The sequence below is a fragment of the Rubritalea spongiae genome (assembly GCF_042652385.1).
GTDB classification, from domain to species: domain Bacteria; phylum Verrucomicrobiota; class Verrucomicrobiia; order Verrucomicrobiales; family Akkermansiaceae; genus Rubritalea; species Rubritalea spongiae.
Genome location: NZ_JBHSJM010000001.1, coordinates 2,703,509 through 2,761,179, shown reverse-complemented (window position 1 = coordinate 2,761,179; position 57,671 = coordinate 2,703,509). Strand labels below are relative to the sequence as shown.

Sequence of the window (57,671 nt, the reverse complement as noted above, 5' to 3'; positions counted from 1 at the left end):
AAAGTCCCGCTCAGTGCCATACCCACTGCTAAACCAGCTGCGGCAAAGATAGCTGCGAAGGAAGTTGCCTGAACTCCCACCGTCTCAATAGCTGTCACCACGACACCTACGCGGACAAGCGTCACAAGCAAAGTACAGATAAACGGCTTCACCGTCGCATCCACGCCATGTTTATCGAGTCGACTGCCTACAAGGCTGCCGATCCAACCTGCCACTTTCCATCCAACGATAAGAGTAACAAGTGCTAACAAAATTTTCACCCCCCAGTCCGCACCAAGTGCCATGAGGGAATCTACGTCTAACTGAGCAATAATTGTATTCATCACACCCAAGTCCTAACTGTTAGCAGCACAAATTTCCATCATATTATTACAAACAACCGTCTGCTTGAAATCATTGTTCTTGCTGCATTTTTCTTAGGATCGGAGTCATATCCTCCTGCTCCTCCCAAATCTCAGAAAGCACGTAGATGGGAGCACCCGATCTCACCGCCATGGCAATGCTATCGCTCGGACGCGCATCCAGCTCCACAATTTTTCGCTCCATCAACTCGTTCTGCGCTTCCACAAACAACCGCGCGTAAAAAACTTCTCCCTCGACTTTAACAATCAACACCCGAGTCACTCGCCCACCCAGCGCATTCAAACATTCCGAAAATAAATCATAAGCCAGCGGACGAGGAGGTTCTTCCCCAGCTAATTCCATATTGATCGCAGCACCAATCGAAGGGTCCACATAAAACAAGATCGACTTCTCTCCATCGCCTAAAAACACCGCACAACCAGCCTGCGTCGGCATCAATGCCACAGGTTCCACTTTTACTACATTTGAAGCCATACTTTCTTATCTCAATAGATTAACGGGCCATGTACTTGCGCGACTGCACCACGTACTTTTCAGCCCAGTACTTAACCTTCTCTTGATCCTTCAGATCGAGCGTCTTCACCACTTTTGCAGGAGACCCCACCACTAACGAACCCGGTGGAATCATCGTCCCACTCGTAACCAAAGCATTCGCACCAATAATCGAGCGCTCCCCAATCACCGCCCCATCAAGAATGCATGAGCCCATCCCCACTAGTACTTCATCCTTCACCGTCGCAGCGTGCACAATCGCACCATGCCCGACCGTCACTAACTCACCTAAATACGTCCCATAATCATCCGATAAATGGATCACCGCATTATCCTGCACATTCGAGCGTGGGCCCACAACGATCTCGTTAATGTCGCCGCGCAAGGTCGCATTATACCAAATACTAGATTCCTCACCGAGCGTAACGCGCCCAATAACATCCGCACTAGCAGCCACAAATGCACTCGCATCAACCACCGGCTCATAATTTTCGTAAGACTCAATCGCCATAGCTAAAAACTAAAGTAGCTCAGCTAATGCACAATCCAAATTCAAACAGATTTCTCTCCAGAAAAAACAACTCCCCTTGCTCTTGACGCATTCTTGAGCGAGTCTATACGACAATATTCGCATCTACGTCAGATGACGACACCCCATTATGCATCAGTTCCTCACCATCATCGGCATCATCCTCATTGGCATGGCTCTGCGTTCCTGCCGTCGTAGAATTTTCCGGAAACTCGGAGCTCTCACTTATCTTCTCAGTACTGGTCTCGTCACTTATTTCCTCACTGGCGGCAATATCCCCCTCTCCATCGCCACCATCTTCATCTGGTTTTTCCTTCCATGGATCGAGCTCATTTCACGCGTTCGCAAAATGCGTCTCCCACTCGAAAACACACTTAATGAACAACGCCGACCACAGCTCGACGATTTCCCCGAAGCCTACCAAACCATCTCAGAACTCGAATCCCTCAACTACGAACATAGCTCAGACTATGGCTGGGATTGGGGGAATTCCACCCAACATTACAGCTTCTACTGGCACCCGGAAGAAAGAATTGTCGTAGCTGTTTGCCTCTGTAAACAATCCAACATCGCCTTTTCCTACGTCACCATTTCTTCGCGTGACAGTGATGGCAACATCTACCGGACCAGCAACTTCCCCTTTTCTCCTACTCTAAAAAACACCCCAAATGTCGCGTGGAACCAGATCGCCTGCCGTCATTGCTCGCTTGACTCTTCACTGCGCTGCCATCAAAAATTTATTCAGAAAAAAGGCGGCTCTCTCGAGTCCCTCATGATGCCCGACCCTGAAACGCTCGATTCCGAAGTCGAATCAGACATGCAGGAACAAATCCGTTTCAATCTCAAATCCGGTATCATCACCCCGGCAGAAGATCAAAAGTTCCGCTATTCTTTCCGCGGCCTCTGCTACCTATGGCGACAATTCATCAAGGACATGATTCGCCTTAGCTAAACGCTTCCTCAACTAACTTGCACACTTCTCATCTCCGTTCTGGCCAAGCTGAACTCCATGCCTACACTCGCCGTATGAACGAAGAATCAACTCTACCCGCCAAGAATATCATCTTGGTCGGTTTCATGGGTTCAGGAAAATCAACCATCGGCCGCGAGCTAGGCAAGCTGCTAAGCTACCCACTTATCGACACCGACTCTCAAATCGAAGAATTAGAAAGGCTCAGCGTCGCTGATATTTTCTCGTTAAAAGGTGAACCTCATTTTCGCAACTGTGAAACTCAGATCGTCGAAAACCTTATCGAACAAGGCCTCACCCACCACATTATCGCCACTGGCGGTGGACTCCCAGTCAAAGAAGAAAACCGGCCGCTCCTCAGAAAACTCGGCTATGTTGTCTGGCTAGATGCCAATACCGACACCATCCTCGAGCGTACATCGCGCACCAACACGCGGCCCTTGCTGCAAACCGAAAACCCAAGAAAAACAATCGAAGAGATGCTCGAACGACGAAACTCCATTTATCAAGACGTCGCCCATCTTCGCCTTCAAACCAGCGGACTGAACATTGCAGAAACTGCACACGGCATCCTCGAAAGCGCCCGTTACTTTTTTGGGCACTCCTAAACGACGATTACTGTTGCATATGGCCCCCGACTGTGAAAAATCCCCGAGCCCGCTTTTAAGCCCCAAAGCACACCTACTCGATCACACTTTACATGGCTCTCCTTAAACCATTCACTGACTCTAAAGGACGAATTCCCTTTGAACTCGTCCGTAAGGAAATCAAACAGGTTGAAAAGCAAATCAGCGAACAAGTCCAAGCATTTGACGCTGAAATCGAGCCCTATATCGACTATATTTGCAATACCAGCGGCAAACGTATCCGCCCAGCCCTCGCGATTCTAGCTGGCGGCGCCCTCGGAAAAATCACTAACGATAATCTAAAAATCGGCGTCATCTTCGAACTCATCCACATGGCGACTCTCGTCCACGATGACATTATCGATGAAGCTGACACCCGCCGTAAAACCCCTACGCCTAACGCAAAATGGGGTAACGGCATGGCAGTATTATTAGGCGACGCCCTCTTCTCTCACTCACTTTTACTCGCCACCGAATTTGGCAATATCGACATCTGTCGAAAAGTCGGCACCGCCTCCCGCGAGGTTTGCCAAGGCGAAGTTATTCAGACCCAACGCCGCTTCGACCTCCAGCTCACTAAAGAAGAATACTTCCGCATCATCGCGATGAAAACCGGGGCGCTCTTTGCTGCCTCTGCAGGTATTTCTGCCTCACTCTCTGGAGCCGATGCCGAAACCGAGCAAAAAGTTTACGACTACGGTCTTAAACTAGGAACCGCTTTCCAGATCTACGATGACTGCCTCGACCTCGTCGGCACAGAAGCAACCGTCGGCAAAACCCTCCGCACCGACCTTGAAAAAGGCAAACTCACTCTTCCGCTCTTACTCTTATTAGAAACGGCTCCCGCTGATGCACGCAAGCAACTCCAGCAAGACATTAAAGCGAACAAGCCACTCGACTTCGAAGCTCTCGTAGGAAAAGACGCCTATCAACAAGCTGTCGACTCCTCACTCGACACCGCCGTCCTCATGCTCAAAGAAGCGCGAGAAAACCTCACTTGTCTCAATGACAACGAGTACACCACCGGCTTGTTAGAAATCACTCGTTATCTCGAAGGCTTAATCAACAAGTGCCGCTCCTAATACCATGTTCCCACTCAAGCGCACCATTGGACTCATTCTCCTCTTAGGTGGCTTTGTTGCAGCATACTTCGGAATCACTGGTCTCTTCATTGCCAGTTTTCTATGGGTCATAGGAACTGCTATATTCGCTCATTCCTTTTTAAAATGAATCTCTAGCAGAATCCTTCTTGGTCGATCCCTTCTCATGTTGTAGCATCTAATTCTGAATAAAACCAAAGTTGCTCACTACTACCTAACATGACTAAAAAAGACTTCTGCGACCTCGACCGATTCATGAAAGGCCTCACCCGCCGCAACCCCGCTGAACCAAACTTTCACCAAGCCGTCCACGAAGTTGTCGAAAGCGTCATGCCACTCATTCGTGACACCCAAGCTTATCGCGACGCCAGCATCCTCGAGCGCATTACCGAACCCGACCGCATCATCACCTTTCGCGTCACTTGGATGGATGATAAAAACAATATCCGTGTCAACCGAGCATGGCGTGTCCAGTTCAACAACAGCATCGGCCCCTACAAAGGTGGGCTCCGCTTTCACAAGAGCGTCGACCTCGACACCCTCAAGTTCCTCGGCTTCGAACAAACTTTCAAAAACTCACTAACCGGCCTCCCAATGGGTGGAGCAAAAGGCGGCTCTAACTTTAACCCAAAAGGAAAAAGTGACAACGAAGTCATGCGCTTCTGTCACGCCATGATGACCGAACTCCAACGCCACATTGGCGAAGACACCGACGTACCAGCCGGAGATATCGGCGTAGGCGGGCGAGAGCTCGGCTATCTCTTCGGCCAATACAAGCGACTCAACAACCGCTTCGCCGGCGTCCTCACCGGAAAAGGCCTTTCCTTCGGCGGCAGCGCAGGCCGAAAAGAAGCAACCGGTCACGGCGCCGTTTACTTCCTTAAAGAAATTCTCGAATACCGTGGCGAAGGACTCGATGGAAAAACCGCCATCGTTTCAGGTTCCGGCAACGTCGCCCTCTACGCCATCGAAAAGCTCGAAGAAATGGGTTGTAAGACACTCACCGCCTCCGATTCATCAGGCTTCGTCTACGATCCAGATGGCATCACCGGCGAAAAACTCGATTACCTCAAAGAGCTCAAAGAAATCAGACGCGGCCGCATTCACGAATACGCCGACAAATTTGGCTGCGAGTTCCACGCTGACATGCGACCATGGGCCGTCAAAGCAGACTTCGCCCTCCCTTGCGCTACGCAGAACGAAATCGAAGTCGCCGATGCCAGAGCCCTCGTCGCAAACAAAGTCCAAGCCCTCGTAGAAGGAGCTAACATGCCAACAACCGCAGGAGCCCTATGCATTCTCCAAGAAGGTGGAGTCACCTTCGGACCGGCCAAAGCAGCCAATGCCGGCGGCGTCGCAGTCTCCGGATTAGAACAAAGTCAGAACGCACTCCGCATCGCCTGGACGCGTGAAGAAGTCGACAAACGGCTTCAAGACATCATGCGCGACATCCACACAAAATGCTTAAACCACAGTCAAGAAGTCCACGGCACCGTCGACTACCTCAAAGGCGCTAACATTGCCGGCTTCAAAAAAGTCGCCGAAGCCATGGTTGCCTATGGAGCAATCTAAGCTTCCCAAAGATCAAGCTCAGCTTCGGTCCCAAGCCTAAGTAATTCAATAAGCTCTTCGTCCATATATGGATACCTATCTGGAATATCGAGACTAACTATTTCAGGTAGCTCCTTACCACTATATCCCTGAATAATCCTGCGCTTCTGTTCACGCTCCATTACAAACACAAGATCAGCCCATTCTAAATCCGATAGAGAAAGACGGCGCTTCGCCACCTTGCTCAAGCCTGCACTCCGAACCCTAAAGCGTTGGTCATTTTTGTAAATGGCCTCACCTGTTGGACTGCGCCACTGGTTCTTGCCGCAAACAAAGAGAATATGTAAAGGCTCACACACTACTTTTTACGGGCGATAAGATACACATGCCCTTCTCCAGGACCTTGATCAAATTCGAGGTGTAAGCACTCGCAGCCAAACTCAGCAATCAGCTCGAGATTCCGGCTCAAGCCGAGCGAACTGTATTCGAAATCTTGCCCTTCAAAACCTCCAGAGATTTCACCCGCATCACTTACCCCTCCAAAAGTGTAAATGAGAATTCCACCCTGCCTTAATGCTTCGCACATAGTCTTGAGAGCTGGCTCCTGCCCCGCTAGTGGCAAGTGAAAGGTGCTATCCCAGGCTGAGATAAATGCATAACTATCGGACAAGTCGCAACTTGCTATATCCCCTTGAAAATACCCGCATTCAGGAAGCTCTAGTTTTGCTAATTTAAGCATTTCAGCGGAACAATCCATCCCCTCCACTTCATAACCTGCCGCTAACAACACTCGCATAAATCGACCACTACTGCCACAGCCCACGTCCAGCGCTTTGCCCTTTTTTAAAGAAAATCCGATCGCCCGTTCTAACTGTTTCACACCATAACCAGAGTCTCGATGCCTATCCGCCCAGAACGGAGCGAGCGCGTCATAGCCTCTAGCTGTTTTGCCAACTTCCATTGACTAGCTCTAACTGAGTCCTTGCTGTATTTGAAACAAAAAAGAGCCGCTTGGATAACCAAACGACTCTCAAAAAGATGCTTTATCTGAGCTCTAACAAACTACTTCTTTCGATTTGCTAGCTCCTCCTTCACCAACTCTTCGATCTCATTATAGAGTTCTTCATTTTCCTTCAGCGCGGCTTTTGCAGCATCGCGCCCTTGTGCTAGCTGGTTGCCATTGTAGGAGAACCAAGAACCACGCTTGAGAATCAAGTTGTACTCAAGTGCGAGATCGAGCAATGAACCGACTGAGGAAATCCCTTCGTTGTACATAATGTCGAACTCAGCTTCTGTGAATGGTGGAGCAACCTTGTTTTTGACAATCTTGATCTTCGTGCGGTTTCCTTGCACCGTTCCATCAGTCGCCTTAATTTGACCAATGCGACGGATATCGACGCGAACCGATGCGAAGAACTTCAATGCGCGACCACCCGGTGTCGTTTCTGGACTACCGAACATTACCCCGATTTTCTCACGAATCTGGTTGGTAAAGATACACACGGTGCGAGCTTTAGAGATGAAACTTGTCAACTTACGCATCGCTGCAGACATCAGACGAGCCTGGGCTCCCACTGTGGAATCACCGATCTCACCATCCAGTTCTTGCTTAGTCACAAGTGCTGCAACGGAGTCGAGCACGATCACATCAATCGCATTGGAACGCACCAATGTCTCACAAATCTGCAACGCTTCCTCACCAGAAGACGGTTGAGAAATTAGAAGGTCGTCAAGATTCACACCGAGGCGACGTGCATACTGCGGATCAAGAGCATGCTCTACATCAATGAATGCCGCAATCCCGCCCTTTTTCTGAGCTTGAGCAATGGCCGTGAGTGTAAGAGTTGTTTTACCAGAAGATTCAGGACCAAACACTTCCACTATGCGACCACGAGGAAAACCGCCAACACCCAAAGCGCGGTCAATCAAAAGGTTCCCTGTTGGAATCACGTCAACATCCACACAGTTGGCGTCTCCCATGCGCATGATTGCTGTCTCACCAAATTCCTTCTGAATATGAGTGAGCGCAAGATCGAGATTCTTGGTGCGAGCTTCTTTGATTTTTTGCGCCGCTTTTTCTTCAGCAGCAGATTCTTTCGTAGACATATGAGTAATGAGTTCAGGTTGAGCAGACACAGGATTTTAATAGGTCGTCTTAATGCCTGCACACTGATCCCCATCCTCTCTCAGGTCAATAAAAAAGGTGTTCACTGGAACATTTTTGAGACCTTCATCTTTAGAAACCTTTAGTTTTCTTAAGTTTTTTCAGCTTTTCCTCTATCTCTCTGCTCCCAGAATTTATTGACTCTTCACTTTCCAAATGCGCTTCGAGCACTAAGCTCGCTCCATGCTCGCGCTATCGCTCACGCCAAAAGCTGTTCTCTTTGATTTCGATGGAGTCATTCTCGACACAGAATGGCCAATCTATCAGACATGGCTGAAACTGTTTCAATCCGAAGGTCAGGACCTACCGATCGAAACCTACGTGCAGTGCATCGGATCCGACTTTGACACTTGGTCGCCTGAAAAACATCTCGAAGATCTCACTGGCAAAACATACGATTGGAATGAAATTAATCCCCCGCGCCAAATCGAGATTCGTGCGGCTCTCGAAAAACCAATCGCTCTCCCAGGTGTCCGCGAACTCTTTACGCACCTTTTTGAACTAGAAATCCCCATTCTCGTCGTCTCTTCATCCACTCACGACTGGGTCGATAACTGGTTAGAAAAAATGCACCTCATGGATATGGTTCAAGCTACGGTCTGCCGTGGCGATGCCCCACGCATCAAACCGGCCCCCGATCTCTATCTCGAAGCTGTCCGACAAGTCGGACTTCCGGCAGCAGATTGCTTAGTCATTGAAGACTCGCTCAATGGCACAAAAGCCGCTATCGAAGCTGGTTGCCAAACTATCGTGGTGCCCTCGCGCCTCACAAACTGTCTCGACTTCTCAATTGCCGATAATGTAATTGGTAGCCTCAAGGAGCTGCTCCCAGCAGAAAAAGTGTTGAGTTTCTAACCACTGGCAATTTTACACAATGTTTCTCTTAACAAAGGCATTCAAATTACGGGATAAGGTAAATAATGACGGGCACGAAAAGCCCTTCCTCGAGCATTTAGAAGATCTACGAGTAATGATCACTCGTATTTTGATCACTTTAATGGTTTCCACTCTTCTTTGCTATTTTTTCAAAGATACCTTAATGGATGTCCTGCGTCGCCCAATTGAAGCGGTTTGGGAACAAAACCAGCAAAGCAAACTTCCTGAAAAGATTACTCCAGACACTTGGGAACTAGCTAAAATAACCTCACAGCATGCAGCGAGCTTATCCCCTGATGACCGAGCTGCCTACTTTGCTCAATTTGACTCACCCGAGTTAGCTTTTTACTCACAATGTGCCGCCTACTACCGAGCTGCGCGTTCGATCGATGGATATGACAAACAAATCCAATTCATCAATTCCCTCCCAGACATTGAACCAAAAGAAAAAGAACTCACCCTGAGCCTGCTCGAAGACAAAGATAATCTCGTTAACCCTGATATCGGGGCTCGCGACCGAGCAGTACACATGCGCTCGCTCAAACCGACCGAGACCTTCATGCTATCGCTCAAGCTCGCCTTTTTTGCGGGCATCATCATTTCCTTCCCCTTCATTCTCATCTTCATTCTCCAGTTCGTTCTCCCCGGCCTCAAAGAACAAGAAAAGAAAGCGCTGTGGCCAGCCATGGCCATCGGCTTTGGTCTATTCCTCGCTGGTGTCTTTTTCTGCTACTTCATCGTACTCCCCAAAGCCCTTGAATTTTTCTACGTCTACTCGGGAAGCATGGGAGTCGAGAACGAGTGGCGCATCGGTGAATACATCACCTTTGCCACCCAGTTTACTCTCATATTCGGCCTCGCTTTTGAGCTTCCAGTCGTTGTTATGACCTTAGTCAAACTCGGCATTTTAGACTACGAAGTCATGAGCCGCACGCGCTCCTATGCCATCGTTTCTATCTTCATCATAGCAGCAATCATAACTCCTACTGGTGACGCGCTGACCCTCTGTATGCTGGCAGCACCAATGACCTTACTCTACGAAGCATGCATCTGGTTTGCCTATTTCACCCGCAAAAAGGAGCTCGAAGAAGAAGCTGCAGAACGGGCTACACACGCACCACGTATAGCCACCGCTCCAGGCAGCCTCGCAGCCTTAGAAGCTGAGGAAAACCACCTCGCTGAAGAAGTCGATGAAGAATACGATTACGCTGACGACCATCCAGAAGACGAAGACGAAGGCGAAGAATTCGATAACGGCGTGATCGCAGGTGAAGCCCCCCCATCAGCACTCGACACCCTCCGCGCGCCATACGATCCGCATGCGACAAGCGCAATAGATCACGACCTTGAAGAAAAACATGACGGTCAATGCAGCGAAGGATACTTTGATGACGACCACTTCATCGAAGACCACTTTGATCATGAGCATTTCGAAGAGGAGGAATCGCTAGATCAAGGCGCTGCTGCAGAAGATCTCCATCTCGCTGAAGCCGTCGCCAAACTCGAGGAATTACGCGCAAAAATCAAAGAACTCGAAGAGAATGCTCTCACAGAAAAAAATTCTGACGAGAAAAATGACTCTGACGAGCATCCCTGAAGGCCCCGACAAACAGAACTAACAAAATCCCCTGAATTTATGAAATCAATGACCGGATTCGGCCGTGCCTCGCACGCCACTGAGACACTCGTCGCCAACATCGAAGCGAGTTCAGTCAACCGCAAGCAAGGCGAAGTCGTCGTCCAGCTTCCGCGCAATTACGCCGAGCTCGAACCTGCGATCCGCAAATACGTGCTCGAGCACATTTCGCGAGGCCGCGTCAGCATCAGCATTTCCCTCGAACAAACAGAAAGCGCCACTGCTCCGATTTCTGTCGACTCAGCCAAAGCCAAAGCACTCTCGAACGCACTCAAAGACCTCAGTCACCAAATCGGTCACCCACTGGAAATCACTGCTGCAGACATTCTCCGCGTTCCTGACATCATCAAATTTGAAGACAAGGAAACCGACCTCGACAGCGTCCGCGCAGCTATCGAGCCCGCTCTCAAAGCCGCTATCAGCAATCTCGTAGAAATGCGTACCCGCGAAGGCGACGATCTCAAACACGACACTCTCGAGCGACTCGAAACCCTCGAGCAAGAAGCCGTCGCCATCGAAAAACACGCCCCTTCCGTCATTACACGCTACCGCGAAAATCTCCACCGTCGCCTCCAAGAAACGGGCCTAGAGCTCGATCTCGATGACGACCGCGTCCTCAAAGAAGTCGGCATCTTCGCTGAACGCTGTGACATCAGCGAGGAAATCACTCGCCTTCGCTCGCACTTCGATAAGTTTAAAGAATACCTAGGATCTCCTGAGCCAGTCGGACGTTCACTTGATTTTCTCTGCCAAGAAATCAATCGCGAATTCAATACCATCGGCTCCAAAGCAAATGATGCCACACTCGCCCAACACGTCGTCACTTCAAAAACCGAACTCGAGAAAATCCGCGAACAAATTCAAAACGTAGAATAAAAACGCAAAACAACTTAAAATAGCAAAGGCCATTTCAGTAGCACACTGGAGTGGCCTTTGCTATTTTAAAAGCTTAGGACGAATTTTGCAGATTTTTTTTGCAACATCCCTGTGATTTGCGAGTTATACAGTATAATACACCATTGTAATACAACTTTGGTGTCTTCTCGCGCACCTCAAGAACAACCTTACACCTATAAGATACAATGAACGCTAAATGGACACTCCCAATAGCCGGAGCTTGGCTGGTCACCGTCGCCAGTGCCTACTACATCGGAAGTAGCTCATCAAACGCCACCAGTTCAAGCTCTGCTGACACATCCGCAGACAACCAAAGCGGCTTCCAGCGATCATCCTCTACCATCACCGGTGCAAACTCAGGCTCTTCCAACGGCGCCCGGACCAACTTTTCTGCTCGTTCCAGTCTATCTGGTAGTTCAAAAGGCTCAGCCAACATTTTAGACATCAGTAAAATTTCCGACCCCCTTGAGCGCTCCCGCAAGATGCTTGACTTTATCGAAGGTCTCTCGGCCGAAGAATTTGAAGGAGCCCTCGCAGACCTGCGCGCTTCAGGCATGGGCCGTGAACGCCGAAATGAATTCGCCATGCTACTCCGCCAATGGGGCAAAGTAGATCCCATTGCAGCGCTCGCCTACACTACAAGCCAAGATAATGAAGACCGTGGCGGCCGACGCGGTGGCGGCGATTTTGCCTCCCAAGAAGTACTCGCAGCATGGGCCTCTACAAACCCAAACGCTGCACTAAATTGGGCTAGAGAAAACCATGAAGGTGAAGATGCGAACCCCTTCCTCGTTGGCGTAATCAAAGGCCTCGCTAGTACAGACTCAGCTCTCGCCACACAGCTTCTCCAAGAGCTCCCCTATTCAGAAGAACGTGGCGAAGCCCTTCGAGACCTCATTCCATATGTTGCCCAAATGGGCCCAGAAGGTGCCAGCCAATGGCTTAACTCGCTCGGTGACGAGCGCCTTATCACTGGCGCAGCTGACCGTATGGCCGAGCAATTCGCACGCCAAGATCCCTCCTCCGCTGCTCAATGGGCCCTCACTCTCGAACAAGGAGACGCCAGAACCCGTGCGATCGATGAAGTCATGGAGAACTGGTCACGCAACAATATAGCAGAAGCTACAGCGTGGATGCAGACACTCAGCCCTGAAGATCAATTGAGTGCTGGACCTGAATATGTCGAAAACCTTTCCAGACAAGACCCAGTTGCTGCAGCCGACTGGGTTGACTCCCAAGTCAACGCTCCGAACTACCAAAACCTTCTCAAAGAATTTGCCGAAGGAGCAAGCCGCACCGATCCTGTTCTCGCCCTCAACTACGGCAACGAAATTGAAAATCAAGGGGATCGAACTCGCACTGTCGGCAGAGCACTCTGGTCACTCTATCGCCAAGACAAAGAAAGCGCCCGCGCTTGGATCAATTCCAACCAAGTCCCAGAAGGTTTATCAAGCCACGTAGAGAGAATGTTCAAAGAATAGCACTCCACTTCTCACTCGACAAACATACTCAAATGAACATAATTTGAGTATGCACAACTTTCCGCTCGCAGCTCTTTTTTTAGACTTCGATTCCTACTTCGCGTCGGTAGAACAACACCTGCAACCGCAACTACTCAAAAAACCTATTGGGGTTGCGCCAGTAATGGCGGAAACCTCATGTTGTATTGCAGCGAGCCATGAAGCTAAACGCCTAGGCGTAAAAACTGGCACGCCCATTCGCGAGGCAAGGAAACTTTGTCCAAACATTACCATCATCCATGCTCGGCCGAAGCTCTACGTAGAATTCCACCACAAACTGGTAGCAGCTATTGAATCCTGCATCCATGTCGAGTCCGTCCTCTCTATCGATGAGCTATGGTGCTGGCTTCCCTACAACTGGCGCGAGCCCAATTTTCTTGAAGATTTAGCACAAAAAATCAAATCAGCTATCGCCGACCAAGTCAGCCCCACCATCACCTGTACCATCGGCATCGCCCCTAACCGCTGGCTCGCAAAAATGGCTTCCAAAATGCGCAAACCAAACGGCTTTCTCATTCTCGAAAGCAAAGACCTTCCCCATGCTCTTTACCCGCTCAAACTCTCAGACCTCACCGGCATTGGCCGCAGCATGGAACTCCGGCTCCACGCCCAAGGCATTCATTCGGTTGAAAAAATATGCCAAGCCAGCCGTGAAGAACTTCACTCGATCTGGGGAGGGATCGAAGGCGATCGCTTCTGGATGAACCTTCATGGCGTCACCCTCCCCGAGCAAGCAACAACACGCCGCACCATCGGCCACAGCCATGTGCTCCCTCCAGCCATGCGTATGTCGGATGCCGCTTTGCCCATCGCCCACAAGCTCACCCAAAAAGCAGCCATCCGCCTGCGCAAAGAAAACCTTCTAGCAGGTGCTCTCCACCTCCACCTCCGCTACCTCCATAATGAACAATCGTGGGCAGCAGAAATGCGTTTTGACCATTCAAACGATTCCCTCCACTTTGCTAAAGTCCTCCACGCACTCTGGAAGAAACGCCCGTGGCACCAAGCTAAGCTAATGCAAGTCGGCATGCACCTAAGCCACCTCATCGAACAAACTAATCACACGCCCTCACTTTTCACTCAGCAACAACCAGAAAGAGAAAAACTCAACCGTGCCATCGACACCATCCGCTCCAAACACGGCCAAAAGTCTATCCACCTCGGCTGCGAACAAGACGGCATGTCCGCCGCTCCCATGCGTATCTCCTTTAACCACATCCCCGATGTAGAATCGGAGAACCGATAAAAAAAGCCCAGTCACACGAGCTGTGTAACTGGGCTTAGATAAAGAATTAAAAAAATTGCTTACTTGATGTCGAAAAGCTCGACGTCGAAGCAGAGCATTCCTGCCGGCGCACCTGGAGGTGGGTTCTCACCGTAAGCGAGCTTGGCTGGAATCCAGAAGCGACGCTTCTCACCTTCTACCATCAACTGCACACCTTCCGTCCAACCAGGAATCACTCCATTGAGTGGGAAAGAAATAGTTTCACCGCGAGCCTCGGAGCTGTCGAACATTTGGCCATCAGTCGTCCACCCGCTGTAGTGGACTTCCACTGTATCAGTTGCTTTCGGGTGAGTTGAACCTGTCCCTTTTTTGAGAACCTTAGAAGCGAGACCAGAAGCTGTCGTTTCCGCATCTGCTGGAGCTGCTGCCACATCTTCAGGTGTCTTTGGCGGTTCTGGCATTTTCTGAATTTCGAGAAGTTCTACTTCGAATGTGAGCTGACCTGCTGGAGCACCCGGACGCTGAGGCGTCTCACCATAAGCGAGCTCACCAGGAATCCAGAAGCGACGCTTCTCACCTTCTACCATCAGCTGCACACCTTCTGTCCACCCAGGAATCACTTGATTAAGACCAAATGTCGCCGGCTGACCACGCATCACAGAACTATCGAAAAGCTTACCATCCTTAGTCCAGCCAGTGTAATGCACTGTGACTTTATCATGCTCGGATGGTTTTTCAGAACCTTTCCCTTCCGTAAGAACGACAGAAGCGAGACCTGAAGCTGTCTTCTCTGCATTCGCTGGAGCTGCTGCTACATCTTCAGGAGTTTTAGGAGGCTCAGGAGCCTTCTCGATATCGAAAAGTTCAACATCGAAACAAAGCATACCGCCTGGGCGTCCACCACCAGGATTTTCACCGTACGCGAGTTCTGCAGGAATCCAGAAGCGACGCTTCTCACCTTCCACCATCAACTGAAGACCTTCCGTCCATCCCTTGATCACGCGATCGAGTGGAAATGTCGCCTTCTGCCCACGCTCCACGGAGCTGTCAAAAAGTTTTCCATCTGTCGTCCAGCCACTATAGTGCACAGTCACGGTGTCACTAGCGCTTGGCTTTACTGTTCCTGTTCCTTTTTGAAGAACCTTCGAAGCTAAGCCCGAAGCCGTCTTTTCTGCCTCAGCTGGGGCGGATGCCACATCAGCTGGAGTGCTTACATTTTCTGCCATTAGAGTATTAATCGATCCGCAGGATAACATGGCTCCCATGCCAGCTGCGATAAGTTGTTGTGTCCGGGTTTTCTTCACCCCAAGACTCTTCGACAGAGAGCACTGCATGTCAAGCACCCCAGAGAATATGTGCTCTAGCGACTGAATTCATCTAATCAGCATCACAGGGCACGACCAATACAGGCACTTGAGCCTGTCGCACCAAACCACTTGAAACACTTCCCATCAACACACTACCAATCGCCGAATGCCCATGTGTTCCCACTACCACCAAATCCGCATCCACTTCATCCGCAAATGCTAAAATAGCATCCTGAGGTTTCCCGTCTAAAATTTTCCTCTGTACCGCCACGCCTGCAGCAGAAAGCTTCCCTTGAGACTCACTTAGTAATTCCTTAGCTTTTTCCTGCGCCAAGCCGCGATACTCCATCATAGCAGGAGCTTCTTCTGGATACATTCCATACATGGTGTACAAGGGTGTGTCATCGATCACGTGTACTAAATAAACTTGCTCACCTAAAGCTTTAGCCATACGCGTGGCAGCTTCTAAAACCTTCTCTGAACCCTTTGAGAAATCGACAGCTACTAACATTGTTTTCATACTTATAACCTAGCAGAAACACTGGGGTCGATACGAGCTATTCTTTCATTCAAATCTCTGTTAAAACGTCCTCAAGCTACCACAGCGCACATTTTCATTCACCACTATGGAAGACCAACATCCAGTTCTTGGCATTGATCATGGCGAAGCCCGCATCGGCCTCGCAATCACCGACCCCGTCGGCATTCTCGCCCACCCGCTCGAAACCATTCATGTCCAGCAGACCGCTGTCTTTGAACGCATCAACACACTCATCGCCCAGCGTCAGGTAAAACAGATCGTCATCGGTCTGCCATTGCGCATGGACGGTACCGAAGGAACCGCAGCAGAAAAAATACGAGCCTTCACTGATGAACTACGCGAGAACCTCATCGCTCCACTCCCCATCCATTTTATAGATGAACGCCTCACCACTGTCTCCGCTGCCGAAAAACTCCACGCAGCTGGTAAAAATGCGAAGAAGCAAAAGAGCATTATCGACCAAGCTGCAGCTGTAGAAATTCTCTCTGACTGGCTCACGCAACAATCCCCACCACTTTTCGAAGAACCCCAATGGTAATATGCTAGAAGACGATTTCAACGACTGCCTCGCGAAAGCAATCCGTGGCCATGGAGGCACTATTGCTCACTTAGCCAAGGCGGCAGGCATCACCGAAAGCCGCATTACATCGTGTCTAAACGGTACGGAAGATGCCGGAGTGATCCAATCTATTGCCCCCCACCTTCAACTCAACCCTGATAGACTTTTAGCGCTTAAAAGTTACCATCCTAAAGTACCTGATGTACTCGGACTCACTCGTGTCGTTAGTCCTTTTGGCCATCTAGGAGTCAACGCTTTCATCGTCAACTATGGCGCTACCACGCTCCTATTCGATACAGGCACCGATGCGAAAAAGCTCCACGAGCTCGCACCATCCCCCACCGCTCTTTTCATCACACATGGACACCCCGATCACAACCAAGCTGTCAGCGAATTCAAGCACACTAAGGTCTATCAACCCAACCAGCTTCACCACGGTGAACAACTCAAGTTTGGAACATTAACTCTCAAAGTTCTCGATGTCTCCGGCCACTACACTCCTGCGCGCGCCTATTTCATCGAAGGACTGACCAAACCAGTCTGCATCATCGGTGATTGTCTGTTCGCTGGATCCATCGGTGGATGCACTGGTTCAGAAAACTACACCACCGCACTTGCCAATATCAAAGACCACCTCTGGCCGCTCCCTAACGAAACCATCCTCTGCCCAGGTCACGGACCTCTGACAAGCGTAAGCCAAGAAAAAGAGAACAATCCTTTTTTCTCCCCCCCTCACTGAGTATGACTCAAGCACTTTGGGCGCGCCATGCTATCCGACATCGGCCTTAATTGCCTTCACCCAACAAGCCTTGCGTGTAGCCTTTTGCTACGGCCTGAGGCGCATTTTTCACACCAAGCTTCATGTAAATGTGCTTCAAATGATCTGTCACTGTGTAAACGCTAATTTCTAACCTCTCAGCGATTTCCTTCTGAGAATGCCCATCAGCTATGAGAGTGAGCACCTCATGCTCCCGCTCCGAAATCGTCATATTCTCTACAACTGGCGACTTATCTTTCCTCAAGGTTTTTAAGAGGTATTGAGCCATCTGAGGCTCCACTACAGCACCACCACGATGGACCTCGCGGATTGCTCCAGCGAGCGCATTCAAAGTCGTCGACTTTAAAAGATAGCCATGAGCTCCGCAGCCAATGGCTTCCAACACATCGGCTTCTTGCTCGGATTGACTCAGCACAATGATTTTCAGATGGGGCGCATAGGTTCGAAACCATGGAATAGCTTCCAAACCGGTCATTCCAGGGAGATTCAAATCTAGCAGCAAAATGTCGAGTTTACTACTGGCCTCGCATTCTTTGAGCGAGCGCAGCGCTAGTTCCGCGTTGCCAAACTGACTCACTATTTCCAGATCCGTCTGGATACCGAGAACAAGTTCAACCGTGTCGCGGAACTCGGGATGGTCTTCAACAATCGAAATACGGATGGTTTGGCTCATAGGGATAGGAGGCTTTGATTTTTTCTTCTGAAAAACAAACGGCGTCTGGGTTTCAGTGTCAGCTTAATACGGGTTCCCTCACCTTGAACTTGCACAATCTCGACCCTTGCTCCTAGCAACTTCGCCCGCCGCTGGAGCGAAGGAGGAACCTTCACCCCCTCAGTTTCTGCGATACCTGTCCCATTGTCGCTCACCGTCAACTGAAGAGACTCAGGGCTTGCGATCAATTCGGTGCCAAAGCCTGTCGCTCCTGAGTGGCGAGAAATATTCACTAAGCATTCCTTATAAAACAGCAGAAGGTCGAGCCGAGTTTGCGCTGGCAGCTGATCGAGGTATCCCTCTCCTTCCATCGTGATCTCATGGTGAAATCTGCCCATGCTACGTCTCGCCGCTCGGCGCATATCCTCAGCTAATCCAATGACTAGCCCCTTCGCTTCGATCATGTTCGCACAATGGCGAATTGCGATGCCTGTGCGTTCCGTCATTTCGCGAATCCGACGGTGCAAGGTCTTCCATTCCTCAGGAGAAGCGTGTGCAGTATCGGCTGCATCGCTGAGCAAACCTATCGCATGCACATCGGCTCCGAGCTCATCATGCAAATCCGCGGCGAGCCGTTCCTTCAATTTCGCCACATAGCGGCGTCGTGTGACCCAGTTTATCAAAATGGTTGCGACAATACCGATCCCAAGCACCGCTGCGAGCCAGCCCACTCGCTTTAGGTTACGCTTCTGCCGACCATAACGGACTGCCAATTCTTCAGTAACAAGCGATTTCTCTAATTCCAGTGCATGGCGGCGCGCCAAGCCCTCCAGCCAATTTCTAATGGGTAGAATGGCTCCATATAAATTATTGCCATCGGTAAGCGACTTTCCCGATCTGCGCGGTTTTTCATTGAAAGAATCGAGCTCAACGTTTGTACCCAAAGCAATATTTTGGCCTGCTGAGAAAAGAGCAATCTCGGCAAAGCCCACTTTAAAAAGGGTCTCATTGGTTTCCCTTATCAACGGAGCATCAGCAACGAAACGCACATAGCGACATGTTGTCTCTGGAAATGGCCACATCTTAATGGGCCCAGAGCCTCGGAGGTCGGTCGGTCCTAATTCCAGCAATGTGACGGCATCTTGAAAATCTGCTCGATTAGCACCAAGAATCTGTAACTGCCCAGGAACCCCAATGCCATCGGCAGCAGACTGAGGAACCATATCTCCCTGTTCCAAGCTATGCAGATGGACTTCAGACAATGGATACGCCTTCCCCAAATCCATGGTGAAGACATGCTCCTCAGCGCTGAAACTCAAATAGGCCACACTCGGATTCCCACCAGCGGCATCCATTAAGTAAGGCATTTGACCATCGGTGAGATAGAGGCTCCCCCAAGCAGATTCGACACCACGACTTTCAGAAGACGTCTCTACACACCGACGAAGAGCCACGTTGACATCTTGATGAAAAACCAACATTTCCGAGAGCTGAAGCACATAATGTCCATCAAAATTACGCTGAGATAAAGTCACTGCCTCAAGCTTCACCCAACTAGCGACTGTGGGATTGAGGGAAATGACCAACGGCGCACTACCTGAAAAAGTACCATCTGGTTTATGATACCTCGCAACAACCTTACCAACCAAATCCTCATCAGTTCCCACACGGATAACGAAATTATGTGGCACTCCATCCGCAAGGAAATTCCCCTCCGCGTCACGCCTGATAAGCGGAACCAAGATGATCTCATCGATCATAAACTCGCCTCCTAAATCGATTTTAATCCATTCTCGATGATTGGCATCAGGGTGCCATTTCGAACGAAAGCCAATAGTTCCTGTCCCGCTGCGCATGCTTGGGTTAGGCAGTTGAGCTAACTCACCACTAATCTGCTCTGCTCGATCTTCCAGCTGAGAAAGTGACATCTTATCAATCGGTGTCGGAGCTGAAGCAGTCACCAACGCCTTCAAAGTCATCACGAGTATCAATGAAATTAAAAATGTATTGCGCATGGTAATGAGGTGGCCGCTGCCGGTCGAGTCATCTTCATATATTGGAGACAAGAGAATGCTAGCAATGAATCAATGCACTGCGGCTATAGAAGTACAATACTCCACAAGAACTTTCTCAAGCCTACCCCAATATATTGGGATACTCAAAGGGTCTATAAATCAATATCTTCCGAAGTACCACTGTGAACCCCTCCTCTCCTTTGGATAAGTGAACACAGTAACGCTCTAATCAGGGCACACCTAAACTAAATCAATACTATGAAAAAACCAATACTATTCTTCGCCTCAGCCGCTTCTTTAGCAACGACTTCCACCTTATCCGCTGCCACCATTACCTTCTCTGACTTCAATAACTTAGGAGAAGGCTCTAGCTTCACTAACAGTGTCACACATAACGGATCAGGCTCTATCTCCAACATCACAAAATCCACAGTCGATACAGATAACACCCAATTCGCTGTGAGTTATGTAGCTGGGGCAGAAACCTTATCCTTCAACATTCTGGTTCAAGCATTTACGGACGGAAATATTCAATCATCCATTAGCACAGCGACTAATATTAACACTGGCAATTCGGGATCAGCAACTATTGGAACAACCTCTGCTGCAGTTGGTACCGTTAATACTGGTAATGGAAATGCATTTGGTGTTGGAACTGGAATGGCAGACAATTCGTCTCTAGTCTTCACCATCACAGGACTCACTTACACCGGCGGCAGTGCTTCCTTCAATGGGTTTACCGGTGCTAATGTCCAGGAAACTGGTGGTAATGGCCACCGAGTTGTCGTGGGTGAGGGACCGAGTGGTCTTTTCGAAGGAGGTTGGGCGGCAGGTACCCCACAATCCATCACGACAGGAGGCGCGACAACACTTGTCGTGTCGTCTGCTTCACAAGGAACTCAGAACTGGGGATTGAATGATATAGACTTTCGTATCACCACCACCGCTGTCCCAGAACCTTCCTCATCTGCTCTTCTTTTAGGCGGATTAGGGGCATTGGCTCTGCGTCGCCGCCGCTCGTAGACCTTTGGTCTGCTCAGCACATCATTACCCTCCACCCGTTCGCCCTCTGAGCGTACGGGTTTTCCTCAACCACGCCCCATATGAAAGTAGAGTAATCTCTATTGCATACATGTTCCTCTAGGTCTCATGTGCATGTTATCAACGATAACACCCACAAAACCTCCCTTATTGAAAATATATTCTCAGCTCTAAAATTCGGCCCAAAATGCAAGTATACATAAAAAATAAATGGCTTGGCGCTCTGCTACTTGGGGCTCTCGCCACCTCCAGCCTGTCCATTGCGAAAGGACTATCAGGCTCGCGCCCGAACATCATCGTCGTGATGACCGATGACCAAGGCTACGGAGACTTAAGCTGCCATGGGCATCCCTACATCAAAACGCCGAACATCGATCAGCTCCGTGAGCAGAGCACACGCTTCGAGGACTTCCATGTCAGCTCCAGTTGCGCCCCTACCCGTGCCGCGCTGATGGCTGGAGTGCATCCCTTCAAAGTGGGAGTCACTCACACTATTTTCCACCGCGACCGCATGGCGCTCGACAAAAAGATCATGCCGCAGGTGCTGGGAGAAGCTGGCTATGCGACAGGAATTTTTGGCAAGTGGCATCTGGGCGATAAAGACCCTTACCAGCCCCACATGCGCGGCTTCGATGAGTCTCTTATCCACGGCGGTGGCATCGCTGGCTCCAGCGGCATTCGCAGCAACGGCTCCTACAAGGATATGCTGATTCGCCACAATGGTCGGTTCGTCCAAACCCATGGCTTCTGCACCGATGTCTTTTTTGGCCATGCCATGCAGTGGATGAAGCAACAGCACGATGCGCAGAAGCCCTTCCTTGCCTGTATTTTCCCCAATGCCCCGCACGGTCCATGGAGCGCCCCTGAAGAATACAAAAAGCTCTACGACGGCATCGAGGACCCCACCGCTGCAAGCAAAGCTGGCTTCTTCGCAATGATCAGCAATATCGATGACAACATGGGGCTGCTGATGAAAAATCTCGAAGCATGGGGCATGGCAGACAACACCATCCTCATTTTCATGACGGACAACGGCTCCGTCGCCAGCTCGGTCTACAATGCAGGAATGAAAGGTGGCAAAACAAACGTGCACGAAGGCGGCAGCCGCGTTCCCTTTTTCATCCGCCTACCAGATAAAATCAAAGCCGGTCGCGACATTGACACATTGGCCAGACACTATGACCTACTTCCCACGTTCGCAGACCTCGCAGGAGTGGATGTGAGCACACTCGAGACCGACGGCAGAAGCCTGCTCCCTCTCATCGAAAACCCCGCTGCTCCATGGGAGAAACGGCTCACCTTTTTCCACACTGGACGCTGGGGTAACCCTGAATCCAAACACGAAAAACACCGCAGAAACCCGGGCGCCGATAACAATAAATTCCTCAACTTTGCCATCCGTGATGAACAATGGAGGCTCACGGTCAACAAGGGGATGGAGAAAGACCTGGAGCTCTACGCTATCAAGGCAGACCCTGGAGAGCAAACCAACCTCGCCCAGCAAAATCCTGAGCTCATCAGCATTCTGATGGAGTCCTACGGAGCATGGTGGGATAGCTGCCGGCCTTTGATGATCAACGAAGACGCAGACATCACCAAAAGTGGTATTATTTGGCCCACCTATCTCAAAGAGCAGCAAAAGAATGGCGAGGTTCCTGACCTCATCATTCCAGGGGTCAACACCGATGTGAAAGTCATCTCCATGAGCACCAAAGGTTCAAAGGGAGAAAAAGAAGACGTGAAGGACTCGCGCGAAGACCTACTCAAGAAGCGCGAAGAGCGCAAAAAATCGAAACCATCCAACTCACCGTAAAGCATGCTATCATTCACAAAATGGTTCCCAATCGCTCTGGCTCTACTAGGGCTACAGTCAGTCCACGCGAAAAAGCCAAACATCATCTTCCTGTTAGCCGACGACCAGAGTACCTACTCCGTGGGCTGCTACGGCAACGAAGACGTGAAGACGCCCCAGATGGATAAGCTCGGGGCAGAAGGCATGGTGTTCGACAGGCACTACGTCACCTCCCCCATCTGCATGTCGAGCCGCGCAAATATTTTCACCGGGATGTACGAATACAAGACCGGCACGAATTTTGGCCACGGCGACATGAAGCCAGAAGTCTGGCAGGACTCCTACCCTGTGCATCTACGCCAGGCTGGCTACCTCACTGCTTTCGCTGGAAAATTCGGAATCGTGGTAGATGGCAAAGGAATCTGTGAAGAGGAATTTGATATCTGGGCGGGTGCCAAAGGGCAGTCCAGCTTCCGTACCGATAAGAACCCTGCCCTCGCAAAGTATGCTAAGGAATTCCCCCACTCCACCCTCGCCTACGGCGCCTGGGGGCAAGACGTGATCCGCACCGCAGTCGAACAAGGTAAACCATTCTGTATGTCGATCAGCTTCAAGGCTCCCCATAAACCAGCCACGCCCGACCCTCGGTTCGATGCCGTGTACGCGGGAAAGACCTTCAAAAAGCCTGAGAACTTCGGTCGCGCATTTGCCGATCACTTGGCTCCTCAGAGCAAAAAAGGACGCCAGTGGGCACGCTTCACCGAATGGAAATACGACACAGATTACGACGCGCAAATGCGGCTCTACTACCAACAGATTTACGGCATTGATGTCGCATTGAGTATGCTCCGCGAGGAGCTAGAGAAACAAGGAGCCGCAGACAATACCGTCATTATCTACACCAGTGACAATGGATACCTCTGTGGCTCACACGGCTACGGCTCAAAAGAAATTTTCCTAGAAGAATCCTCCCGCGTCCCCCTCATCGTTCACGATCCTAGGCTACCAGAAAGTGCCCGCGGAAAACGCAGCCGCGAACTCACCTGCAACATCGACTTTGCGCCCACTATTCTTAATCTCGCGGAGCTGCCAATCCCAGCAAAGATGGACGGACACAGTATCCTGCCCATTCTAACAGATCCCAATACAGGTGGCCACGCTGCCATCACCTTGTTCAATGGCTTCATCGGCAACTGCATGAGCGTGGTCACACAAAACAAAAAGTACACCTACTGGGCAGCAAGCAAAGGCCTGCCCGCCTTCGAGGAAATGTTCGACCTCAAAAAAGACCCCTACGAGAAAGTGAACCTCGCCCTCAACCCAGAGTCGGCACCGCTGTTAGAAAAAATGCGTGAGTCCTATCGCGAGCGTTTGGCAATGCTCCAAAAGGAGGCTGTGTCCTACAACGGCTATGCCAAATACGCTATCACCCTCGATCCAGATGCCACGCCTGCAGCTAAGCAAGAGGCCATCCGAGCTGCGACCAAGGCCAAGAAAAAAACAAAGTAGAGACCAGTCCCGCGCTAAGTATCTCCCCTAAATCACTTATTGTGACTCGAGCGCTTTTGGCTCGCCATGCTGCCTTGGCCTCGACGTCTGCCAGCTGCAGCGCCACCTTTTTTAGAAGGTCCTGAAAACTTATTATCACCAGACTTTCCACCTTTATTACTAGCTGGACCACCACGTCTGTTCGAGCGGTTGCCGCGCGGAACAACTTTCTTTGCTGGACGTTTTGGTGAGCGCATTCCGAGCTTGGATTCAGGAAGCACTTCATGTGGCACAAAACCTTCCAACTCCACGCGAGGAATCAACTTTTTGATAAGATTCTCAATATCGACAAGCTGCGGAAATTGTTCCTCACAAACCAACGAAATTGCCTGACCTGCTGCGCCAGCACGACCAGTACGACCAATCCGATGCACGTAATCTTCTGGCTGATCTGGTAAATCAAAATTTACCACCTGCGGAAGCTGATCGATATCAATCCCGCGTGCAGCAATATCGGTCGCTACTAAGACTTGAAGTGTGCCTTTCTTGAATCCATCCAGCGCACGCGTACGAGCGCCTTGGCTTTTGTCACCATGAATCGCTGAGGAGCTCACTCCTTTAGACTCTAACTGGCGAGCAAGACGATTCGCGCCATGCTTGGTGCGAACGAAAACTAAACATTGCTTCCAATCATTTTCCTTAATCAGACGAATCAGTACATTGCCACGGCGTGACTTATCCACAGAATAGAGCATCTGCTCCACAGTGTCTGCCGTAGCGTTACGTGGAGTCACGGAGATCTCAACAGGATTTCTCACAATGCTCTTAGCGAGCTTGCGAATTTCATCGGAAAATGTCGCAGAAAAAAGTAAGTTCTGACGTTGTTTGGGCAAGATTGCGATCAGCTTTTTAATTTCGTGAATAAACCCCATGTCGAGCATGCGATCTGCCTCATCGAGAACCAAAACCTCAAGTGTATTAAACTTAATTGCATTCTGGTTGTAAAGATCCATCAAACGACCAGGAGTTGCCACCAAAATGTCTGCACCGCGGCGCAACTTCATCATCTGTGGGTTGATTTTCACCCCGCCAAAGACCACCGCTGATTTTAAATCGAGATGCTTGCCGTATGTTTGGACGCTCTCGGCTACTTGAGCTGCGAGCTCGCGAGTTGGTGTGAGAATGAGAGCACGCACTTGGTTCGAGCGCGCAGGTTGTCCCTTCGATAGTTTTTCTAACAAAGGTAAAGTGAAGCCAGCAGTTTTACCAGTGCCTGTCTGAGCGGCAGCCATCACATCTTTGCCGTCTAACACTGCAGGGATCGCCTGAGCTTGGATCGGTGATGGTTCGGTATATCCTTCTTCAGCAATGGCTTTCTGAATAGGCGAAGAGAGGGCGAGTGAGGAAAATTCCATAATAAATATCTAGGGGGCTTGGTCGCGACACTAAGCACGGCAAGAAATGAATAGCAACCCACGAATAACAATTTCCCAATTTCTCACCACGCAGATAACGCAAAAAACCCCTCGCCGCGAACAGCGCAACGAGGGATCATATGTCATTGAATTTCTATAAGAAGCGAGCTTACAACTCTGCCTTTTTTACGGATTGAACTTTAATCTTATGCTTTGCAAGCGTGTCAGTCACAGCCTTCTCATCGAGTGGTGTGTCTTCAGAGAGCTGAATTTCAGTCTCTTTACTAACGTAAGCTGCTGCAATGCCTGGCAATTTTTCTAAGGCTGCACGAGCCTTATCATTAGTGATTACTCATCCGGCGCCACTGACCTGCAGCATGTATGCTGCTTGGGGCACTGCCTGATCGTGTTCTTCAAGCGAGACAAAATTAACTGGCCCTTTGGCAAAGGCTTCTTTCAGTTTTTCTTCCTCAAGCTTGTGACCGTCTTTCATAAAAACGGTGGTTCTAAGACCTGACATTTTGAAGGACTCAACGCCTTTCTGACTTCCAATGGCCGCACGGACCGCTCTGTCAGCGCCTCATCCACCGCCTTTAGCGGTGACAATGAAGACCTTCATTGTCTCATTTGTTGCTGCAGTTTCTGCAGCCGTATCGTTTTGGACTTCAGCTGTTACAACCACAGTGGAGAAACCACTGAATGCTGCCACAGAGAAAGCCGCTACTAGATATTTTGCTTTCATAGCGAGTGTAAGATACCCCTTTAAGGAATTTATTCCAAAAGAATTACGCAAAAAAAGCGCAACCTCTTCACGAAGCTGCGCTTTCTAAAAACTGTAAACTAGCAACTAAGAACTGCCAGCTCCGCTGGCTTAAAGCCCTGAGTCAGTAACCGCACCTTTCGATGCTGATTCTGTAAGCTTCGCATACTTAGCGAGCACTCCACGACGGTAACGCGGCTCAGGTTGTACCCACTCAGCTTTACGCGCTGCGAGTTCTTCATCACTTAGGTCGACGTTGATTTCATTGTTCTCAGCATCGATCGTGATTGTATCGCCGTCTTTAAGCAGGCCGATAGTTCCGCCGACATAAGCTTCTGGAGTAATGTGACCCACCACAAAACCGTGGGAACCACCGGAGAAACGACCATCAGTAATCAGCGCCACGCTGTCACCAAGACCACGGCCCATCACCGCTGCAGTTGGCCCAAGCATTTCACGCATACCTGGACCACCTTTTGGTCCTTCGCGACGCACAACAATCACATCGCCCGGCTTAATCTCGCCAGCGAGAATTGCTTTCATTGAATCTTCTTCAGAATCGAAACAACGCGCGGAACCAGTGAAACTAAGACCTTCGTTACCTGAAATTTTTGCCACAGAACCTTCGGACGCGAGGTTTCCGTAGAGAATGCGAAGATGGCTGTCCTTCTTCTTCGGCTTGTCGAGAGGAAGGATAATCTTCTGGTCTTCTGGATAGTAGAGATCAGAGTTCGCAAGGTTCTCCGCCATGGTCTTACCAGTCACTGTCATACAATCACCGTGCAGCAAGCCAGCTTCGAGCAGGATACGCATGAGCGGAATAGTTCCACCGATGCGAACCAAATCAGCCATCACGTACTTACCAGAAGGCTTAAGATCAGCCACCACTGGCACGCGCTTACCAATTTCAGTAAAGTCATCGATTGAAAGCTCTACATTCGCCGCATGCGCCATCGCAAGAAGGTGCAACACTGCGTTCGTAGAACCACCGAGAGCAATCACCACGGTAATCGCGTTTTCAAATGCCTTACGTGTCATGATGTCGCTCGGGCGAATTCCCTTATCGATCATGTTCACAACCGCAGCACCAGCGTCGAAACAGTCCATCATCTTGTCATCGCCCACCGCATTTTGCGCAGAGCTATTTGGCAAAGACATCCCGAGAGCTTCGATAGCACTAGCCATCGTATTTGCTGTGTACATTCCACCGCAAGAACCAGCACCTGGGATTGCACAGCTTTCTACAGTCTGTAGTTCACCATCGTCGAATTCACCACTCGCGTGCTTACCAACAGCTTCAAATACTGAAACCACATCGAGGTCTTTATTTTCACCCTTAACTGAAGCACAGCCCGGCAGAATCGTACCTCCATAAATAAATACAGCAGGGCGATTGAGTCGCGAGATCGCGATCATGCAACCCGGCATATTCTTATCACAGCCACCGACAGCTACGAGACCATCCATTCCTTCGCCTCCTACTACGGTCTCGATAGAATCCGCAATCACTTCGCGTGAAACCAAGGAATACTTCATTCCCTCAGTACCCATTGAAATACCATCGGAAACGGTAATAGATCCAAAAGTAAGCGCTTTACCACCAGCTGCATTCGCACCATTTGAGGCTTCCACTGCAAGCTTATCGAGGTGGATGTTACAAGGTGTCACTTCACTCCAGAGGGAGGCAATCGCCACCTGTGGTTTTTCAAAGTCTTCTTTTTCAAAGCCTACTGCGTAGAGCATCGCACGGCTCGGTGCGCGGTCATCACCATCCACTACCTGTGAGGAAAAAGGACGGCGGTTATTTTCGTATGGATTCATAATCGTACTGCGTGAAATTTCGAGTCCGTGAATCTCATCCAATAGTAGATATAGGTCAAGCACGAGGATGCATGCTGACATCTTTATCCTGCTCAGTCTCCTGCCAGACCTAGGACTAACACTTAAATTATCCTAAATGATTAGCCGACACTGTGAGCACTTCCTGCGCTCATCTCCACAGCCCTTGAAGTAGGCCTCTGCGGAGTATGTCACAGAAAGTTGCCCCTGTGACACGCAGGATCTTTGACAAGTCCAATTCATGAAATTAATAAATGACGCATGTCCACCAAGCGCATTCTCGTATCAGACCCGATTTCTGAAATCGGTGTAGAAGCTCTCAGCCAGCACCCAGACCTTCAAGTTGACGTAAATACAGGCCTCACACCTGAAGCTCTCCTTGAAGTCATCGGTGACTACGACGGCCTCATTATTCGTTCTCAAACTAAAGTAACTCGCGAAGTTCTCGAAGCTGCAAAGAACCTCAAGGTCATCGGCCGTGCAGGTGTCGGTGTTGACAACGTCGACCGCGAAGCTGCTACCGACCACGGCGTGATCGTCATGAACACCCCAACTGGAAACACCATTTCCACTGCTGAACTCGCCTTTACACTCATGCTCTCAGCAGCACGTAACATCGGCCCAGGCCACGCAGGCGTACTCGCTGGTGAATTCCCTGCTGCACGTAAAGCATTCAAAGGTATCGAAATCTACCAAAAGCGCCTCGCTGTCATCGGCATGGGCCGCATCGGTACTGAGTTCGTCAAACGCGCTCAAGCATTTGGCATGACCGTTGCTGCTTTTGACCCATTCCTCACCCAAGCGCGTGCTGACCAACTCAAAGTCGAACTCGCTGATTCTCCAGACGCTGCTCTCAAAGGTGCGGACTTCGTCACACTTCACGTGCCAATGACTCCAGACACTAAGCACATTATCAATGCTGACCGTCTCGCTCTCATGAATAAAGGCGCAATCGTTGTCAACTGTGCACGTGGTGGTCTCATCGACGAGCCAGCACTCCGTGCAGCAATCGATTCAGGTCACATCGCAGGTTGTGGTCTCGACGTATTCGAAGACGAGCCACCGTCCTCTGACCACATTCTTTTCGACCTTCCTAAGCACACAGCTTTCACACCACACCTTGGTGCGTCTACTAACGAAGCCCAGGAAAATGTCGGCATCCAGGTCGCTGAACAACTCCGTGACTTCCTCACTTCCGGTGAAATTCGCAATGCCATCAACATGCCATCACTCGACGCAGCAGCGCTCGAAGACATCGGCGACTACCTCGGTCTCGCCAAGTCGCTCGGTAAATTCCTCGCTAAACTAGGACCTGCGAATCCAGATTCCATCCGCGTCTCCTACCACGGTGCAATTGCGGACAAGGACACACCACTCGTATCCCGTACAGTCCTCCACGGTTTCCTCGCATCATCCCGCGAAGACGTGAACATCGTCAACTGCCCAGCGATCGCTAAAGAGCTCGGTCTTGAACTCGTCGAATCTACAATCAATGCTACCACTGAGTACTCCGAACTCGTGGTCGTTGAACTCAGAAAAGGTGAAGAGCGCTTCCGCCTCGCTGGTTCCATCATCGGCAAGTCACCGCGCATCGTCGAAATCGACAAACTCTACGTCGACACCAATATCGAAGGCAACTTCCTCATTGTACGTAACGATGACCGCCCTGGTATCGTTGGTCTCGTCGGTACAGCTCTCGCAGCTCACAACCTCAACATTGCAAACCTCTCACTTGCTCGCAACAAGACAGAAGGAAATGCTCTCAGCGTGATTGAGCTCGACTCACCTGCGTCTGAAGAGCTTCTCGCTGAGCTCAATGCCGCAGCTGGTGTCCTCTCAGCAAAAGCAATCGAGATTTAAGCAAAAAAATGCTTGCAAGCTTCTAGCGAGAACACTAGTTTCCCGCCCGCAGCACGAGCCCTTAAAAGCTCAGCAAGCATCAAAAAGCGCGATTAGCTCAGTGGTAGAGCAATGCCTTGACATGGCAGAGGTCACAAGTTCAAATCTTGTATTGCGCACCATTTTACCGAGGGTCTTTGAGTAACATCAAAGGCCCTCTTTTTTTCTGATCAAAAAGCACTCTCTTTCTCCAGCAGGCATAGAAAAACCGCCTCGAATTGCTCCGAGACGGTTTTATCCTACACAATGAAAACATGAAGAAATGCACTAGCATCTGCTACATGTCTTTTAATACGGAGCACACATCTCCATTTATCATCTTTCTCACCTTTTTTTTATTTTCTCAGTTTTTCTGCGAACAGTTCACTCCCTCACCTACACTCACCTGCACTCACTTCAGTCAAACCATAGGCCATCGACCATTTTATGAAACTCTTCCTCACTTGCTACTATTCATAAGATTCGGCCAAGGCATTGAAAAAAGTACCTTTTTCGCCCATTTATAGACCAATCCAAGATTGACCAATCGCTGCACCGAATCCACAACTACGCATGCTCATTCTGAAACTCTCCTGTCCTGACCAACCCAGCATCGTTGCGAAGATTGCCAGCTATGTCGCTTCACATAATGGCAACCTGTTAGAGTTCAACCAATTCACCAATAGCATCGACAGCAAATTTTTTGCGCGTCTCGAAATCGACACTACCGAGCTCGATGTCGAACTCGATTCCTTTATCAAAGGTTTCAGCGTGCTAGGCGAAGCCCTCAAGGCCGATTGGCATTTCCGCGAAGCACCCTTCAAGCTCCGCACTGCCATTCTCGTCACCAAGACCACGCACTGCCTCAACGAGATTCTCTGGCGCGTCAGCGAAAACGATCTACCACTGGAAATCACTTCCATCATCGGCAACCGCGACCACTGTAAAACGATTGCTGAAAAAGAAGGGATCCCTTTCCACCAAATCGACATGGACGGTGACAAAAAAGATCAAGGCTTCCAGCAGATCGCCCAGATCCTACGCGACGAAAACGTCCAACTCAGCATCCTCGCCCGCTTCATGCAAATCCTCCCAGATTGGTTCTGCGGAGAATTCTCCGGTAAGCTGATCAATATCCACCACTCTTTCCTCCCCGCCTTCATCGGCGCGAACCCCTACCGCCAAGCGTACGACCGCGGAGTCAAACTCATCGGCGCTACCTGCCATTACGTCACCAGTGACCTCGATGCAGGCCCGATCATCGAACAAGAAGTGAAGCGCGTTCTTCACTCCCACTCACCAGCCGACCTTATGCGACTCGGCCGCGACTGCGAACGCATCGCCCTAGCACGCGGTATTCGCTACCACGCGTACGACCGCACCATCATCGATGGCAACCGCGCCATAGTCTTCGAAGATTAAGTTTTCTTAGTCTTTAATGAAGCTATCTCTATCAATATCTTCCTTCTCGTCAGAACCAGCCTCATTTGTTAGATTACCTCGCAATGAAAAAGCTCATAATTCTATTGCTAGCATCTAGTAGTCTCAGCTTCGCCGACACAAAGGAAGAAATTGCTCAAATTCGCAAGCAATACAACAAAATCGAATCCGCTAAAGATCTTGAAATCACAAAGATTCTTACCAAGGAAGACGCTGCACCGAATTTAGGAATCATCACTCGCTTTACCAATAGCGCAGGTATCCTAGTGAAACAAACTATTGAATGGGGCGGTGACCACGGAGGAGTCAGCCGCACCGCCTACTTCCTCAATGGCGAAATATTCTTCATTTACTCTAGTATGAGCTCGTGGCAATTCGATCCATCCTCTGATCCAGACAGTCCAAGCACCATAGAAACGCTACGAGAAGAGCGTCACTACTTCAGTAATGATACATGCATTCGAGCTCTAGAAAAAGAAGCTTCATCAAAAGATTATAAAGAAGCGCTCAAACAACTCAAAGCCCAGTCAAATAAAGAGATGAACGATATGGAGAGCGCTGAAGCCCACCTCAAAGAAGCTTACACCATGCTTAAAATCCAAGATCACAAAGAACTTGAAGAGTATATGGCGCTATAATCCGCATAAACCAGAACTCACATCGGCATCCATATCATGGAAAACATAGAATCTACCAAACTTCTTTCGCAATACATAGATGCTATGTGCAGCCCTAGCTGATCATCAAAAACCTCCTCCGCGAATCAACGACAACTGCGACTAAGTGCTCTCCCACTATCGAATCAACAAAAAATCATCTAAAGTATTCACAATAAACGATTATTGACTATCATCACATAACCCACTAACAGCTCTATACGAGATCAATGATCTGCATTCGTTCCTTAAAAATATCACACAGTATTAGAACATCCACACACATCAAATGAAACCTTTTTTCTCTTCCATAGGTCTAGCTCTGATCATCACATCTTCCAGTAATCTATTTGCAGCCACAACGGTAACCCTTGATTTCCAAAGCGCAGCTCTCGGTTCCTTCACATCAGCAACTCCTCTACAAGTTGCAGATGGGATCGGCGGCACGTGGACTCTTACTCCTTCAACAACACCTGGTACTACATACTCAATTATTGATAAAGGAGGAGACCGCGAACTTCGCCTTACTGATATTGGAAGTACTGCTGGTTCTTTCGTTATTGACATCACTCACTCCAGCGGAGCTTTTACGCAGCTGTCAGGAGGTACATATGAGGCTACGATAGGTTTAAATATAGGAAACTTTACGTATCAAAATGGATCTTACTTGATTTTTTCCGATAGCAACCCTATCTCTACTGCTATCGATAGTCCCATCACTTTTGGAGCTCAAACTCCAACTAACTTTGCACGTTTTACTGGTAATGGAATTTTTAGCTCAGGCAGCAACGTACAAATCGATATAGACGAACTCGTTTTTTCGGTCTCTTCAACAATTCCAGAGCCTTGTAGTTCTTCACTTTTATGTTTTAGCGGCATACTTCTTATTGCCCGAAGAACTCGTTCAGCGTCTTAGCTCAGCGAGATTATACGGCTTTGAGTAAGCGAGAGGCCGTGTCATCTCTCCATTGAGTTAGCACTCACTCAAAGTCGGACATGTATAAGCCACGGCTTCCACATGTACCCAACTTCTTCGCTAAGCAAAAAGGCCGCCTCTTTCGAGACGACCTTTACCTACACAAAATTGACATTAACAGGGGGTGTAAGCTCCTATGATATGAATAACTACATAGACAAAGCGGCGACCTAATTGCCCTTTGTCTAAATTGTTCTTTATTTTTAATAAAAATATTTTTTTGGGGGGTAATAGCTTCTTTTCGGCAGAGTTCTGTAAACACTCTAGTGCACAGTGTGAAAACAATCGAACACGCCAAACCTCAAAACGAAGCTACAGCGCCCCAAAAATAAAAAGCGCCATCCCGAGTGAACGGAACAGCGCTAAAATAATATCATATACTAGCTCTTCGCCTCTATACGAACGACATACTAAAATAGCATAGCCGATTTAGTAACGATAGTGATCTGGCTTGTACGGGCCCTCCACAGGGACACTGATGTAATCAGCCTGCGCCTGAGAAAGTGTGGTGAGCTTAGCTCCAATTTTGTTGAGGTGAAGACGAGCCACTTCCTCGTCAAGGTGCTTTGGAAGCACTTTCACTTCACCCGCTTTGTAAGCTTCTTTGTTCTTCCAGAGATCGATCTGCGCGAGTGTTTGGTTCGCGAAAGAGTTAGACATCACGAAAGATGGATGCCCTGTCGCACAACCCAAGTTCACGAGGCGACCTTCAGCCAACATGTAAAGGCTATTGCCTGTCGGGAAAGTGTACTTATCTACCTGAGGCTTGATGTTAAGACGCTCAACACCTGAAGCGGAATTGAGAGCTTCCATCTGAATCTCGTTGTCAAAGTGGCCAATGTTACAGACGATCGCCTGATCCTTCATCTTCTCCATATGCTCGAGACGGATAATGTCATAGTTGCCCGTAGTGGTCACATAAATGTCAGCCCAGCCGAGAGTGTCTTCGACAGTAAGCACACGGTAACCTTCCATCGCAGCTTGAAGCGCACAGATTGGGTCGACCTCAGTCACCACCACTTGTGCACCTTGACCGCGAAGCGCCTGAGCACAACCTTTACCTACGTCACCATAACCACAAACGACAGCAACCTTACCTGAGATCATCACGTCCGTGGCACGCTTGATGCCGTCCACCAGTGACTCACGGCAACCATAGAGGTTATCGAACTTAGACTTCGTTACCGAGTCATTCACATTGATTGCTGGAACCAGAAGTTTTCCTTCCTTCGCCATCTGATAGAGACGGTGCACACCCGTAGTCGTTTCTTCAGAAACACCTTTCCAGTCTGCGAGAATCTTTGCAAAAATGCCAGGCTTCTCAGCGTGTACCTTTTTGAGGAGATTTTTAATCACCTGCTCTTCTTCAGAACCAGCTGGCTCGTTCACCCAGTCAGAACCGTTTTCAAGCTCGTAACCTTTGTGGATAAAAAGAGTCGCGTCGCCACCATCGTCAACAATGAGTTCAGGCCCTTGACCTTCTGGGCTGAGGATCGCATTCCATGTGCAGTCCCAGTACTCTTCAAGCGTCTCACCCTTCCAGGCAAAAACAGGCACACCTGCTTGTGCGATCGCAGCAGCAGCGTGATCTTGAGTAGAAAAAATGTTACATGAACACCAACGCACGTCAGCACCTAGCTCGACCAGAGTCTCGATCAGCACAGCGGTCTGAATCGTCATGTGAAGTGAACCCATGATGCGCACACCTTGCAGCGGCTTTTCGGCGGAGTACTTCTCACGAATTGCCATGAGACCAGGCATTTCGTGTTCAGCAATATCAATTTCCTTACGACCAAAATCGGCAAGGCTAATGTCGGCGATTTTGTAGTCGCTCGTTTTTTCGAGTGTTGAAGTGGACATAATAATTTCTTTGTTCGTTGTATAAAGTTCCTAAATTTAACCAATAACAGCTTTCAGCGCGTCGACTTTATCCGTCTTCTCCCAAGTGAGAGCATCGAGGTTATCTTCACGTCCGAAGTGCCCATAATTTGTAGTATGCTTATATATGGGACGGAGCAGATTTAGTTGACTGATAATGTCGGCAGGCTTAAAGGAGAAAACTTCTTTCACCGCTTTTTCGATTGCTAGTTCATCAACCTTATTGGTACCGAAGGTATCCACACTGACCGAAACTGGATGCGGGTGCCCAATCGCATAAGCAACCTGAAGTTCTGCACGATCCGCTAGGCCGGCAGCAACGATGTTCTTGGCAACCCAGCGACACATGTAAGCTGCGGAGCGATCCACCTTAGATGGATCTTTCCCTGAAAATGCACCACCTCCATGACGACCAGAGCCTCCATAAGTATCAACAATAATTTTGCGGCCTGTGAGTCCAGCATCGCCTTCAGGTCCACCAATCACAAAAATGCCAGTCGGATTGATCAGAAATTCTGTATCATCAGTCAGCAAGTTTGCTGGAATCACCTTTTCAATAAGATCCTTTTTCAAGATCTCACGAATTTCCGAAGTCGTAATCTCTTTCGAGTGCATGGTAGAAACAACCACCGCTTTCACACGTGTCGGCTTTCCATCCACATATTCCATGGAGACCTGAGTCTTGGAATCAGGACGCAACCATTGATGTTGACCAGATTTACGTAAAGTCGTCAGTTCACGGCCAAGCTTGTGAGAATAGCTGACAGGAGCAGGCATCAACTCAGGTGTCTCATTACATGCGTAACCAAACATGATCCCTTGATCTCCTGCACCTTGCTCCTCAGTCGTCTTATCTTGAAAACCACCTTCGTCCACGCCTTGTGCAATGTCTGGAGATTGCTGACCAATGAGGTTAACGAAGAAAAAGCTATTCGCATTAAACTTACAGTCATCATGGACATAACCAATCTCGCGGATCGCCTTTTCAATCAATGCACGGCTATCAAAATCTGCATGCGTCGTAATCTCGCCTGCAAGACCCACCACATTATCTTTAACAAAAGTTTCGCAAGCCACGCGGCTATTCACGTCCTGCTCTAAACAGGCATCGAGAATACTATCCGAAATAGTATCACAGACTTTGTCTGGATGACCTTCAGTGACGGACTCTGAGGAAAAAATGAATGAACGGCTCATAAAAAATTTAGTGTTGCATCAACGAATCGTGATGTATTGATTTGAAAGACCTATAACTGCTCTACCGATGCCGTCAAATTTAATTTCACTCAAGCTTATCGCCGACTCCACGCGCCTTCGCATTCTCATGCTACTAGAGCACGAAGAACTGAGTGTGGCCGAGCTACAAAGCATCCTGGGCATGGGCCAAAGCCGAATCTCCACTCAGTTAGCAAAGCTGAAAGAAAATACGCTCGTTACCGATCGCCGAGTCGGCAAAAACATCCTCTACTCTTCCTGCGCCAACGAAGAACTCCTCAACGTCGCACGGTTCGCAGCCGAGGAAGTCGATGAAATCAAAACTGATAAAGCAGCCCTCCACCTAGCACTCAAGAAACGCCGCGACCGCGCACGTGCCTATTTCGACGAACTCGCAGGAAAGTTCGGCCGTCAATACGTGCCCGGCCGATCCTGGAAAGGACTCGCCGAAGCCTTCCTGAAAATCCTCAACTACGAAGTCGTCGCCGACCTCGGTGCAGGCGAAGGCACCCTCTCCCAACTCCTCGCTCAGCGAGCAAAAAAAGTCATCGCCATCGACAATGCTCAAAAAATGGTCGAATTCGGTCAACAACTCGCAAAGGAGCACAAACTACCCAACCTCGAATACCGCCTCGGCGATATTGAAAACCCTCCCATCGACCCGAGCAGCGTCGATCTCGCCATTTTTTCCCAAGCCCTCCACCACGCCCAGCACCCCCAGCGCGCCCTCGAACAAGCATTCGCCATCCTCAAACCCGGTGGCACCCTCGTCATCCTCGACCTACTCCAACACAACTTCGAACAAGCCCGCGAAATGTACTACGACACTTGGCTTGGCTTTTCTGAGCTTTCCATCACTCAGATGTTAGAAGATACTGGCTTTGAAAATTGTGAAACAGCCATCGTCGATAAAGAAGACGAACCACCGCACTTTCAAACATTGCTTGCCACAGCCCGCAAGCCAGTCTAACTCCCCGTCACAGAGATGACGTCTTTTCTCCCCATTGTGTTGCTTGCAAGCAGCTTGAGCATAAATGCCCAAGAGGCTCCGCGTGCTATCATTGTTGACGAATCATCCGCCATGACCCATGCGAGCTACCATCACCTCACCTCAGAAGGCGTCTCACTCCACCTCGTTAAATTCAACAGCCGCCACTACCAGCTCGAAGTCATCGATCAAGCCAATGGCCCAGGCAGCCAATGGCCCGATTCTGCCAGTGTTGGAAAATCTCACAAAGCGTTAGCCGTTATCAATGGTGGATTCTTCACCCCCGAAGGCGCACCATTGGGCAAACTCATTGCCTCCGGTACAGATCGTGGTTCAAATAACCCGAGCTCGCTCGGCAGCGGCTTTTATTTTGCCAATGCCGCACATGCCGGTATCGCACGTCGCGCTTCGCTAGAACAAGTGATCAAGCAAGCCAAACCGACACAGCTCCTGCAAACTGGCCCAATGCTCTCATACCGTGGTGAACCTGTCGCGGGTCTTTCCAACGAACAGAGCCGTGCCCGCTCGTTTCTCGCCACCGATGGCTCAAACCTATGGCTCATTGGCTACACGGAATCTGCCACTCTCGCCCAGCTAGGCCAGGCGCTCAGCAGCAAATCGCTGGCTGAGGTCCATATTTACAATGCCATAAACCTCGACGGCGGCCGCTCTTCAGACCTTTGGGTTTCTCCATCTGTCAATAACGGCAACAAAACTTTTCGCGCATTCTGGAACAAACCTGTTCTCAACTTTTTAGCTCTCCAAAAGAAATGATCCGTTCACTCGCCCTTCTCTTCTTCACAACCCTTTACTCATTCGCGCAATATCAAAAGCTCGATGCCCCAATCAATGCTGAAGGCCGTACTCTCTCGTTTCACGTGTTTCATCTAAACGACACTAAAAACACGCTGAAAGTCCACACCTCTCCTGCCACACTCGACCAGCCACTCGATCCACAAAAGCACCTCGCAGCCGTCGCCCTAGGTTCCATTTCTAGTTCCCAATCGTTTTCCTTAAGCATCAATAACGGAACTCCAAGGATCTCACAAAAAAGTGCAGCATCACCAGCCATACGCATAGGCCCCCAATTGCTCAAATCCTCAAAGCCAATCGCTCAGCTCGATAATGATAAGCGAGCACGCCGCACCTTCATTCTCCACGACGGCGGAAACCAATGGGCCATCGGATACGCTCCATCAATTAGCCTTAAACAACTCGCTATCGCGCTCGCTCATGTTTCAAAAAATGGCCCAATACCTTACACCGTAGCCTACCAGCTCAACGATGGCAGCCACTCGTCTATCTGGATTCGCAACGAAGATTACCACCCGCTTTACCTCAAGGAACTTCAAAAGCCCCGAGCAGCACTCAGCGTACAATAGTCCCCCCTAGAGCTACATCCAATACACCGGGTAATGTCTCTTGGGATTTCTCGACATATTGTTTACGAATAAAGCGATCACTAACATCGCTAATGAACCTATCAGCACTGGAGCCAGTACATAGCTATAGCCCAGAGCATGAATCTTCTCTCCGCCAATCACAGCGATCAGTGCCGTCGCACCTCCAGGTGGATGTAAAGTACGCGTCCAATGCATAATCATAATCGCAAAAGACACTGCCGCTGGAGCTGCGAAAATACTTTCATCTCCGATCAACATGTAAACGCTCACCCCCACTATAGCAGAAATTACATGGCCACCTATCAAATTTCTCGGCTGCGAAAACTCTGCTAAAGGAGCTCCATAAACCAGCACAGCAGAAGCCCCAAAAGAACCAATCAAAAAGAGGCTCGATACCCCCATCGGCTCAATGCTTTCACACACAGCCGAAATTAGCAAAATTCCCAAAAAAGCGCCTATCCAGGACCAAATAATTTTCTGCAATGGTAACCTTGGAGGACATGCTCCTGTAGATTTCATTCGATTTAAATAACCCTTCATATCTCGTTGATTCTTTGACTTAGCAACAATCTATCGACGGCCGACTCTCGTCTTTAAACCTCTCCCATAGCGTTCCGCAACCTTTCATTGTGTCAGCTAAGTTCTAACCATAATGGCACATGGTCTGCTCATAGAAACACTATGGCAGGTCGACCCAAAACCTTGATTCAAGTTAGTTCAGCAGATGAAGCCGAACTTAAAAAGTGGATAGAGCATGAAGAGAATCCCTCGTCACTCGCATTCCGGGCCCAGATTATTCTTCTCTCAAACCAAGGAATCAACAATGCAGCAATTGCAAAACGATTAGACATCTCAGCTCACGCCGTAGGTCGCTGGAGAAAGAGATTCATTGAACAAGGACTCAACGGACTACATGACTCCCCTCGGTCTGGAGCTCCGCATACTATTTCTCAAAGCACAATGAATAAAGTCCTCAAACTATGCCGCGAACAAACACAGTCTGGAAAGCCAAAATGGAGTTGTCGCAGTATAGCCAAGCAATGCTCGATCTCGCACGATTCAGTCCACCGAATTAGACAACGAGACAAACTGAAAACCCACAATCACAGCAAACTTCTAACTCAGCGTAGCGATACTTCTAAATGAACACGCGAGCTCTGAATCTATATTTCTAACCAAATCAAGTCACGCGACTTCACGATTGCAATTCCACGCCATTTAAGGAATCTTAAGTATCTACTCTCCCTTATGGCAAACCGTTCGCGCAAGACTACTCGATCAGGCAGACGCTCAACTAGAGCTTCGCTCCATCAGCCGCGCCCTAGCATCTGGGAGTCAATCCAAGGGGCCAACCAACGCGCACAACAACGGGCCAACCAACGCGCTTGGCGACGACAAGGGCTGACATCGGTCAAAGCCGCCATCGCCGACACCAATACGCTCGATGTCTACGAGCTGCCCACCGCTCAGCTCATTCTCCGCAGTCTCCTCGCCTTTCTGTTGCTCGTTCCCAGTGCCATCAGCACCCTCGCGCTCTTCACTATCACCGAGCACACTGGCGATAGCCATTTCTGGACAAACATTGCCCAATCTCGCCCATTTCTCTTCTTTGCCGTCGGAAGTTTTCTGATGACTGGCTGGTTTTACTCTAGGCTCTTCAGCCAATTTTTTCTCTACCTCTACGTGCTCGGCCATGAGCTGACACACGTCATCTTCATCTGTATCTGTGGTGGTCGGGTTTCCGGCTTCAATGTCACCCTCGATGGTGGTTACGTGATGACCAACAAATCAAACGTGCTCATCGCCCTATCTCCTTACTTTGTTCCCTTTTGGTCATTCGTTGTCCTCGCCATTTCATCTCTGCTCAAACTCTTTTGGGACATCCCCTACCACGACTACGCCCTCTACCTAGCTATCGGAGCGACTTGGACCTTCCACCTCGCGTATACTATCTGGATGATCCCGCGCGATCAACCTGACCTCAAAGAAAACGGTACTTTTTTCTCAATCGTCATCATTTATTTAGCCAACGTCCTACTACTCGCAACCATGCTCTGTCTCGTGCCAGGAGGACTCAATTTTAAAAGCTACGCCGTCCATTGGGTAAGCCTATTTAGCCATTTCATGGAATTCTCAGAAGTCCTCATCCAAAAGGCCTCACTCACTGCCCAAAAGCTTAAACTATAAACTTCCGCGCTAAGTTTTGCTAAATAGTTGACAAGGGGGCCAATCTTTGCATTCTCCCCATCCCGCCGCGACGGAAACGTGGCACAACCATATCAATACCATGAAAGCTGATATTCATCCAGATTACCACCCAGTAATCTTCCAAGACATGACTTCTGGAAAGCGTTATTTCACACGTTCCACTAAGAAGTCCGACGTAACTGAAAATGTAGATGGCGTAGATTACTTCGTTATCTCAATGGGCGTTACTGCCGACACTCACCCATTCTACACAGGTAAATCTACCTTCGTTGATACTGAAGGTCGCATCGATAAGTTCCAGAAGCGTTTCGGCGCAGTTCGCCGCGCGAAGAAGCCTTCTCTCAAGGCTTAATTCTGCAGCTAAGCAAATTTTCAAAAGCTCTTCGAGATCACTCGAAGGGCTTTTTTTATGCCCATTTCACAGGCCGCTAAAGAACCGCAAACGTAAGCGCCTACTCCCCTCATCACAGTACAGAACGCACAGCGACTTCGACCTCGGATCAAGTGAATAATATCTCGAGGACACAGGCCTCCATTTTCCTTCTCGCCAACAATGCAGGGTAAAATGGCAAGAATGCTCAGCTGCATCCTCCCGCTTGAGCAGTGACGACTTTCCTGCAGAAATCAAAAGCCTCTCTCCAGCCGCTTCTTTCAACGCACAACGATACTGACTGTGGTTTACTATCAAGATCTCACCCTCTCTCATCCGGCTTGTCTCAACCGAAAATATCACATAGCTACCTTCCTTAGGCCGAAGCAACACGTAGTAATCACCATTGGCTGGGAGTTTAAACTGCACTGTCTCTCCAGCCTGACGCAACAAGCTGACCGTGCCGTCACCTCGATACTCAATACTTGAACTACAACGCAGACTACTCAAACGAACCTCCACCCTCTCCTCTCCTAGAAGTAAATGCACTAACTCGTCGACAGCTTCCCGCCTTTGAACTTGGGAACTATCAATCAGTAGACCACCATTCACCTGATCGCGCCACACTAAAAACCGCAGCTTGGCCTCAATCAGCGCCTCGTCTGCAGACAGGCACACTGAGAATATAAGAAAAGCAGCCACACACTTGCTAAACATAGCAAGCACTCTAACAGCTTTGCTAACTCTCTACAAGTTACATCTTGCTGAACTGAATCTCAGCACATTCGCCACCATTAAACCATAGTGTGAGTTCCACATCTTCATAAGCCAGCCCACGACTCGTCTCCTGCTTTGCTGGGCCAATTTTCTGGGTATCGAGAAATGCTTGAGCTTCTTCACGCTTCATCCCGATCACATTCTTACCAAATAAAGTCACCTCAGGACTCGCCACCTCTATTGTGGTGAGTTGAAAATTTTCACTCTCATCAAAATTGAGCGAAATCCCTAGATCCCAATAATGCCAAGCTTCTGAAATCTCGTCACCGAGATCTACTTCGTCACGCTCATCGGGCTGCCCGAGCACTGCCTCCACTTCAGAGCGTGTCGCGCCAAACGGAAGGTCCGCGAGACCTTTCCCTAACATGATATGCTGTGCTTTACTCATGCCCGTCACGCTACACAGAGAACCACGTTGGTCAACTATTTGGCTAATTCAAGTGGACAGCCAAGCCACAGCGCACATGCATCTTCTCCAAACTGTACATCCTGCCAAATAATTTCCTCTAAATCGAACTCGAAGCGTCCGTTAAATTTCTGCCCGTCGAGCATCTGCGGCAGCCAAAATCGGTCATCCGCCCACATCTTTTCAAAAGGAATCTCGCTTAGCTTTGTCCACAAGGGATTCGCCTCACGCGTCGGTGTCGGCTCACCCTCGAATTCCTCTGCCATATACACATGACAATGAATGTCTGGAATGTCAGACATCGCAAAATGTAATTCCCCCATTTTCACAGGATTGCTCGGAGTAATGTGTAGCTCTTCCTGACATTCGCGAATCACCGCCTGTTCGGCGCTTTCGCCTGGATCTATCTTCCCTCCAGGGCCATTCACCTTCCCTTGACCAATGCCGGTAAGCTTCTCAATTAATAAAACCTGACCATCTCTGACTATGAACATTAAGGTCGCAGGAATCTCAGCCTGCCAGTTTTTCCAATCAATCGAACATCCTTGCTGCGCACTCATTGCCAAACACCCTAGGAAGCGAATCTCAGAACCACAAGCACGACCTATCAACACTACCAAATTAACAAACGCAACTTTATAGCATTTATGGATTGCAAACGCAAATGAGTTGCATAAAACACACCTATGAAACTTTTCACCCTCTTCGCACTCCTAGCAAGCACCTTGGTTTGCCAAGCCAAAATGAAGGTTGCTACACTCAACCCGCTGCTCGCGGACTTAGCTAGACAAGTCGGCGGAGCTCACGTCGAAGTCATCGATCTCATGGGAGTCAATGGCGACCCACACACTTTCCAACCCTCTCCAAGCAGATTAGCCAAAGCCAAAGGAGCGAAAATCTACCTCGCCTCAGGAAAAGACCTCGAGCCTTCTCTCAACAAGCTAAAATCTATTCTAGCAGGTAAAGCAACTGTGGTCGAAGTCGGCCGCAACATTCCCTCAATCACAATTTCAGGAGATTCCTCCGTGTATGTCTGTTGCCCTAGGCACTCGGTAGGAGCGCTCGATCCACATTGGTGGCAAAGCGTAGAAAACTGGCGCCGCGCTGCAAGCATCGTAGAAAAAGAATTCTCCAAAGTAGACCCAGCTAACGCGGCAAGTTACAAAGCCCATTCTAACAATTACAGAAAAGAACTCTCAGGCCTAAAGTCATGGGGAAAAAAACAAATTGCATCCATTCCTCGCAGCCAGCGAAATCTAGCCACGGCGCATGCTGCTTTCGGCTATTTTTGTAAAGAATTCGGCTTCAAGTCGATTCCTATCCAAGGGCTCAATAAAGAGCAGTCCGCCTCACCACAATACGTGCAAGAAGCCATCGCAATCATCCGAGACAACAAAGTTAAAGCGATCTTCCCAGAAAACGGTGCAAACACAAAAAGCTTACAAACCATCTCCAAAGCTACCGGAGCAAAAATTGCTGACCACCTCTACGCGGACAGCGCTAATTCCATCATCGGAATGTTTCAACACAACATAACTACTATCGTTAACAACCTAAAATAATGAAGAAAACACTAGCGTTCTTCCCACTACTTACAAGTGCCGCACTGGCAGCTCCAGACTTCGAACTCAACCTCAATGCCCACGTCAACGCCACTGTTGGACAAGCAAGCATTGATGAAGCTCTCCTAGCCACACACGCTCACGATCCAAATGACGAGTTCACCCTCCAAGGTATCGAACTCAGCGCGTCAGCCACTCTCGGAGAATACCTTGCAGGTTTTGTAGCTTACAATGGTTTCCTTGACGATGAAGACAAGCTTGACGGTGAACTCGAAGAAGCCTTCCTCAAATTCCAAAATATCCCAGGTGGTTTCGAAGTTCGCGCAGGTCGCTTACTCAACCGTGTGACAACCCAGAACGACCAACACCTTCACTCATGGCACTTCGTAGATGCCAACCTCATCACCACACGGTTTCTCGGTGATGAAGGGCTCATTTCCGAAAGTGGCGAACTCTCCTACAAGCTTCCTTTCCAACACGACTCTCTCATCTCGGTAGCTTTCGGCAATGTACCGCCTCATGACCATGCCCACCACGACCACGGCCATGATGAAGAACACCATGACGACCATGATGATCACGACGACCATCACGATGACCATGATGATCATAGTGACGATCATGATGAACACCTCGAAGGTGAAGAAGCTCTCCTCGCAGACAATGTCCTCACCTTCCGCTGGAAAGGCATTTACTACCACACTGACTTCCAGAGCTACACCTACGGCGCCAGCTTCCTCACCGGTGACAACGGCTTTCAAGAAAGAACCAACATCTACGGAGCAGACCTCACTTACCTCTGGAGAGAAAATGGTCTCGAAGCTGGAGGCAAACACCTCCGCGCTACCGGCGAACTCATCTATCGCGATTTCGATTACAGAAGCGAAGACGGCGATGTGCAAGGATCCGCTGATGAATGGGGTGTCCACACTGGCCTTGGATGGGGCTTCATTGAGGACTGGGAACTCGGAGCTCGTTACGGCTATCTCCAAGGAGTTGGCGAAGCCATCGAAGGACTTCCTGAACGCCACCGGGCTTCACTCGCGCTCACTAGAGCGGTTACCATTAATGAATACGTAGCTGGCCACGCCCGCCTACAGTACAATCACGACTGGTTAGAAGAATACGGTCACGAAAACTCCATCTGGCTACAGTTCCAGTTCGACTTCGGACAAGGCGGAGAAGTTCGCTAAGAACCCCATTCAAATACTCACCTTTAATGGCTAACACTTCACCGTGTTAGCCATTTTTTATGACATCGAAGGCGAACATACACACATCGTCGCCATAGCTGTTCGCGCTCGTAAAATCTTTCGCCGACTGCATCAATAAATGTAATGCCTCATCAGCGTTAAGTTTAGGGTGCTTATTAAGTATTGCGCACAAGCCCTCCACACCGATCTGTTCCCCCTTGGAGTTTTCCACCTCGTAGATCCCGTCTGTGTACATAATTAGCTGCTCTATTTCACTTAAAGGTAAAGTGTCAGCTCCATAAGGAGCTTCTGGCATCAAACCCAACGCCGGACCTCTAACAATTTTCTCTGAAGACAACACCTCCACCTTGCCATTTCTTTTGATAAAAGGCATCGGATGCCCAGCGCTCGCATATTGGAAAGTTTCCTTTTCAAGGTCAACTACCGCATAAAACGCCGTAGCAAACATCTGAATACCGGCATGGTTGAGGATTTTTGCCAATGAATCATTCAGACCATATAAAAACCAATCCGCACTTTCGGACGATTCTCTCTCCTTCTCCACTAAGCCGCGCAGCATTGCAACCACCAGAGAAGCCCTAACACCATGCCCCATCACATCACAGATGAGCACTCCGACCTTGGTGTCGCTGATCTTTAAATTTTCGAAAAAGTCACCAGCCATTTCGCTGTCAGGAAGGTATCGCGAACTAAACTCGACACCGTAGCGAGTGACCGCTTCATCCCGTGGAAATGGTAAAGGAGTAGAATCAATTACCGAATACTGAATCTGCCGAGCGAGCTCAAGCTCTTGAGCATACTCTTCGTTTCTATGCTTTAACTCCTCAGTCACATTTGCCAAACGAATCTGAACGCTCACAATGTCTGTGACATCACTGGAAACCCCAAAAATCCCCTTAACCTTCCCGTTGCGATCATGCCACGGAAGTTTCGTCGTCAACACCCAGGTATCCGGCTGATTTCCCCACACCTCTCGTTCTAGAGATTCCTCCAGAGGCTCGCCAGTTGCCATGATTCGTAGTTCATCTGCACGTGACTTGTTAGCATGGGCATCATCAAAGACATCATGATCGCTCAAGCCGTAGAGATCGTGCACATTCTCATAGCCCATTTTATGAGCTAAGGCTTTATTCACCATCACGAATCGGGACTCAGTATCCTTAAAGTAAATACTACTCGGAATATTTTCGATCAATTGGTTTAAAAGGTGCCTCTCTTCCTCCAACGCAAGCTCAGCATTTTTACGCTTCGAAATATCAATCATCGAACCAGCCATCCGCAATGTCTCCCCACTTGCATCACGAATACACGCCCCACGGATTCGCAACCACGTTACGGCTTCATCCGGCCGTATATAACGACAATCGATAGCGAAAATTTCCTCGCCATTTGGCTCTAACATTTTAGCTAAAGCCCGTTCAAACTTAGCGACATCATTTTCGTGAAAAAAGTATTCTGGACGCATGAAAATGTTAGGGGCCTCCGCACCTTCTTCATAACCCAAAAAACTCAGAACTCTATCAGAGTAGCTTACATACCCTTTCTGCACATCCCACTGCCATATACCTTCATTAGAAGCGCGCAAAGCGAGTTCATATCTATCTTCTGGAGGGGCCTGCATCATTACTATCAAAGCGATCTCTACCAGCAGATGCAACAAGAAAGCTTAGCTTCCAATTATTTAAATTTACATGAAAGCAAGCAAACATCGTCATCAAATCCTTTTCCTCTTACCCACTGAATCGCTTCATCACAGAGGATTTCTAAGGTGCTCCCCTCTGAAGATTCAACCGCATTTTTTGCAGCATCCTCTAAGCGTTTTTTACTCCATTCCTCACCCGCTTTATTAGCTGACTCGTAGATACCATCGGTGTAGAGAACTAATTCAGAAACATACTCTAGCGCATAAGTGCATTCATGGTATTCCGCTTTGTTGAAAAAACCCAAGGCTGGCCCGCTAGATGATTCAGAAGCTGGCAAATCATGTCCCTTTTTAGCAAAAATCAATGGATCATCATGCCCAGCACTCGCCACACGCACGACTCCTTCATTAAAGTTCACTGTTACGTAACAAGCCGTCGCAAACATATCGACACCGGTTGGTCCCAAGATCCGGCAGAGTCCTTCATTGATTTTTTGCAGATACAGGGCCGGCTGTTCCACATATGCACTCGCCTTTTCCATAAGTCCTCGAATCATCGATACCACCAGCGCTGAGCGCACGCCATGCCCCATCACATCACAAATAAATAAACCAAATACCTGATCCGAAATAGGCAACACATCGTAATAATCCCCAGCAAGCTCTGTCGCAGGAATGTACTTCACTTCTATTGCCGCTTTATCTGCAACAGAAGCGAGCCGCTCCTTCCACCCTTCATCACTTTCAGGCAGCAGTGCTTGTTGCACTTCTCGGGCCAAGCCTAACTCTTCTTGGTACAACTTATTTCTGGCCTGCAGATCGAGAGCAACCTCTTCGAGCTTCTCTTTCGCATCAAAAATCATCGTCACGTCCGTAGAAAAACCAAAGGTCCCCGACAACCTACCTCGGCTATCATACCACGCTTGCTTCACTACCTGCACATAAGTATCTGGCCGATCCACCCACTTCTCACGCTGGATTTCTCCCAAAATAGGTTTCCCGGTTTCCATGAGCTTGCGTTCATCTTCCCGCGAGCGTCGCCATCCCTCTTCAGCATAAAAGTCTGCATCGGACTTCCCTAAAATTTGATTCTCAGATTCACAGCCTAACCAATGAGCCTGTCGCTTGTTCACCATTGTGAACCGTGAATCTAAATCTTTAAAATACACCTGCACGGGCACGTTATCGATAATCAACCGTAACATCTCCCGCTCCTCCTCCAAGGACGCCTCCGCGCGCTTTCGTTTAGTAATATCAATCATCGAACCAGCAATGCGTAACGCCTCACCGCCCTCTCTCACTACCACTCCACGAACACGGATCCATCGAGTCACCTTGTCTTTTCTTACCAGTCGACAGTCCACTGCGAACAATTCCTCTGCATCATCCATTAAGACAAGATCCAGCATATTGCGGAAATACGCCACGTCTTCTGCCAGCAAAATCGACTCTGGAGAATACAATAAATTGGGAGCCTCCTCCTCCGAATAACCGAAGAAATCTAACACCCGCTCTGAGTAATAAATTTCTTTTGAACCAATGTTCCAATCCCAGATCCCCTCATTGGAGGCTTTTAAGACTAGATCTAAAATTTCTTGGAAGGAGTCATCCATGTGTAACGAATCATAAAGCCAAAAATGTTAGTCAAAAGCAACCTCAGAGTCATTCTTACCCAAGATAGACGCTCCTCACTTCTCCTTCGCAGCTTGCCACTGCTCTTCCATTTGCTCCAAACTCGCAGTCTCTAGAGACAACCCTTGTTCACCAAGTTTACTCTCTAATTTCTCAAAGCGATTCAAAAACTTGTGATTGGTACAATCTATAGCGACTTCTGGATCAACCTTCAACTTACGCGTCAGATTCACCACTGAAAAAAGTAAATCGCCTAGCTCTGCCTCTAATTCAGGCGAAGCTGTCTCACCACTCTGTTGCTTCGCTATTTCCTCCTCTACCTCTTCCAACTCCTCCCTAACCTTCGCAATTACAGAAGGAAGATCAGACCAATCAAAACCGACCTTCGCAGCCTTTTTCTGAATTTTTAATGCTTTAAGCAAACCTGGCAAGCCATCACCAACTCCATACAAATAAGGCTTCATCTCTGCGCCTTTTTCCTGTCGTTTAATTTCTTCCCATTGATTAAGAACACCATCTGTTCCCGTTATTTCACTACTCCCATAAACATGCGGATGCCGTCTAACAAGCTTCTCAGAAATACCAGCCGCTACATCGTCAAAATTGAAATGCCCATTGCCTTCAGCTATTTCACTATGGAAAACCACTTGTAACAACAAATCGCCCAACTCCTCCTTCATATGCTCCATGTCTCCGCGCTTGATGGTATCCACAGTTTCATAGGCCTCTTCAATTAAGTTAGTAACGATACTTTCATGGGTTTGCTCAGCATCCCACGGGCAACCTCCAGGCGCTCTCAAACGATGCATGATCGCGCGTAATCTCTCCAACTGACGGGCAGGGTCTGCCTCCGTCATCATTTCTTCATCCGTCATTATTCTTAATCTCTGTTAGAAACTCTATGTAAAGTCTCACGCTCTTCGTCAGTGAGTGAATGTAAACCTTCGGTACTCACTTTATCTAAAATACGATCAATTTCAGTTGTATCTAAATTCAGCTCAGTCCTAGGCCGAACCTTCGCCTGATAATTCATCCTGGGAGTCTTTGCCTTCACTACTATTTGCGATTTTCCAATGAATTCAGTCCAATCTAATAACCTTGGAAATTTCATAAGTACAAAACCGAGAAAGGCTCCTCCTAAATGACCAGCTTCTCCACCAGCATTATTTCCAGTCGTCAAAACCGTATACACACCGATCCCTAACATTACCATCCCAAGCGTTTTCATCTTCATCGGAATAGGTGGAATCAAGAGCATAACCTGCATGTCAGGAGCAATTACGATCAATGCCACAATGATGCCAAAAATTCCAGCCGAGGCCCCCACAAGAACACCGCTTCCTAACCAACCAACCCACGCCAACAAGGCGTAGAACAGCGCACCAGCCACCCCACACAATAAATAATACGCAAGGTAGCGCCGAGTCCCCAAAACTCGCTCGACAATGCCTCCAAACATATAAATGGCGAACATGTTAAACATCAAATGGCCTAAACCACCATGTAGAAACTGAAACGAGACTAGTCTCCACAACTGCAGCCGGCCAAAAGTGTCCTCCATAGTAAACGCCAACATTGGAGTAAGCCGTCCCCAGCTCTCTCTACCCACACCTGCGACATCGATAAAGAAAATCGCAATATTTAATATCAATAACCATTTTGTAGCCGGTGCTCCAGCAAATCGGGACACCGCTACGCTTCTAGTATGTTCGTTGCTTTGATTTCCAAACATTCAAGCAAAGCATTAGCAGGGAAGCCACATTCTGCAATTTTAATCTCTTAGTCCGTATGGTACTTAACCCACATTCATACACTCCAGTTTCGAATTTAGATTGCACATCTGCTATACCGCAGACAACATCAACCGCATGCCCAAGGCGCTGCGCAACCTACTCTGGCCTTTCCTCTTCCTTATTTCAGGAGCAGGAGCAGCTTCCGTTTTATGCCCGGCCGAGTCAGCTCAAGTCGCAGAACGTATCATCGGCTACCCGGATTCTGTCGTCCCCGCCTACCGCTTACGCCCTTGGTTAATTGGAATTATTTGCTTCGTCCCATTCATCGCCTCTGTGATCTATCGCTGTAGCAGCACCCTTGACAGATACACGATCCGCGTCTTCCTCAACTCTTTTGCTATCTGCTTTGGCGCCCTGTTTATCGTCATGTTCCTTGAAGATATTCAGGACAATCTCTCCGACTTTCAAGAAAGTCCCCAAATGTGGGAACTACTAGCTAAGCACTATCTCATAAAGCTCCCTGCCCTGCTCGTCTTTATTCTGCCGTACTCCCTCATGCTTTCTCTGCTCTGGGCTCTTGGGAAAATGTCTAAAAGCCAAGAGATCGTCGCCATGATTCAAACTGGCAGAAGCATTACCAGAATCGTTGCCCCCCTCATCAGCTTCGGCTTCCTGACAAGCATTGTATGCCTCATCTTCAACTACCACTGGGCCCCCTATGCTGATAGCCAGGAGAAAAGCATCCTAGATGCAGCCAGCGGCAAAGCAAAAACTGAAGCCAAACACGTCGCTTTCCAAAACGGTGACGATACCCGCCAGTGGTACGTCGGTTCATTTCCTTTTGATCACAGCCAAGGCGCCCCCCTCCAATCCGTAAGCATTTCCGTTCTCGATGAACACCAAACCCTCCGCCAACGCATCATCGCTGACACCGCAACTTGGTCACTCGAAGACCGCAAGTGGACACTCACTAAACCTGTCATCTTTGACTTCTCTGCTGATGAAACCACTGTCACTCCACACCAGTCTTCACTCGTATTCGATTGGCCAGAGACCCCTTTCCAAATCATCAAACCCGGGCTAAAGCCGCCCCTTCTAGGAATTCCGGGACTTACTAGCTGGCTCTCCAATCACCGAGACCACCCACTCTCAGACAAACGAACCTACCTCACCCACTGGCACTACCGCTTCTCTCTCCCCTTTATGTGCCTCATCACCATCTTACTTGCTGCCCCACTTGGCATCGTCTTTAATCGCCGCGGACTCGGTGGCGGTGTCGCTGTCGCCATATTCCTCTGCGCCGGCATGATTTTCTGTTCCACAGTTTTTCCCACTCTCGGCGAATCAGGCCATCTCCCCCCCTTCATCGCAGCTTGGGCTACCAACATTCTCTTCACCTTTGTCGCCCTCATTCTCTTCTATCGCAGAATGACTGGACAACCGATTTACCAAACCATCAAAAGCTGGTTTGGCAGTTAAACATCGACTCAATCATAACTTCTCGTTGCTCACAGTACAAAATTTCAAACTCCAATTTGAAATTTTATTTGCGCTTCTGCCAGCACATGCGAAAAGTTTCACATGACAGTAAAGGACAAGCTCGTTAATAGCGCCATTAAGGTTTTCTCTAAAAACGGATACCGGGATGCTAAAGTCGCTGAAATTGTCCGCGTCGCCAAAGCAAACATCGCTGCAGTAAACTACTACTTTGGCTCTAAAGAAAAACTTTTCGCCCAGGTCCTTCGACGATCATTTGAAATTTCCCAAGAAACCTACCCTATCGATGGAGGTCTATCCAAAGACGCCCCAGCAGATCAACGGCTCGAAGCTTACGCACGCGCCATTGTCGCACGTACTCTCGATCCTGGCCCCGCCGGAGCATTCAGCCGAATTATGGCCAAAACTGTACAGTCTCCGGGAACTCCCATCGATACTATTTGTAATGAAATCACAACCCTACAAATAGACCCACTCAAAGAAATTCTCTACGACTTCCTCGGCCCTCAAGATGAGCATGTTTATGGTGTTGCCGTTCTTAATATACTAGGTCTCGGAGCGGTAGTCGCCAACTATCCCTATGTCATCGAAAAGATATTTGGGCCAAAACCCGACATGGATGCCCTCGACACCTTTATCAACCAGCAAGTCACTGCCATCACGGCTGCGACAGCCAGCTTTAAAAACGCCTCATTTACTGTCAGCTCAAATCGCTAACTCCTCATGAGCAAGCTCGCGCTACCTCTTGTCAGTCTCACTAGCTCATTCGTATTGTGGAGCTGTGTCGCAGCACCATCAGCACTTAGCCCAAACGCCAAAGCATCTCTCGACATCCCCTCGCGATACGATGCCTCACCGCCCTCAGTTCCTCAAATAGCAGAAAATCTCACAACCATTTTTCCAGATGCAAAACTCAAAAACTACATCACCAAAGCAATCCAAAACAACCCAGACCTTCGCTCCACTGCTGCTCGTCTGGAAGAAGCTGGCTTCAACACTCGCAGCGCTCAAGCAGGCCTCAGCCCAACAGTCTATGCAACAGGCTCTGGTGCCAATTCGCGTTCAAACACGTCAGGACTTGCTGCGACAGAAGCGGAATACTACACTGCGCAGTTAGACGCACGTTGGGAGCTCGATGTCTGGGGGAGAATCCGCGCTGGCATCAGCGCCTCCACCAGCGACCAAGCCGCCGCCGCCGCCGATTATGCCTCTGCACGCCAATCCATTGCTGCGCAAACAGCTCAAGCCTATTTCGAACTCCTGCGAGCATCCAGCCAGCTCGATCTCGCACAGCGTCGGCTCAGCTCCTTCCAACAAACCTACGACCTCGTCAACCGTCGCTTCGAAGCCGGTACTACTGACCTAGGCGCACTCGATCTCGCTCGCACCGACATTGAAAATACCCGCTCAGCGCTAGCCGCCAGCAAAGACACCCGAGATCAAGCAGCTCGACGCATTGCAATCCTCACCGGCTCATACCCTAAAAGCAATGCCTCTGCCACCCAGTGGCCCTCCCTCAACAAGAGTGTAAGGTCTAACATTCCTTCCTCCTTGCTGATGCATCGGCCTGATATCGATGCCGCATACCAGCGCATTCGAGCTGCCGATTCACGCGTCACCGTGGCTCACCGTGATCTCTACCCAGACTTCACACTCACCGCCAGCTTCGGCCAACAATCTTTGATGCTCAAAAAACTAGCAGATTCTAACTTCAATGCTTGGTCCCTCCTCGCTGATTTTAGCGCTCCTCTCATCGATGGAGGAGCGCGGCGAGCAGAACTCGGAGCCGCAAATGCTCGTGCGAAAGGTGCTCTCGCTGACTACCAGTCCATCGTCTTAAACGCCTTCTCAGAAGTAGAAAATGCTCTCGGCTCGGAGAACTATCTCAGCCAGCAATACTCTGCTACCTCGAAAGCTTTAGAAGCCGCGAAAAGAGCGGAAGACCGAGGACTCCGGAGCTACGACTCCGGCTTGATCAACATTCTCGACCTACTCGAAGTGCAACGCAGAACCTTCGCCACAGAAGAATCTCTCATCAACATCCGCGCACTACGCTATCAGAATCGTGTGTCACTCGCACTAGCACTTGGTAAAGCGATCTAATTTTTTTCTGCCCAAATATGAAAACCATTCTAAAAATTGTTCTACCAGTTCTTCTGATAGCACTCAGCGTCTTCGCTGCGAAAACTATTGTAGACAATAAAAAACCCCGTAAGAGCAAGCAACCTCCAGCAGTCATTCCCTCGGTTTCCATCATTACCGTGAACAGCCAAGACCACAGTCCGCCCATCCATTCCTACGGTACCGTTAAAAGCTTTTTTGAAACCAATCTTAGCCCTCAGGTCAACGGCCAGATCACCTACGTATCTCCCAAGTTTAGAGTCGGCGAAGCAATCCCACAAGGCACCGTCCTCGCGAAAATTGATAGCACCGACTACGAAGCCATCCTCGCTCGTGAGCTAGCCACCCTCACCACCAATAAAAGAACCTTAGAAGAAGAAACCATTCTGGCCCAACAAGCTAAACAAGACTGGCTCGCTTCTGGTAGAAATCTAGAAACCGCTTCTCCCTTTGTGTTACGTCAGCCACAACTCGCAGCCGCCAAGGCCAATATCGCCTCTTCCAAAGCTGCCATCAACAAAGCTCAAGCAGATATCGATCGCTGCTCAATTAGCGCTCCGTTCGACGCAGTCATCGCATCGCGTGACGCTTCACTTGGCAATTACGCGACCATCCAGAGTTCTCTCGGCACGCTTGTCGCCACCGACCACGCAGAAGTCCACCTCCCCCTCACTCCCGAACAACTCAAAAGGATCCAACTCAACAAAGAAATAAAGGAAGATTACACAATCACTCTAACTAGTCCGACCAAACCTTCCGCAACTTGGCAAGCCAAACTCACTCGAATCAACCCAGTGATCGACCCACGCAACCAAGTGGTGTTCGTCATTGCCGAAATTGACAAACCCTATGATACTAAAAACCCTCTCCCAGTAGGCACCTTTGTCAATGCCTCCATCCCAGCAACCCCTGTCTCAGCCGCCTTCAAAATACCTGAAACAGCTCTAATCAATGACAGCTTCCTCTGGGCTGTTGATACCGACTCCAAACTCCTGCGTATCCCCGTCACCCGCATCTACAGCTTTGAGGAATCCGCCTACGTCACTCCTACAGACTCAAGCATACAGTCTCCGCTCAAGATTGTCTCCAGACCACTCACTAACTTTCGCCATGGAATGGAAGTTAAGCCATTACCACAAGACTCCTAGGCTCACTTTCCATTTCACCCATGAACCCATTGCAGAAACATCCCTTCATCACCTGGTTTGCCGCAAATCCTGTGGTCGCGAACATCTTGATGTTCTCCATTCTCGCAGCTGGGATTTTTACAGCATTCACCGTCCGTAAAGAAGGCTTCCCCGCCTTCGCTGCTGAATCTGTACAAATTTCTGTCCCCATTCGCGGGGGAACTCCAGAAGACGTCGAGCGCGGAGTCGCCATCAAAATCGAGGAATCCTTACAAAGCGTCGATGGCATCGATCATATCCGCTCCGTTAGCACCGATAGCCTCGCCACCATCACCGTCCAAGCAAAAGAAAAATACCCAATCTCGAAGTTGCTCGATGATGTAAAAATCCAAGTCGATGCAATTCCAAGCTTCCCTGAGCAAGCGGAAAAACCCGTGGTCACAGAAAGTAAACGCACCAATGAAGTCCTCTGGGTCGAACTCTACGGCTCCGCTCCTGAAGAAACCCTCAAAGAAACTGCCCGCTCACTCCGCGATGCCCTCCTCACTAAAAATGCTATTTCGAAAGTCGAAACTGTAGGAGCCCGTGACTACGAAATTTCCATTGAACCCTCAGAAGAAAAGCTGCGGCTCTATAACCTCACCTTTTCAGAACTTGCAGATGCAGTTTCTAACAACTCGATAGACCTTGGTGGGGGAGTCATTCGTTCAAAACGTGGAGACATCGCGCTACGGTCCAGAGATCAAGCCTATCTCAAAGAAGACTTCGAAGAAATCCCTGTCCGCACCAATGACGACGGCACCCGCATCTTCGTTAGAGATGTCGCAACCGTCCGCGATGCATTCATCGACCAAGAATATTTAAATCGATTCCGCGGCCAACCGGCGGTCAGCATCCGCGTAAAAACAGAAGGCAACGACGACATCCTCAAAGCCGTCGAACAAACCAAACAAGCCATCGAGGAATTCAAAGTTTCACTACCTGAAAATGTCGAAATCGCCGGCTGGTATGACGGCGCCACAAACATTCGCGACCGTCTCAAACTACTCATTCGTAACGGCCTAACTGGCGTCCTGTTAGTCTTTCTCATTCTCACCTTATTCCTCAACTTACGTCTCGCATTTTGGGTTGCATTAGGAATTCCAATTTCACTAGCCGGCGCATTAGCATGCTTCCCTATCGCTGGCGATTTATCCGTCAACGTCATCTCAGCATTTGGCTTCCTCATCGTCCTCGGGATTATTGTCGATGACGCCATCGTCATTGGCGAATCGATTTATTCCGAAAAGGAGCAACAGAAAGAACTCACAGATAGCGAAGGTTATATTCGTTCTACCGTCAGAGGCGTGAGCAAGGTCGTGACACCTGCCACCTTTGGCGTGATCACCACCGTCGCCGCCTTCCTGCCTCTGACCCAAGTGAGCGGTAGAATGGGCAATGTGTTCGGCCAAATCGCCACCGTCGTGATTCTCTGCCTCATCTTCTCACTGATTGAGTCCAAACTGATACTCCCCTCTCACCTCGCACATATCAATGTGCATAAGGCTCCTAAAAATAAGATCAGTAAGCTATGGGCAAAACTTCAAGGCTCTATTTCAAATGCTCTGCAGTGGTTCATTAACAATATCTACCAGCCAATCATCGAGAAACTCATCCCTTGGCGTTACGCTGTTCTTGCCGCTTTCATAGGTATTTTTATTCTCGTAGTAAACCTCTTCCCCGCCGGCATCCTCCGCTTCGTGTTCTTTCCTAACATTTATCAAGACAACATCACCGCCACACTGGAACTCGATCAAGGCCAATCGGTACAATACCTCCACACCAGCATCGATAGAATTGAAGCGGCGGCTCATCAGCTAGGAGAGAGCTATCAAGCCGAATACGGCCATAATCCATTCACCGAAATCCAAGCCAGCTCTTCCACTAACACCTCAGCATCAGTCGTCACCGAACTCACTAGATCCACCGAACGTAACTTTCTACCGACAGAAAAAATCACCCAAGACTGGCGTAATCTAGTCGGCCCTATTGCGGGAGCTCGCTCAATGAATTTCGCAAACAAAGCAGGGCCTCCAGGGGGAGACTTTGTTATCAACTTGGAAAGTGACAACCTCCAAGAACTAAAAACCGTCGCAGATCAACTCAAAGCCGTAGTCACCACCTACCCAGGTGTCTACGATGTCCTCGATACCTTCGACTCAGGTAAACCTGAAATCCTCTATTCTATTACCCCCGAAGCTCAGGCTGCCGGCTTTACCAAACGCGATCTCGCCATTGGCGTGCGTGATGCCTTCTACGGCCGCGAAGCACAACGCGTACAACGCGGTCGTGATGAAGTCAGAGTCATGGTCCGCTATCCCATCGAAGAACGAGGCTCGCTGCAAACCTTGCGAGACATGCGCATTCGCAAGCCCGATGGCGCAGCCGTCCCCTTTTCACTTGTCGCAAATACTGAGTTTTCCGAATCGTTAGCATCAATCGAGCGCTACGACAACAAGCGCGTCGTAGCCGTCGAGGGCAATATCGACAAGAGCATCACCTCCTCAGACGAAGTTCAGACTAGATTAGAAAAAGAGTTCTTCCCCGACATGTTGGCGAAACACCCCAGCATCTCTCTTAGTGCCAGCGGCGAAGTAGAACAACGAGGCAAGTCAATGAAATCTCTCCTCACCGGCTTCGCTCTATCCATTGTCTTCATCTACGTTCTCATCGCCATACCATTAAAAAGCTATGTCAAACCCCTCATTATCATGTCCATCATTCCCTTCGGAATCATTGGAGCCTTACTCGGACATCTCATCATGGGCATCCC

Annotated in this window: 56 protein-coding genes and 1 tRNA gene (2 of these 57 running past the window's edge); 32 read left to right on the top strand and 25 right to left on the bottom strand. The window is 49.2% G+C overall.

Annotation, left to right across the window (positions count from 1 at the left end):
* The 3 genes from ACFPK9_RS12300 to ACFPK9_RS12290 form a co-directional block, all read right to left on the bottom strand.
* A protein-coding gene (locus ACFPK9_RS12300) for a mechanosensitive ion channel family protein (protein ID WP_377095209.1) crosses the window boundary here: on the bottom strand, window positions 1-323 show its beginning. 511 nt of this gene lie to the left of the window's left edge; 323 of the gene's 834 nt are visible here — the first part of the coding sequence; its start codon is at window positions 321-323; the stop codon falls past the left edge of the window.
* Window positions 324-393: 70 nt separating this feature from the next.
* Complete coding sequence (locus tag ACFPK9_RS12295) at window positions 394-837, bottom strand: bifunctional nuclease family protein (protein WP_377095208.1); 444 nt, start codon at window positions 835-837, stop codon at window positions 394-396.
* Between the two features lie 19 nt (window positions 838-856).
* On the bottom strand, window positions 857-1,366 hold the full coding sequence (locus ACFPK9_RS12290; protein WP_377095207.1) for a gamma carbonic anhydrase family protein: 510 nt from the start codon (window positions 1,364-1,366) through the stop codon (window positions 857-859).
* Between the two features lie 148 nt (window positions 1,367-1,514).
* Between ACFPK9_RS12290 and ACFPK9_RS12285 the strand changes: the two genes are divergently transcribed.
* From ACFPK9_RS12285 to gdhA, 4 genes are all read left to right on the top strand, one after another.
* Window positions 1,515-2,336 carry a hypothetical protein gene (locus ACFPK9_RS12285; protein ID WP_377095206.1) on the top strand — a complete coding sequence of 274 codons (822 nt, stop codon included), beginning with the start codon at window positions 1,515-1,517 and terminating at the stop codon, window positions 2,334-2,336.
* 74 nt (window positions 2,337-2,410) lie between these two features.
* Window positions 2,411-2,962 carry a shikimate kinase gene (locus ACFPK9_RS12280; protein ID WP_377095205.1) on the top strand — a complete coding sequence of 184 codons (552 nt, stop codon included), beginning with the start codon at window positions 2,411-2,413 and terminating at the stop codon, window positions 2,960-2,962.
* A gap of 92 nt (window positions 2,963-3,054) precedes the next feature.
* Window positions 3,055-4,062, top strand: coding sequence for a polyprenyl synthetase family protein (locus tag ACFPK9_RS12275; protein WP_377095204.1), 1,008 nt, complete (start codon window positions 3,055-3,057; stop codon window positions 4,060-4,062).
* Between the two features lie 237 nt (window positions 4,063-4,299).
* Window positions 4,300-5,652: an NADP-specific glutamate dehydrogenase gene (gene gdhA, locus ACFPK9_RS12270; protein WP_377095203.1), complete on the top strand. Its 1,353-nt coding sequence runs from the start codon at window positions 4,300-4,302 to the stop codon at window positions 5,650-5,652.
* Here the strand turns inward: gdhA and ACFPK9_RS12265 are convergent.
* From ACFPK9_RS12265 to recA, 3 genes are all read right to left on the bottom strand, one after another.
* Window positions 5,649-5,990: a protein tyrosine phosphatase gene (locus ACFPK9_RS12265; protein ID WP_377095202.1), complete on the bottom strand. Its 342-nt coding sequence runs from the start codon at window positions 5,988-5,990 to the stop codon at window positions 5,649-5,651. The two genes, gdhA and ACFPK9_RS12265, sit on opposite strands and share 4 nt — an antisense overlap.
* A complete protein-coding gene (locus ACFPK9_RS12260) occupies window positions 5,990-6,592 on the bottom strand; it encodes a class I SAM-dependent methyltransferase (protein ID WP_377095201.1) in 603 nt (200 codons plus the stop codon). Before ACFPK9_RS12260 ends, ACFPK9_RS12265 begins: the two co-directional genes overlap by 1 nt.
* Before the next feature lie 101 nt (window positions 6,593-6,693).
* The gene (gene recA, locus ACFPK9_RS12255) at window positions 6,694-7,737 is read right to left on the bottom strand and encodes a recombinase RecA (RefSeq protein ID WP_377095200.1); all 1,044 of its coding nucleotides are present in this window, start codon (window positions 7,735-7,737) and stop codon (window positions 6,694-6,696) included.
* Window positions 7,738-7,978: 241 nt separating this feature from the next.
* Between recA and ACFPK9_RS12250 the strand changes: the two genes are divergently transcribed.
* The 5 genes from ACFPK9_RS12250 to ACFPK9_RS12230 all read left to right on the top strand — a co-directional run bounded on the left by ACFPK9_RS12250 (window position 7,979) and on the right by ACFPK9_RS12230 (window position 13,970).
* The gene (locus tag ACFPK9_RS12250) at window positions 7,979-8,650 is read left to right on the top strand and encodes an HAD family hydrolase (protein ID WP_377095199.1); all 672 of its coding nucleotides are present in this window, start codon (window positions 7,979-7,981) and stop codon (window positions 8,648-8,650) included.
* A gap of 19 nt (window positions 8,651-8,669) precedes the next feature.
* Entirely contained in the window at window positions 8,670-10,268 is a 1,599-nt protein-coding gene (tatC, locus tag ACFPK9_RS12245) for a twin-arginine translocase subunit TatC (protein ID WP_377095198.1), read from the top strand.
* Window positions 10,269-10,307: 39 nt separating this feature from the next.
* Complete coding sequence (locus ACFPK9_RS12240) at window positions 10,308-11,183, top strand: YicC/YloC family endoribonuclease (protein ID WP_377095197.1); 876 nt, start codon at window positions 10,308-10,310, stop codon at window positions 11,181-11,183.
* A gap of 206 nt (window positions 11,184-11,389) precedes the next feature.
* On the top strand, window positions 11,390-12,685 hold the full coding sequence (locus tag ACFPK9_RS12235) for a hypothetical protein (RefSeq protein WP_377095196.1): 1,296 nt from the start codon (window positions 11,390-11,392) through the stop codon (window positions 12,683-12,685).
* Between the two features lie 49 nt (window positions 12,686-12,734).
* The gene (locus tag ACFPK9_RS12230; RefSeq protein WP_377095195.1) at window positions 12,735-13,970 is read left to right on the top strand and encodes a Y-family DNA polymerase; all 1,236 of its coding nucleotides are present in this window, start codon (window positions 12,735-12,737) and stop codon (window positions 13,968-13,970) included.
* Window positions 13,971-14,029: 59 nt separating this feature from the next.
* Here the strand turns inward: ACFPK9_RS12230 and ACFPK9_RS12225 are convergent, their stop codons facing one another.
* Both ACFPK9_RS12225 and ACFPK9_RS12220 read right to left on the bottom strand, forming a co-directional pair.
* Complete coding sequence (locus ACFPK9_RS12225; RefSeq protein WP_377095193.1) at window positions 14,030-15,253, bottom strand: FKBP-type peptidyl-prolyl cis-trans isomerase; 1,224 nt, start codon at window positions 15,251-15,253, stop codon at window positions 14,030-14,032.
* Window positions 15,254-15,326: 73 nt separating this feature from the next.
* Entirely contained in the window at window positions 15,327-15,776 is a 450-nt protein-coding gene (locus ACFPK9_RS12220) for a universal stress protein (protein ID WP_377095191.1), read from the bottom strand.
* A 106-nt stretch (window positions 15,777-15,882) separates the two neighbouring features.
* Between ACFPK9_RS12220 and ruvX the strand changes: the two genes are divergently transcribed.
* Together ruvX and ACFPK9_RS12210 are read left to right on the top strand one after the other, a co-directional pair.
* A complete protein-coding gene (ruvX, locus tag ACFPK9_RS12215; protein ID WP_377095189.1) occupies window positions 15,883-16,335 on the top strand; it encodes a Holliday junction resolvase RuvX in 453 nt (150 codons plus the stop codon).
* Between the two features lies 1 nt (window position 16,336).
* Window positions 16,337-17,095 carry an MBL fold metallo-hydrolase gene (locus tag ACFPK9_RS12210; RefSeq protein ID WP_377095187.1) on the top strand — a complete coding sequence of 253 codons (759 nt, stop codon included), beginning with the start codon at window positions 16,337-16,339 and terminating at the stop codon, window positions 17,093-17,095.
* Window positions 17,096-17,141: 46 nt separating this feature from the next.
* Here the strand turns inward: ACFPK9_RS12210 and ACFPK9_RS12205 are convergent, their stop codons facing one another.
* Both ACFPK9_RS12205 and ACFPK9_RS12200 read right to left on the bottom strand, forming a co-directional pair.
* Complete coding sequence (locus ACFPK9_RS12205; RefSeq protein WP_377095186.1) at window positions 17,142-17,807, bottom strand: response regulator; 666 nt, start codon at window positions 17,805-17,807, stop codon at window positions 17,142-17,144.
* Window positions 17,804-19,801: a hypothetical protein gene (locus ACFPK9_RS12200; RefSeq protein ID WP_377095185.1), complete on the bottom strand. Its 1,998-nt coding sequence runs from the start codon at window positions 19,799-19,801 to the stop codon at window positions 17,804-17,806. The genes ACFPK9_RS12205 and ACFPK9_RS12200 overlap by 4 nt, the downstream gene beginning before the upstream one ends.
* 258 nt (window positions 19,802-20,059) lie before the next feature.
* Between ACFPK9_RS12200 and ACFPK9_RS12195 the strand changes: the two genes are divergently transcribed.
* The 3 genes from ACFPK9_RS12195 (at window position 20,060) to ACFPK9_RS12185 (ending at window position 24,143) form a co-directional block, all read left to right on the top strand.
* Window positions 20,060-20,824: a PEP-CTERM sorting domain-containing protein gene (locus ACFPK9_RS12195; protein WP_377095183.1), complete on the top strand. Its 765-nt coding sequence runs from the start codon at window positions 20,060-20,062 to the stop codon at window positions 20,822-20,824.
* A gap of 205 nt (window positions 20,825-21,029) precedes the next feature.
* Window positions 21,030-22,655: an arylsulfatase gene (locus ACFPK9_RS12190; RefSeq protein WP_377095182.1), complete on the top strand. Its 1,626-nt coding sequence runs from the start codon at window positions 21,030-21,032 to the stop codon at window positions 22,653-22,655.
* A 3-nt stretch (window positions 22,656-22,658) separates the two neighbouring features.
* Window positions 22,659-24,143 carry a sulfatase family protein gene (locus ACFPK9_RS12185; protein WP_377095181.1) on the top strand — a complete coding sequence of 495 codons (1,485 nt, stop codon included), beginning with the start codon at window positions 22,659-22,661 and terminating at the stop codon, window positions 24,141-24,143.
* A gap of 32 nt (window positions 24,144-24,175) precedes the next feature.
* On the opposite strand, the gene ACFPK9_RS12180 is transcribed toward ACFPK9_RS12185, so the two are convergent.
* The 5 genes from ACFPK9_RS12180 to ilvD form a co-directional block, all read right to left on the bottom strand.
* A complete protein-coding gene (locus ACFPK9_RS12180; protein ID WP_377095180.1) occupies window positions 24,176-25,537 on the bottom strand; it encodes a DEAD/DEAH box helicase in 1,362 nt (453 codons plus the stop codon).
* Window positions 25,538-25,706: 169 nt separating this feature from the next.
* On the bottom strand, window positions 25,707-25,850 hold the full coding sequence (locus tag ACFPK9_RS12175; protein ID WP_377095179.1) for a hypothetical protein: 144 nt from the start codon (window positions 25,848-25,850) through the stop codon (window positions 25,707-25,709).
* A gap of 39 nt (window positions 25,851-25,889) precedes the next feature.
* Window positions 25,890-26,057 (bottom strand): hypothetical protein, encoded by a 168-nt coding sequence (locus ACFPK9_RS12170; RefSeq protein WP_377095177.1) that lies wholly within the window; start codon window positions 26,055-26,057, stop codon window positions 25,890-25,892.
* Window positions 26,058-26,117: 60 nt separating this feature from the next.
* A complete protein-coding gene (locus ACFPK9_RS12165) occupies window positions 26,118-26,279 on the bottom strand; it encodes a hypothetical protein (RefSeq protein WP_377095176.1) in 162 nt (53 codons plus the stop codon).
* 129 nt (window positions 26,280-26,408) lie between these two features.
* On the bottom strand, window positions 26,409-28,118 hold the full coding sequence (gene ilvD, locus ACFPK9_RS12160) for a dihydroxy-acid dehydratase (RefSeq protein WP_377095175.1): 1,710 nt from the start codon (window positions 28,116-28,118) through the stop codon (window positions 26,409-26,411).
* A 279-nt stretch (window positions 28,119-28,397) separates the two neighbouring features.
* On the opposite strand from ilvD, the gene serA reads away from it, so the two are divergent.
* The 5 genes from serA to ACFPK9_RS12135 all read left to right on the top strand — a co-directional run bounded on the left by serA (window position 28,398) and on the right by ACFPK9_RS12135 (window position 33,026).
* The gene (serA, locus tag ACFPK9_RS12155; protein ID WP_377095174.1) at window positions 28,398-29,996 is read left to right on the top strand and encodes a phosphoglycerate dehydrogenase; all 1,599 of its coding nucleotides are present in this window, start codon (window positions 28,398-28,400) and stop codon (window positions 29,994-29,996) included.
* A gap of 86 nt (window positions 29,997-30,082) precedes the next feature.
* Window positions 30,083-30,157 (top strand) — tRNA-Val (locus ACFPK9_RS12150).
* A 430-nt stretch (window positions 30,158-30,587) separates the two neighbouring features.
* Window positions 30,588-31,436 (top strand): formyltetrahydrofolate deformylase, encoded by an 849-nt coding sequence (purU, locus tag ACFPK9_RS12145; protein WP_377095173.1) that lies wholly within the window; start codon window positions 30,588-30,590, stop codon window positions 31,434-31,436.
* Window positions 31,437-31,519: 83 nt separating this feature from the next.
* Window positions 31,520-32,092, top strand: coding sequence for a hypothetical protein (locus ACFPK9_RS12140; protein ID WP_377095172.1), 573 nt, complete (start codon window positions 31,520-31,522; stop codon window positions 32,090-32,092).
* A 307-nt stretch (window positions 32,093-32,399) separates the two neighbouring features.
* Window positions 32,400-33,026 (top strand): hypothetical protein, encoded by a 627-nt coding sequence (locus ACFPK9_RS12135; protein ID WP_377095171.1) that lies wholly within the window; start codon window positions 32,400-32,402, stop codon window positions 33,024-33,026.
* 489 nt (window positions 33,027-33,515) lie between these two features.
* Here the strand turns inward: ACFPK9_RS12135 and ahcY are convergent, their stop codons facing one another.
* Window positions 33,516-34,946 (bottom strand): adenosylhomocysteinase, encoded by a 1,431-nt coding sequence (gene ahcY, locus ACFPK9_RS12130; RefSeq protein WP_377095170.1) that lies wholly within the window; start codon window positions 34,944-34,946, stop codon window positions 33,516-33,518.
* A 36-nt stretch (window positions 34,947-34,982) separates the two neighbouring features.
* On the bottom strand, window positions 34,983-36,161 hold the full coding sequence (gene metK / locus ACFPK9_RS12125) for a methionine adenosyltransferase (protein ID WP_377095169.1): 1,179 nt from the start codon (window positions 36,159-36,161) through the stop codon (window positions 34,983-34,985).
* A gap of 67 nt (window positions 36,162-36,228) precedes the next feature.
* Here metK and ACFPK9_RS12120 point away from each other — a divergent pair, with 67 nt between their 5' ends.
* Genes ACFPK9_RS12120 through ACFPK9_RS12110 form a run of 3 tightly spaced genes read left to right on the top strand, consistent with a single transcriptional unit; the run spans window position 36,229 to window position 38,549 of the window.
* Window positions 36,229-37,149, top strand: coding sequence for an ArsR/SmtB family transcription factor (locus ACFPK9_RS12120; RefSeq protein ID WP_377095168.1), 921 nt, complete (start codon window positions 36,229-36,231; stop codon window positions 37,147-37,149).
* A 15-nt stretch (window positions 37,150-37,164) separates the two neighbouring features.
* Window positions 37,165-37,941, top strand: coding sequence for a phosphodiester glycosidase family protein (locus ACFPK9_RS12115; RefSeq protein WP_377095167.1), 777 nt, complete (start codon window positions 37,165-37,167; stop codon window positions 37,939-37,941).
* Window positions 37,938-38,549, top strand: a complete 612-nt coding sequence (locus ACFPK9_RS12110; RefSeq protein ID WP_377095166.1) for a hypothetical protein — start codon at window positions 37,938-37,940, stop codon at window positions 38,547-38,549. Before ACFPK9_RS12115 ends, ACFPK9_RS12110 begins: the two co-directional genes overlap by 4 nt.
* Window positions 38,550-38,561: 12 nt before the next feature.
* Here ACFPK9_RS12110 and ACFPK9_RS12105 read toward each other — a convergent pair whose 3' ends face one another.
* A complete protein-coding gene (locus ACFPK9_RS12105; RefSeq protein ID WP_377095164.1) occupies window positions 38,562-39,110 on the bottom strand; it encodes an HPP family protein in 549 nt (182 codons plus the stop codon).
* Window positions 39,111-39,251: 141 nt separating this feature from the next.
* Here ACFPK9_RS12105 and ACFPK9_RS12100 point away from each other — a divergent pair, with 141 nt between their 5' ends.
* From ACFPK9_RS12100 to ACFPK9_RS12090, 3 genes are all read left to right on the top strand, one after another.
* Window positions 39,252-39,716, top strand: coding sequence for a helix-turn-helix domain-containing protein (locus ACFPK9_RS12100; RefSeq protein ID WP_377095163.1), 465 nt, complete (start codon window positions 39,252-39,254; stop codon window positions 39,714-39,716).
* A 102-nt stretch (window positions 39,717-39,818) separates the two neighbouring features.
* Complete coding sequence (locus ACFPK9_RS12095) at window positions 39,819-40,757, top strand: hypothetical protein (RefSeq protein ID WP_377095162.1); 939 nt, start codon at window positions 39,819-39,821, stop codon at window positions 40,755-40,757.
* 100 nt (window positions 40,758-40,857) lie between these two features.
* Window positions 40,858-41,130: a type B 50S ribosomal protein L31 gene (locus ACFPK9_RS12090; protein WP_377095161.1), complete on the top strand. Its 273-nt coding sequence runs from the start codon at window positions 40,858-40,860 to the stop codon at window positions 41,128-41,130.
* Window positions 41,131-41,196: 66 nt separating this feature from the next.
* On the opposite strand, the gene ACFPK9_RS12085 is transcribed toward ACFPK9_RS12090, so the two are convergent.
* Genes ACFPK9_RS12085 through ACFPK9_RS12075 form a run of 3 tightly spaced genes read right to left on the bottom strand, consistent with a single transcriptional unit; the run spans window position 41,197 to window position 42,891 of the window.
* Entirely contained in the window at window positions 41,197-41,850 is a 654-nt protein-coding gene (locus tag ACFPK9_RS12085) for a hypothetical protein (protein ID WP_377095160.1), read from the bottom strand.
* Between the two features lie 52 nt (window positions 41,851-41,902).
* Window positions 41,903-42,313: a hypothetical protein gene (locus ACFPK9_RS12080; protein WP_377095159.1), complete on the bottom strand. Its 411-nt coding sequence runs from the start codon at window positions 42,311-42,313 to the stop codon at window positions 41,903-41,905.
* 35 nt (window positions 42,314-42,348) lie between these two features.
* Window positions 42,349-42,891, bottom strand: coding sequence for an 8-oxo-dGTP diphosphatase (locus ACFPK9_RS12075; RefSeq protein ID WP_377095158.1), 543 nt, complete (start codon window positions 42,889-42,891; stop codon window positions 42,349-42,351).
* Between the two features lie 126 nt (window positions 42,892-43,017).
* On the opposite strand from ACFPK9_RS12075, the gene ACFPK9_RS12070 reads away from it, so the two are divergent.
* Both ACFPK9_RS12070 and ACFPK9_RS12065 read left to right on the top strand, forming a co-directional pair.
* Window positions 43,018-43,893, top strand: a complete 876-nt coding sequence (locus tag ACFPK9_RS12070) for a metal ABC transporter solute-binding protein, Zn/Mn family (protein ID WP_377095157.1) — start codon at window positions 43,018-43,020, stop codon at window positions 43,891-43,893.
* A complete protein-coding gene (locus tag ACFPK9_RS12065) occupies window positions 43,893-45,086 on the top strand; it encodes a hypothetical protein (protein ID WP_377095156.1) in 1,194 nt (397 codons plus the stop codon). The genes ACFPK9_RS12070 and ACFPK9_RS12065 overlap by 1 nt, the downstream gene beginning before the upstream one ends.
* A gap of 46 nt (window positions 45,087-45,132) precedes the next feature.
* On the opposite strand, the gene ACFPK9_RS12060 is transcribed toward ACFPK9_RS12065, so the two are convergent.
* The 4 genes from ACFPK9_RS12060 to ACFPK9_RS12045 all read right to left on the bottom strand — a co-directional run bounded on the left by ACFPK9_RS12060 (window position 45,133) and on the right by ACFPK9_RS12045 (window position 50,071).
* Complete coding sequence (locus ACFPK9_RS12060; RefSeq protein ID WP_377095155.1) at window positions 45,133-46,731, bottom strand: SpoIIE family protein phosphatase; 1,599 nt, start codon at window positions 46,729-46,731, stop codon at window positions 45,133-45,135.
* A 53-nt stretch (window positions 46,732-46,784) separates the two neighbouring features.
* On the bottom strand, window positions 46,785-48,362 hold the full coding sequence (locus tag ACFPK9_RS12055) for a SpoIIE family protein phosphatase (protein ID WP_377095154.1): 1,578 nt from the start codon (window positions 48,360-48,362) through the stop codon (window positions 46,785-46,787).
* A gap of 75 nt (window positions 48,363-48,437) precedes the next feature.
* Window positions 48,438-49,256, bottom strand: a complete 819-nt coding sequence (mazG, locus tag ACFPK9_RS12050) for a nucleoside triphosphate pyrophosphohydrolase (RefSeq protein ID WP_377095153.1) — start codon at window positions 49,254-49,256, stop codon at window positions 48,438-48,440.
* Between the two features lie 5 nt (window positions 49,257-49,261).
* Window positions 49,262-50,071, bottom strand: a complete 810-nt coding sequence (locus tag ACFPK9_RS12045) for a rhomboid family intramembrane serine protease (RefSeq protein ID WP_377095152.1) — start codon at window positions 50,069-50,071, stop codon at window positions 49,262-49,264.
* Window positions 50,072-50,249: 178 nt separating this feature from the next.
* Here ACFPK9_RS12045 and ACFPK9_RS12040 point away from each other — a divergent pair, with 178 nt between their 5' ends.
* The 5 genes from ACFPK9_RS12040 to ACFPK9_RS12020 form a co-directional block, all read left to right on the top strand.
* Window positions 50,250-51,593, top strand: a complete 1,344-nt coding sequence (locus ACFPK9_RS12040; protein WP_377095151.1) for an LptF/LptG family permease — start codon at window positions 50,250-50,252, stop codon at window positions 51,591-51,593.
* A gap of 102 nt (window positions 51,594-51,695) precedes the next feature.
* Window positions 51,696-52,328 carry a TetR/AcrR family transcriptional regulator gene (locus ACFPK9_RS12035; RefSeq protein ID WP_377095150.1) on the top strand — a complete coding sequence of 211 codons (633 nt, stop codon included), beginning with the start codon at window positions 51,696-51,698 and terminating at the stop codon, window positions 52,326-52,328.
* 6 nt (window positions 52,329-52,334) lie between these two features.
* A complete protein-coding gene (locus ACFPK9_RS12030) occupies window positions 52,335-53,714 on the top strand; it encodes an efflux transporter outer membrane subunit (RefSeq protein ID WP_377095149.1) in 1,380 nt (459 codons plus the stop codon).
* A gap of 17 nt (window positions 53,715-53,731) precedes the next feature.
* Complete coding sequence (locus ACFPK9_RS12025) at window positions 53,732-54,880, top strand: efflux RND transporter periplasmic adaptor subunit (RefSeq protein ID WP_377095148.1); 1,149 nt, start codon at window positions 53,732-53,734, stop codon at window positions 54,878-54,880.
* Between the two features lie 20 nt (window positions 54,881-54,900).
* A protein-coding gene (locus ACFPK9_RS12020; RefSeq protein WP_377095147.1) for an efflux RND transporter permease subunit crosses the window boundary here: on the top strand, window positions 54,901-57,671 show its 5' portion. It continues 361 nt past the right edge of the window; the window shows 2,771 of its 3,132 coding nt (coding positions 1-2,771); the start codon lies at window positions 54,901-54,903; its stop codon lies beyond the right edge, outside the window.

Coding starts and splice junctions, on each gene's coding strand:
- ACFPK9_RS12295 (WP_377095208.1), bottom strand. CDS start 837: ATGGCTTCAAATGTAGTAAAAGTGGAACCTGTGGCATTGATGCCGACG.
- ACFPK9_RS12290 (WP_377095207.1), bottom strand. CDS start 1,366: ATGGCGATTGAGTCTTACGAAAATTATGAGCCGGTGGTTGATGCGAGT.
- ACFPK9_RS12285 (WP_377095206.1), top strand. CDS start 1,515: ATGCATCAGTTCCTCACCATCATCGGCATCATCCTCATTGGCATGGCT.
- ACFPK9_RS12280 (WP_377095205.1), top strand. CDS start 2,411: ATGAACGAAGAATCAACTCTACCCGCCAAGAATATCATCTTGGTCGGT.
- ACFPK9_RS12275 (WP_377095204.1), top strand. CDS start 3,055: ATGGCTCTCCTTAAACCATTCACTGACTCTAAAGGACGAATTCCCTTT.
- gdhA (WP_377095203.1), top strand. CDS start 4,300: ATGACTAAAAAAGACTTCTGCGACCTCGACCGATTCATGAAAGGCCTC.
- ACFPK9_RS12260 (WP_377095201.1), bottom strand. CDS start 6,592: ATGGAAGTTGGCAAAACAGCTAGAGGCTATGACGCGCTCGCTCCGTTC.
- recA (WP_377095200.1), bottom strand. CDS start 7,737: ATGTCTACGAAAGAATCTGCTGCTGAAGAAAAAGCGGCGCAAAAAATC.
- ACFPK9_RS12250 (WP_377095199.1), top strand. CDS start 7,979: ATGCTCGCGCTATCGCTCACGCCAAAAGCTGTTCTCTTTGATTTCGAT.
- tatC (WP_377095198.1), top strand. CDS start 8,670: ATGTTTCTCTTAACAAAGGCATTCAAATTACGGGATAAGGTAAATAAT.
- ACFPK9_RS12240 (WP_377095197.1), top strand. CDS start 10,308: ATGAAATCAATGACCGGATTCGGCCGTGCCTCGCACGCCACTGAGACA.
- ACFPK9_RS12235 (WP_377095196.1), top strand. CDS start 11,390: ATGAACGCTAAATGGACACTCCCAATAGCCGGAGCTTGGCTGGTCACC.
- ACFPK9_RS12230 (WP_377095195.1), top strand. CDS start 12,735: ATGCACAACTTTCCGCTCGCAGCTCTTTTTTTAGACTTCGATTCCTAC.
- ACFPK9_RS12220 (WP_377095191.1), bottom strand. CDS start 15,776: ATGAAAACAATGTTAGTAGCTGTCGATTTCTCAAAGGGTTCAGAGAAG.
- ruvX (WP_377095189.1), top strand. CDS start 15,883: ATGGAAGACCAACATCCAGTTCTTGGCATTGATCATGGCGAAGCCCGC.
- ACFPK9_RS12210 (WP_377095187.1), top strand. CDS start 16,337: ATGCTAGAAGACGATTTCAACGACTGCCTCGCGAAAGCAATCCGTGGC.
- ACFPK9_RS12205 (WP_377095186.1), bottom strand. CDS start 17,807: ATGAGCCAAACCATCCGTATTTCGATTGTTGAAGACCATCCCGAGTTC.
- ACFPK9_RS12200 (WP_377095185.1), bottom strand. CDS start 19,801: ATGCGCAATACATTTTTAATTTCATTGATACTCGTGATGACTTTGAAG.
- ACFPK9_RS12195 (WP_377095183.1), top strand. CDS start 20,060: ATGAAAAAACCAATACTATTCTTCGCCTCAGCCGCTTCTTTAGCAACG.
- ACFPK9_RS12190 (WP_377095182.1), top strand. CDS start 21,030: ATGCAAGTATACATAAAAAATAAATGGCTTGGCGCTCTGCTACTTGGG.
- ACFPK9_RS12185 (WP_377095181.1), top strand. CDS start 22,659: ATGCTATCATTCACAAAATGGTTCCCAATCGCTCTGGCTCTACTAGGG.
- ACFPK9_RS12180 (WP_377095180.1), bottom strand. CDS start 25,537: ATGGAATTTTCCTCACTCGCCCTCTCTTCGCCTATTCAGAAAGCCATT.
- ACFPK9_RS12170 (WP_377095177.1), bottom strand. CDS start 26,057: ATGTCAGGTCTTAGAACCACCGTTTTTATGAAAGACGGTCACAAGCTT.
- ACFPK9_RS12165 (WP_377095176.1), bottom strand. CDS start 26,279: ATGAAAGCAAAATATCTAGTAGCGGCTTTCTCTGTGGCAGCATTCAGT.
- ilvD (WP_377095175.1), bottom strand. CDS start 28,118: ATGAATCCATACGAAAATAACCGCCGTCCTTTTTCCTCACAGGTAGTG.
- serA (WP_377095174.1), top strand. CDS start 28,398: ATGTCCACCAAGCGCATTCTCGTATCAGACCCGATTTCTGAAATCGGT.
- purU (WP_377095173.1), top strand. CDS start 30,588: ATGCTCATTCTGAAACTCTCCTGTCCTGACCAACCCAGCATCGTTGCG.
- ACFPK9_RS12140 (WP_377095172.1), top strand. CDS start 31,520: ATGAAAAAGCTCATAATTCTATTGCTAGCATCTAGTAGTCTCAGCTTC.
- ACFPK9_RS12135 (WP_377095171.1), top strand. CDS start 32,400: ATGAAACCTTTTTTCTCTTCCATAGGTCTAGCTCTGATCATCACATCT.
- ahcY (WP_377095170.1), bottom strand. CDS start 34,946: ATGTCCACTTCAACACTCGAAAAAACGAGCGACTACAAAATCGCCGAC.
- metK (WP_377095169.1), bottom strand. CDS start 36,161: ATGAGCCGTTCATTCATTTTTTCCTCAGAGTCCGTCACTGAAGGTCAT.
- ACFPK9_RS12120 (WP_377095168.1), top strand. CDS start 36,229: ATGCCGTCAAATTTAATTTCACTCAAGCTTATCGCCGACTCCACGCGC.
- ACFPK9_RS12115 (WP_377095167.1), top strand. CDS start 37,165: ATGACGTCTTTTCTCCCCATTGTGTTGCTTGCAAGCAGCTTGAGCATA.
- ACFPK9_RS12110 (WP_377095166.1), top strand. CDS start 37,938: ATGATCCGTTCACTCGCCCTTCTCTTCTTCACAACCCTTTACTCATTC.
- ACFPK9_RS12105 (WP_377095164.1), bottom strand. CDS start 39,110: ATGAAGGGTTATTTAAATCGAATGAAATCTACAGGAGCATGTCCTCCA.
- ACFPK9_RS12100 (WP_377095163.1), top strand. CDS start 39,252: ATGGCAGGTCGACCCAAAACCTTGATTCAAGTTAGTTCAGCAGATGAA.
- ACFPK9_RS12095 (WP_377095162.1), top strand. CDS start 39,819: ATGGCAAACCGTTCGCGCAAGACTACTCGATCAGGCAGACGCTCAACT.
- ACFPK9_RS12090 (WP_377095161.1), top strand. CDS start 40,858: ATGAAAGCTGATATTCATCCAGATTACCACCCAGTAATCTTCCAAGAC.
- ACFPK9_RS12080 (WP_377095159.1), bottom strand. CDS start 42,313: ATGAGTAAAGCACAGCATATCATGTTAGGGAAAGGTCTCGCGGACCTT.
- ACFPK9_RS12075 (WP_377095158.1), bottom strand. CDS start 42,891: ATGAGTGCGCAGCAAGGATGTTCGATTGATTGGAAAAACTGGCAGGCT.
- ACFPK9_RS12070 (WP_377095157.1), top strand. CDS start 43,018: ATGAAACTTTTCACCCTCTTCGCACTCCTAGCAAGCACCTTGGTTTGC.
- ACFPK9_RS12065 (WP_377095156.1), top strand. CDS start 43,893: ATGAAGAAAACACTAGCGTTCTTCCCACTACTTACAAGTGCCGCACTG.
- ACFPK9_RS12060 (WP_377095155.1), bottom strand. CDS start 46,731: ATGATGCAGGCCCCTCCAGAAGATAGATATGAACTCGCTTTGCGCGCT.
- ACFPK9_RS12055 (WP_377095154.1), bottom strand. CDS start 48,362: ATGGATGACTCCTTCCAAGAAATTTTAGATCTAGTCTTAAAAGCCTCC.
- mazG (WP_377095153.1), bottom strand. CDS start 49,256: ATGACGGATGAAGAAATGATGACGGAGGCAGACCCTGCCCGTCAGTTG.
- ACFPK9_RS12040 (WP_377095151.1), top strand. CDS start 50,250: ATGCCCAAGGCGCTGCGCAACCTACTCTGGCCTTTCCTCTTCCTTATT.
- ACFPK9_RS12035 (WP_377095150.1), top strand. CDS start 51,696: ATGACAGTAAAGGACAAGCTCGTTAATAGCGCCATTAAGGTTTTCTCT.
- ACFPK9_RS12030 (WP_377095149.1), top strand. CDS start 52,335: ATGAGCAAGCTCGCGCTACCTCTTGTCAGTCTCACTAGCTCATTCGTA.
- ACFPK9_RS12025 (WP_377095148.1), top strand. CDS start 53,732: ATGAAAACCATTCTAAAAATTGTTCTACCAGTTCTTCTGATAGCACTC.